58 protein-coding genes (1 of these 58 only partly in view) are annotated in these 57,288 nt (G+C 45.4%); 26 read left to right on the top strand and 32 right to left on the bottom strand.

Annotated features, from left to right (window positions below):
- From metX to ssuC, 4 genes are all read left to right on the top strand, one after another.
- A protein-coding gene (metX, locus tag QUA02_RS13850; RefSeq protein WP_333028553.1) for a homoserine O-acetyltransferase MetX crosses the window boundary here: on the top strand, positions 1-1,016 show its 3' portion. It extends 40 nt beyond the left edge of the window; the window shows 1,016 of its 1,056 coding nt (coding positions 41-1,056); its start codon lies beyond the left edge, outside the window; it ends in the stop codon at positions 1,014-1,016.
- 275 nt (positions 1,017-1,291) lie between these two features.
- Positions 1,292-2,374 carry a sulfonate ABC transporter substrate-binding protein gene (locus QUA02_RS13845; RefSeq protein WP_333028552.1) on the top strand — a complete coding sequence of 361 codons (1,083 nt, stop codon included), beginning with the start codon at positions 1,292-1,294 and terminating at the stop codon, positions 2,372-2,374.
- Between the two features lie 22 nt (positions 2,375-2,396).
- The gene (ssuD, locus tag QUA02_RS13840; RefSeq protein ID WP_333028550.1) at positions 2,397-3,575 is read left to right on the top strand and encodes an FMNH2-dependent alkanesulfonate monooxygenase; all 1,179 of its coding nucleotides are present in this window, start codon (positions 2,397-2,399) and stop codon (positions 3,573-3,575) included.
- Complete coding sequence (ssuC, locus tag QUA02_RS13835; protein WP_333028548.1) at positions 3,572-4,357, top strand: aliphatic sulfonate ABC transporter permease SsuC; 786 nt, start codon at positions 3,572-3,574, stop codon at positions 4,355-4,357. Before ssuD ends, ssuC begins: the two co-directional genes overlap by 4 nt.
- A gap of 103 nt (positions 4,358-4,460) precedes the next feature.
- Here the strand turns inward: ssuC and QUA02_RS13830 are convergent, their stop codons facing one another.
- The 8 genes from QUA02_RS13830 to ssuE form a co-directional block, all read right to left on the bottom strand.
- Positions 4,461-5,669: an acyl-CoA dehydrogenase family protein gene (locus QUA02_RS13830; protein WP_333028545.1), complete on the bottom strand. Its 1,209-nt coding sequence runs from the start codon at positions 5,667-5,669 to the stop codon at positions 4,461-4,463.
- 64 nt (positions 5,670-5,733) lie between these two features.
- Positions 5,734-6,555, bottom strand: coding sequence for a class I SAM-dependent methyltransferase (locus QUA02_RS13825; RefSeq protein WP_333028543.1), 822 nt, complete (start codon positions 6,553-6,555; stop codon positions 5,734-5,736).
- Positions 6,556-6,577: 22 nt separating this feature from the next.
- A complete protein-coding gene (locus QUA02_RS13820) occupies positions 6,578-7,330 on the bottom strand; it encodes an ABC transporter ATP-binding protein (protein WP_333028541.1) in 753 nt (250 codons plus the stop codon).
- A 52-nt stretch (positions 7,331-7,382) separates the two neighbouring features.
- On the bottom strand, positions 7,383-8,210 hold the full coding sequence (locus QUA02_RS13815; protein WP_333028538.1) for an ABC transporter permease: 828 nt from the start codon (positions 8,208-8,210) through the stop codon (positions 7,383-7,385).
- 286 nt (positions 8,211-8,496) lie between these two features.
- Entirely contained in the window at positions 8,497-9,543 is a 1,047-nt protein-coding gene (locus tag QUA02_RS13810) for an aliphatic sulfonate ABC transporter substrate-binding protein (protein ID WP_333028536.1), read from the bottom strand.
- A 102-nt stretch (positions 9,544-9,645) separates the two neighbouring features.
- On the bottom strand, positions 9,646-9,858 hold the full coding sequence (locus tag QUA02_RS13805) for an FAD/NAD(P)-binding protein (RefSeq protein WP_333028533.1): 213 nt from the start codon (positions 9,856-9,858) through the stop codon (positions 9,646-9,648).
- A gap of 115 nt (positions 9,859-9,973) precedes the next feature.
- Positions 9,974-11,008, bottom strand: a complete 1,035-nt coding sequence (locus QUA02_RS13800; protein WP_333028531.1) for a sulfonate ABC transporter substrate-binding protein — start codon at positions 11,006-11,008, stop codon at positions 9,974-9,976.
- A gap of 33 nt (positions 11,009-11,041) precedes the next feature.
- A complete protein-coding gene (gene ssuE, locus QUA02_RS13795) occupies positions 11,042-11,599 on the bottom strand; it encodes an NADPH-dependent FMN reductase (protein WP_333028529.1) in 558 nt (185 codons plus the stop codon).
- Between the two features lie 544 nt (positions 11,600-12,143).
- Here ssuE and QUA02_RS13790 point away from each other — a divergent pair.
- Positions 12,144-12,962, top strand: coding sequence for an ATP-binding cassette domain-containing protein (locus QUA02_RS13790; RefSeq protein WP_333028528.1), 819 nt, complete (start codon positions 12,144-12,146; stop codon positions 12,960-12,962).
- 97 nt (positions 12,963-13,059) lie between these two features.
- Here the strand turns inward: QUA02_RS13790 and QUA02_RS13785 are convergent, their stop codons facing one another.
- From QUA02_RS13785 to QUA02_RS13760, 6 genes are all read right to left on the bottom strand, one after another.
- A complete protein-coding gene (locus QUA02_RS13785) occupies positions 13,060-13,569 on the bottom strand; it encodes a GNAT family N-acetyltransferase (protein WP_333028526.1) in 510 nt (169 codons plus the stop codon).
- Positions 13,570-13,600: 31 nt separating this feature from the next.
- On the bottom strand, positions 13,601-13,843 hold the full coding sequence (locus QUA02_RS13780) for a YgiT-type zinc finger protein (RefSeq protein ID WP_333028525.1): 243 nt from the start codon (positions 13,841-13,843) through the stop codon (positions 13,601-13,603).
- 4 nt (positions 13,844-13,847) lie between these two features.
- Complete coding sequence (locus tag QUA02_RS13775) at positions 13,848-14,144, bottom strand: DUF4258 domain-containing protein (protein ID WP_333028523.1); 297 nt, start codon at positions 14,142-14,144, stop codon at positions 13,848-13,850.
- Positions 14,145-14,260: 116 nt separating this feature from the next.
- Complete coding sequence (locus QUA02_RS13770; RefSeq protein ID WP_333028522.1) at positions 14,261-15,325, bottom strand: tetratricopeptide repeat protein; 1,065 nt, start codon at positions 15,323-15,325, stop codon at positions 14,261-14,263.
- An 81-nt stretch (positions 15,326-15,406) separates the two neighbouring features.
- Positions 15,407-15,691 (bottom strand): hypothetical protein, encoded by a 285-nt coding sequence (locus tag QUA02_RS13765; RefSeq protein ID WP_333028521.1) that lies wholly within the window; start codon positions 15,689-15,691, stop codon positions 15,407-15,409.
- A gap of 105 nt (positions 15,692-15,796) precedes the next feature.
- Positions 15,797-16,090 (bottom strand): hypothetical protein, encoded by a 294-nt coding sequence (locus QUA02_RS13760; protein WP_333028519.1) that lies wholly within the window; start codon positions 16,088-16,090, stop codon positions 15,797-15,799.
- 261 nt (positions 16,091-16,351) lie between these two features.
- Between QUA02_RS13760 and QUA02_RS13755 the strand changes: the two genes are divergently transcribed.
- On the top strand, positions 16,352-17,284 hold the full coding sequence (locus QUA02_RS13755; protein ID WP_333028517.1) for a LysR family transcriptional regulator: 933 nt from the start codon (positions 16,352-16,354) through the stop codon (positions 17,282-17,284).
- A gap of 239 nt (positions 17,285-17,523) precedes the next feature.
- Here the strand turns inward: QUA02_RS13755 and QUA02_RS13750 are convergent, their stop codons facing one another.
- Positions 17,524-17,853 (bottom strand): hypothetical protein, encoded by a 330-nt coding sequence (locus QUA02_RS13750; RefSeq protein WP_333028516.1) that lies wholly within the window; start codon positions 17,851-17,853, stop codon positions 17,524-17,526.
- 59 nt (positions 17,854-17,912) lie between these two features.
- A complete protein-coding gene (locus QUA02_RS13745; RefSeq protein ID WP_333028515.1) occupies positions 17,913-18,848 on the bottom strand; it encodes an AraC family transcriptional regulator in 936 nt (311 codons plus the stop codon).
- A 176-nt stretch (positions 18,849-19,024) separates the two neighbouring features.
- Here QUA02_RS13745 and QUA02_RS13740 point away from each other — a divergent pair, with 176 nt between their 5' ends.
- Positions 19,025-19,792 (top strand): SDR family NAD(P)-dependent oxidoreductase, encoded by a 768-nt coding sequence (locus QUA02_RS13740; RefSeq protein WP_333028514.1) that lies wholly within the window; start codon positions 19,025-19,027, stop codon positions 19,790-19,792.
- 33 nt (positions 19,793-19,825) lie between these two features.
- Positions 19,826-20,563 carry an SDR family oxidoreductase gene (locus QUA02_RS13735; protein ID WP_333028512.1) on the top strand — a complete coding sequence of 246 codons (738 nt, stop codon included), beginning with the start codon at positions 19,826-19,828 and terminating at the stop codon, positions 20,561-20,563.
- Positions 20,564-20,638: 75 nt separating this feature from the next.
- Here QUA02_RS13735 and QUA02_RS13730 read toward each other — a convergent pair whose 3' ends face one another.
- The gene (locus tag QUA02_RS13730; RefSeq protein WP_333028511.1) at positions 20,639-21,289 is read right to left on the bottom strand and encodes a Uma2 family endonuclease; all 651 of its coding nucleotides are present in this window, start codon (positions 21,287-21,289) and stop codon (positions 20,639-20,641) included.
- A 289-nt stretch (positions 21,290-21,578) separates the two neighbouring features.
- A complete protein-coding gene (ispD, locus tag QUA02_RS13725; RefSeq protein ID WP_333028509.1) occupies positions 21,579-22,271 on the bottom strand; it encodes a 2-C-methyl-D-erythritol 4-phosphate cytidylyltransferase in 693 nt (230 codons plus the stop codon).
- A gap of 172 nt (positions 22,272-22,443) precedes the next feature.
- Here ispD and QUA02_RS13720 point away from each other — a divergent pair, with 172 nt between their 5' ends.
- From QUA02_RS13720 to QUA02_RS13695, 6 genes are all read left to right on the top strand, one after another.
- A complete protein-coding gene (locus QUA02_RS13720) occupies positions 22,444-23,406 on the top strand; it encodes a glycosyltransferase family 9 protein (protein WP_333028595.1) in 963 nt (320 codons plus the stop codon).
- 59 nt (positions 23,407-23,465) lie between these two features.
- Entirely contained in the window at positions 23,466-23,705 is a 240-nt protein-coding gene (locus tag QUA02_RS13715; RefSeq protein ID WP_333028508.1) for a hypothetical protein, read from the top strand.
- Between the two features lie 447 nt (positions 23,706-24,152).
- Positions 24,153-25,538, top strand: a complete 1,386-nt coding sequence (locus tag QUA02_RS13710) for a helix-turn-helix domain-containing protein (RefSeq protein WP_333028507.1) — start codon at positions 24,153-24,155, stop codon at positions 25,536-25,538.
- A 1-nt stretch (position 25,539) separates the two neighbouring features.
- Positions 25,540-27,768 carry a WD40 repeat domain-containing protein gene (locus QUA02_RS13705; protein ID WP_333028505.1) on the top strand — a complete coding sequence of 743 codons (2,229 nt, stop codon included), beginning with the start codon at positions 25,540-25,542 and terminating at the stop codon, positions 27,766-27,768.
- A complete protein-coding gene (locus QUA02_RS13700) occupies positions 27,765-28,889 on the top strand; it encodes an ATP-binding protein (RefSeq protein ID WP_333028503.1) in 1,125 nt (374 codons plus the stop codon). Before QUA02_RS13705 ends, QUA02_RS13700 begins: the two co-directional genes overlap by 4 nt.
- Positions 28,890-29,208: 319 nt before the next feature.
- A complete protein-coding gene (locus tag QUA02_RS13695; RefSeq protein WP_333028501.1) occupies positions 29,209-29,790 on the top strand; it encodes a D-glycero-alpha-D-manno-heptose-1,7-bisphosphate 7-phosphatase in 582 nt (193 codons plus the stop codon).
- A 147-nt stretch (positions 29,791-29,937) separates the two neighbouring features.
- Here the strand turns inward: QUA02_RS13695 and QUA02_RS13690 are convergent, their stop codons facing one another.
- The 4 genes from QUA02_RS13690 to QUA02_RS13675 all read right to left on the bottom strand — a co-directional run bounded on the left by QUA02_RS13690 (position 29,938) and on the right by QUA02_RS13675 (position 36,111).
- On the bottom strand, positions 29,938-31,167 hold the full coding sequence (locus QUA02_RS13690) for a hybrid sensor histidine kinase/response regulator (protein ID WP_333028500.1): 1,230 nt from the start codon (positions 31,165-31,167) through the stop codon (positions 29,938-29,940).
- A 6-nt stretch (positions 31,168-31,173) separates the two neighbouring features.
- Positions 31,174-34,101, bottom strand: coding sequence for a PAS domain S-box protein (locus QUA02_RS13685; RefSeq protein ID WP_333028499.1), 2,928 nt, complete (start codon positions 34,099-34,101; stop codon positions 31,174-31,176).
- A 248-nt stretch (positions 34,102-34,349) separates the two neighbouring features.
- The gene (locus tag QUA02_RS13680) at positions 34,350-35,639 is read right to left on the bottom strand and encodes an aminopeptidase P N-terminal domain-containing protein (protein WP_333028497.1); all 1,290 of its coding nucleotides are present in this window, start codon (positions 35,637-35,639) and stop codon (positions 34,350-34,352) included.
- A 64-nt stretch (positions 35,640-35,703) separates the two neighbouring features.
- Positions 35,704-36,111 carry a hypothetical protein gene (locus QUA02_RS13675; RefSeq protein WP_333028496.1) on the bottom strand — a complete coding sequence of 136 codons (408 nt, stop codon included), beginning with the start codon at positions 36,109-36,111 and terminating at the stop codon, positions 35,704-35,706.
- Between the two features lie 303 nt (positions 36,112-36,414).
- Between QUA02_RS13675 and QUA02_RS13670 the strand changes: the two genes are divergently transcribed.
- Positions 36,415-36,756, top strand: coding sequence for a hypothetical protein (locus QUA02_RS13670; RefSeq protein ID WP_333028494.1), 342 nt, complete (start codon positions 36,415-36,417; stop codon positions 36,754-36,756).
- A 275-nt stretch (positions 36,757-37,031) separates the two neighbouring features.
- On the opposite strand, the gene ftsH2 is transcribed toward QUA02_RS13670, so the two are convergent.
- A complete protein-coding gene (gene ftsH2 / locus QUA02_RS13665; protein ID WP_333028492.1) occupies positions 37,032-38,921 on the bottom strand; it encodes an ATP-dependent zinc metalloprotease FtsH2 in 1,890 nt (629 codons plus the stop codon).
- A gap of 400 nt (positions 38,922-39,321) precedes the next feature.
- Between ftsH2 and fcmB the strand changes: the two genes are divergently transcribed.
- A complete protein-coding gene (gene fcmB, locus QUA02_RS13660; protein ID WP_190741493.1) occupies positions 39,322-40,404 on the top strand; it encodes a filament morphology actin-like protein FcmB in 1,083 nt (360 codons plus the stop codon).
- Between the two features lie 20 nt (positions 40,405-40,424).
- Positions 40,425-40,955, top strand: a complete 531-nt coding sequence (gene fcmC, locus QUA02_RS13655; protein WP_333028491.1) for a filament morphology membrane protein FcmC — start codon at positions 40,425-40,427, stop codon at positions 40,953-40,955.
- A gap of 251 nt (positions 40,956-41,206) precedes the next feature.
- Here the strand turns inward: fcmC and QUA02_RS13650 are convergent, their stop codons facing one another.
- From QUA02_RS13650 to crcB, 5 genes are all read right to left on the bottom strand, one after another.
- A complete protein-coding gene (locus tag QUA02_RS13650) occupies positions 41,207-42,115 on the bottom strand; it encodes a hypothetical protein (protein ID WP_333028489.1) in 909 nt (302 codons plus the stop codon).
- Between the two features lie 133 nt (positions 42,116-42,248).
- Positions 42,249-43,646, bottom strand: coding sequence for a magnesium transporter (gene mgtE, locus QUA02_RS13645; protein WP_333028486.1), 1,398 nt, complete (start codon positions 43,644-43,646; stop codon positions 42,249-42,251).
- Positions 43,647-44,346: 700 nt separating this feature from the next.
- Entirely contained in the window at positions 44,347-46,083 is a 1,737-nt protein-coding gene (locus QUA02_RS13640; protein WP_333028485.1) for an ABC transporter permease, read from the bottom strand.
- A 124-nt stretch (positions 46,084-46,207) separates the two neighbouring features.
- A complete protein-coding gene (locus tag QUA02_RS13635) occupies positions 46,208-47,551 on the bottom strand; it encodes an ABC transporter ATP-binding protein (RefSeq protein ID WP_333028483.1) in 1,344 nt (447 codons plus the stop codon).
- A gap of 362 nt (positions 47,552-47,913) precedes the next feature.
- Positions 47,914-48,312 (bottom strand): fluoride efflux transporter CrcB, encoded by a 399-nt coding sequence (gene crcB, locus QUA02_RS13630; RefSeq protein WP_333028480.1) that lies wholly within the window; start codon positions 48,310-48,312, stop codon positions 47,914-47,916.
- A gap of 128 nt (positions 48,313-48,440) precedes the next feature.
- Between crcB and QUA02_RS13625 the strand changes: the two genes are divergently transcribed.
- The 5 genes from QUA02_RS13625 to QUA02_RS13605 all read left to right on the top strand — a co-directional run bounded on the left by QUA02_RS13625 (position 48,441) and on the right by QUA02_RS13605 (position 52,839).
- Complete coding sequence (locus QUA02_RS13625; RefSeq protein WP_333028477.1) at positions 48,441-49,070, top strand: macro domain-containing protein; 630 nt, start codon at positions 48,441-48,443, stop codon at positions 49,068-49,070.
- A gap of 381 nt (positions 49,071-49,451) precedes the next feature.
- Positions 49,452-50,057, top strand: coding sequence for a hypothetical protein (locus tag QUA02_RS13620; RefSeq protein ID WP_333028476.1), 606 nt, complete (start codon positions 49,452-49,454; stop codon positions 50,055-50,057).
- A 163-nt stretch (positions 50,058-50,220) separates the two neighbouring features.
- Complete coding sequence (gene aspS / locus QUA02_RS13615; RefSeq protein ID WP_333028475.1) at positions 50,221-52,008, top strand: aspartate--tRNA ligase; 1,788 nt, start codon at positions 50,221-50,223, stop codon at positions 52,006-52,008.
- Positions 52,009-52,237: 229 nt separating this feature from the next.
- The gene (locus tag QUA02_RS13610) at positions 52,238-52,450 is read left to right on the top strand and encodes a type II toxin-antitoxin system VapB family antitoxin (RefSeq protein WP_333028472.1); all 213 of its coding nucleotides are present in this window, start codon (positions 52,238-52,240) and stop codon (positions 52,448-52,450) included.
- A 227-nt stretch (positions 52,451-52,677) separates the two neighbouring features.
- Complete coding sequence (locus tag QUA02_RS13605) at positions 52,678-52,839, top strand: PIN domain-containing protein (RefSeq protein WP_333028470.1); 162 nt, start codon at positions 52,678-52,680, stop codon at positions 52,837-52,839.
- A gap of 49 nt (positions 52,840-52,888) precedes the next feature.
- On the opposite strand, the gene QUA02_RS13600 is transcribed toward QUA02_RS13605, so the two are convergent.
- The 3 genes from QUA02_RS13600 to QUA02_RS13590 form a co-directional block, all read right to left on the bottom strand.
- Entirely contained in the window at positions 52,889-53,155 is a 267-nt protein-coding gene (locus tag QUA02_RS13600) for a type II toxin-antitoxin system RelE family toxin (RefSeq protein WP_333028469.1), read from the bottom strand.
- Positions 53,152-53,361: a hypothetical protein gene (locus tag QUA02_RS13595; protein WP_006633400.1), complete on the bottom strand. Its 210-nt coding sequence runs from the start codon at positions 53,359-53,361 to the stop codon at positions 53,152-53,154. The genes QUA02_RS13600 and QUA02_RS13595 overlap by 4 nt, the downstream gene beginning before the upstream one ends.
- Before the next feature lie 263 nt (positions 53,362-53,624).
- Positions 53,625-53,858 (bottom strand): hypothetical protein, encoded by a 234-nt coding sequence (locus QUA02_RS13590; RefSeq protein WP_333028467.1) that lies wholly within the window; start codon positions 53,856-53,858, stop codon positions 53,625-53,627.
- A gap of 171 nt (positions 53,859-54,029) precedes the next feature.
- On the opposite strand from QUA02_RS13590, the gene QUA02_RS13585 reads away from it, so the two are divergent.
- The 3 genes from QUA02_RS13585 (at position 54,030) to QUA02_RS13575 (ending at position 54,841) form a co-directional block, all read left to right on the top strand.
- A complete protein-coding gene (locus QUA02_RS13585) occupies positions 54,030-54,206 on the top strand; it encodes a plasmid partition protein ParG (protein WP_332983430.1) in 177 nt (58 codons plus the stop codon).
- Positions 54,190-54,459 (top strand): ribbon-helix-helix domain-containing protein, encoded by a 270-nt coding sequence (locus QUA02_RS13580; RefSeq protein WP_333028466.1) that lies wholly within the window; start codon positions 54,190-54,192, stop codon positions 54,457-54,459. Before QUA02_RS13585 ends, QUA02_RS13580 begins: the two co-directional genes overlap by 17 nt.
- Positions 54,460-54,634: 175 nt before the next feature.
- Positions 54,635-54,841, top strand: coding sequence for a ribbon-helix-helix domain-containing protein (locus QUA02_RS13575; protein WP_083888202.1), 207 nt, complete (start codon positions 54,635-54,637; stop codon positions 54,839-54,841).
- 40 nt (positions 54,842-54,881) lie between these two features.
- Here QUA02_RS13575 and QUA02_RS13570 read toward each other — a convergent pair whose 3' ends face one another.
- Positions 54,882-56,342: a glycosyltransferase family 87 protein gene (locus tag QUA02_RS13570; protein ID WP_333028464.1), complete on the bottom strand. Its 1,461-nt coding sequence runs from the start codon at positions 56,340-56,342 to the stop codon at positions 54,882-54,884.
- 233 nt (positions 56,343-56,575) lie between these two features.
- On the opposite strand from QUA02_RS13570, the gene QUA02_RS13565 reads away from it, so the two are divergent.
- The coding region (locus QUA02_RS13565) for a transposase (RefSeq protein ID WP_333028462.1) at positions 56,576-57,288 on the top strand (713 nt) is incomplete at its 3' end.

Below are 57,288 nucleotides of genomic sequence, written 5' to 3'. Positions count from 1 at the left end.
ATCAGCTCCCAGAACTCTTTGAGCTGGAGTCTGGTAAAGATTTGATTGGAGTTCAGGTGGCCTATCGGACTTGGGGACAGCTTAATGGGGCTGGAGATAATGCTGTGCTGGTTTGTCATGCTCTAACTGGTTGGGCCGATCTGGATATCTGGTGGGAACCCCTTTTAGGGCCGGGACGGGCGTTAGATCCCGATCGCAGTTTTATTATTTGCAGCAATATACTGGGTAGTTGTTATGGAACAACTGGGCCGACCTCCATCAATCCTAAAACAGGGGCAGCTTATGGCCCAACCTTTCCTGGGATTACGATTCGGGATATGGTGCGGTTGCAAGGGGTTTTACTGGAAGCCTTGGGCGTGCGATCGCTACAATTGGCGATTGGCGGTTCTCTGGGTGGTATGCAAGTGCTGGAGTGGGCATTGCTTTATCCCGATCGAGTCCGGGCGATCGCGGTGATAGCCGCCCCCGGTCGCCACTCGGCCTGGTGCATTGGGTTTAGCGAAACCCAACGGCAGGCTATTTATACTGACCCTAACTGGCAGAATGGTTACTATAGCGCGAAACAACAACCGGATCGGGGGCTGGCTGTGGCCCGCATGATTGCTATGAGTACCTATCGTTCCTGGGCTAATTTTTCAGCTCGCTTCGGACGACAGGTTAAGTCCGATCGCGTTACTGAGTCATTTGCGATCGTGGATTATATGCGTTACCAGGGCAAAAAATTGGTGGAACGGTTTGATGCCAATACCTACATCGCGTTGACCCATGCTATGGACAGCCACGATCTCACCCGTGCCGATCGGGATTATCGCACGGTTTTGAGCAGTATTCAGCAGCCCGCCCTGATTGTCGCTATTAATTCGGACATCCTATATCCACCCGTTGAGCAGGAAGAACTGGCAGCCCTGATTCCCAATGCAGAACTACAATGGCTGGAATCTCCTCATGGTCATGATGCCTTCCTGATTGATATGGATGTTCTCAACAGTTTGGTGGTCAGGTTTTTATACAGATAGCAGCAGTGTTAGATGCTACTTTTTCTCCTGCGGGTGCAACTGATATATTGCCCGCGAATATTAATGAAGTAAGCAACTAGAGAAGTAATACAAACAAAAATCTACAGAATGTCCTTGCATTTTTGAAGCCATCTGTGGAATAATAGGAGCTTGTCAGAGTTAACTACGGTATATCGGTCGGTTTATCGTAGTAAACTAGTCAATAATGATTAGCTCAGCTTTTGCATGGCGATCGCGTTTCTTGGTTTTCAATACTTGAAATTTAGGAAGGCACAGTGTTAACCCCATTGAAAGAGCTCCCAATTCCAGCTAGATTGAGACATTTTTGGAGCAAACTCAAACATAGTTCGCTCAAGACCTTTGCTTTGCTTTTTGCAATTGGCTTCAGTTTGAGTTTGACAGTTTCCGCCTGTGCTCCTACTCAGCCAACAAATACAACTACAGCCCCAACTTCTGCTGCCACATCGGTGGCCACTTCTAACGCACAACAGAGCAATGTAATTCGGATTGGCTATCAAAAATATGGAACTCTAAGTATCCTTAAATCACGGGAGACTTTAGACAAGCGCTTGGCATCCCAAAACATTTCTATACAGTGGCTTCAATTTCCCGCTGGCCCTCAATTACTAGAAGCTTTGAATGCAGGCAGTATTGACTTTGGCCATACAGGAGAAGCGCCGCCTATTTTCGCACAAGCCGCTGGCGCACCATTGGTATATGTTGCCAACGAACCTCCTAATCCCAAAGGCGAAGCTATCTTAGTACCGAAAGATTCTTCAATTCAAGATGTGGCTGGGTTAAAAGGCAAAAAAGTTGTATTTAACAAAGGTTCAAATGTGCACTACCTAGTAGTAGAAGCATTAACAGCAGCCGGATTGAAATATAGCGACATTCAGCCTGTTTACTTGCCACCAGCAGAGGCGCGGGCAGCTTTTGAACAAGGTAGCGTCGATGCTTGGGCGATTTGGGACCCGTTTTTTACAGTAGGGAGACGAGCTACAGGTGCTCGCATTCTTAAGGATGGAGAAGGGCTGGTAGCTAATCGGGAATTCTATCTAGCTGCTAAACCTTTTAACGACCAATATCCTGACCGGACTAAGGCAATTTTAGAGGAACTTCAAAAAGTCGATGAATGGGCGGCGGCTCAACCAACTGAGGTAGCAAAACTGCTGTCTCCCGCTCTTGGTATTGACGTTCCAACTTTAGAGGAAGTGGCACGGAGACGGCCTTACGGCGTGCAGCCCATTACACAGGAAGTCATCACTTACCAGCAAAAAGTTGCTGATACTTTCTTGGATTTGAAGCTGCTTCCCAAACAGGTAAAAATTAGCGAAGTGGCTCAGGTAACTAAACAATAAATAGTTAGGAAGAATACGGCAAATGGAATTATTTTGGTTTATCCCAACTCACGGAGACGGACGCTATTTAGCTACAGGAACTGGAGGCAGATCTTGCAGCTTATCCTACTTAAAACAAATCGCCCAAGCTGTTGACAATCTAGGATTTACTGGCGCTCTGCTTCCGACTGGGCGCTCTTGCGAGGACGCATGGGTAGTGGCTTCATCCTTAATGTCTGTCACAGAAAAAATGCGTTTTTTAGTAGCAATTCGTCCGGGATTAATGTCTCCAGGGGTAGCAGCAAGGATGGCAGCAACCTTTGACAGATTATCTGACGGACGCTTGCTAATTAATGTTGTTACAGGCGGCGACCCGGTTGAATTAGCAGGAGATGGAGTGCATCTGAGTCACGACGCACGTTATGAATTGACGGATGAATTCTTGACAGTTTGGAGAGCAATGCTTGAAGGTAGTAACTCTACTAACGTCCGAGACCAAGAAGTCGATTTTAGCGGTGAATACCTCCAAATTAAGGGCGGTAAAGTTCTATTTCCACCCGTCCAAACTCCCCATCCTCCCTTATGGTTTGGCGGTTCATCGCCGATCGCACAACAAATTGCAGCCAAACACATTGATGTTTATCTTACTTGGGGAGAACCGCCGCAACAAGTAGCAAAAAAAATAGAAGCTGTGAAAAAATTAGCTGCAGAACAGGGTAGAACTGTGCGTTTTGGAATTCGCCTTCACGTCATTGTGCGCGAAACTGAAAGCGAAGCTTGGGAAGATGCAAATCGATTGATTCAATATGTTGATGAAGATGCGATCGCAGCCGCCCAAAAAGCTTATGCCAGGATGGACTCTGAAGGACAGCGACGTATGACTGAACTGCATACAGGCAGTCGCGAAGCTCTGGAAATTAGCCCCAATTTGTGGGCGGGAATTGGGTTAGTAAGAGGCGGTGCCGGTACTGCTTTAGTGGGAGATCCCGATACCGTTGTCGCCCGAATGTTGGAATATTCCGAATTGGGGATTGAAACTTTCATTTTCTCCGGTTATCCCCACTTAGAAGAAGCGTATCGAGTGGCTGAATTGCTATTCCCCCGCTTGCCGCTGAAAAACCAACCGGCTGTAAATCAACCGCAAATGTTTAGTCCTTTTGGCGAAATTGTTGCCAACGATAAGTTTTCCACACAAAAACAAGTTCCCACAAGCGCGTCATGAATAAAAAATGGCTCACAAACCCCTATTTTCAGCAGGTAATTCCCTGGATTGTACCGATTCTGCTGATTGTTAGCTGGCAACTTTTAGTACAGGTGGGTTGGCTTTCCACAAGGGTTTTGCCCGCACCAACAGGTGTTTTAAGTGCAGGAATTAGATTGGCAATTACCGGGGAACTGTTTCACCATATCGGAATTAGTGCTTGGCGTGCCGTCGTTGGTTTTGTCATAGGCGGAGGAATTGGTTTGACTCTTGGTTTCCTCAACGGTCTTTCTCCACTTGCCGAAAAGCTGCTAGATACTTCTGTACAAATGGTTCGGAATGTTCCCCACCTCGCCTTAATTCCCCTAGTGATTTTGTGGTTTGGAATTGGCGATATAGCTCGGTTATTTTTGGTGGCTTTGGGTGTGTTTTTCCCAATGTATATCAATACATTTCATGGCATCCGCAGTGTCGATGCCGGATTGATTGAAATGGGAAAAGTCTATGGTTTGAGTTCCAGGTCTCTTTTGTGGCAAGTTATTCTGCCTGGGGCTTTGCCTTCGATTTTGGTAGGCGTGCGATATTCCTTGGGGATTATGTGGCTGACGCTGATTGTCGCAGAAACAATTGCTGCGGACTCTGGTATTGGTTACATGGCAATGAATGCTCGCGAGTTCTTGCAAACTGATGTGGTGGTGTTGAGCATTATCATGTATGCCTTGTTGGGTAAGTTTGCAGATGCGATCGCCAGAAAGTTAGAAGAGAAATGGCTGGCTTGGCATCCCAATTATCAGCCAGCTTAGCTAGAAAAAACCAGCAATAAGAAAGAAAAATGAGAGTGTCCCCTTTTTCTTTCTTAGTTCCTCTAGAAATGCTATCCTTCACGATCTGCTCAGTTAGTCTTTTCTACGTATAAAAGCTGGGATTAGGGAGTTGATCGTTGAGTACCCAGTTACCCAGATCGTGAATTTTATAGTCAACAGAATCATGTAGCGTAAACGTTCTCAGATTGCGCCAGTAGCGATCGAAACCATATTTACTGGTGGTAGCACGCGCCCCCATCACTTCAAAAATGCGAGTTGTCACATCTAAACCTATTTTGGTAGCAGCAACCTTTGCCGTTGCGATCGCGATCGCGCATTTTCCACGTTCTTCTGTTGTTAAATCTATGCCTTTTTCCCAAGCTGTTTGCAGAATGGCGGCGGCTCGATCCGTCAAACTGCTAACCGCTTGCAGATCGACCCACATTTCTCCGTAGTGTTTCAGAATATAGGGATCTTGCGTCACACTAGGAGCATTAGAAGTCAACCAGGGTCGTCCTTGGGTGCAAGTATAGTCTTTGGCAGCAGCAAATGCTCCTTCCGCAATACCCAGATAAATATGGGCAAGATTTATTTGCGTCAAACAAGCTCGTAAAGTACGGAAAGGAATATCAGCACGGGTGCGATCGCCAAACACTTCCGAGTCATAAACGCGCACTTGGTCGAAACTAATACTACCGCTATCGGTTTGACGTTGCCCCATATTATCCCAATCGTCATGGATTTGTATTCCCTCTCTTTGAGTGGGAATTACAATAATTGTGAGTTCGGAGGTATCTTGACGAACCGCAGTGATGGGTAAGATATCAGAATCTTTAGAACCAGAGCAAAAGCTTTTTCTACCGTTTAGTAAAAAGCCTGTACCATCAGGAGTTAAAGTGGCACGGCGATCGAGGGGATTGAGAGCATTGCACCAGAACCAATTGTTTGTCACCGTATCTGTGTAGAACTGCGCCTTGCGCTCCTCCGTGCCAAAAAGATGCGGGATAACAACCCCTAAATGATGATAAGAGTAAACATGGGCTAGAGAACTATCAGTCTTTGCCAACTCGCGGGAAATTTGGAGTGCAGCGATCCATGTTTCGCCAATACCACCATATTCTTTAGGGATAATCAAACCGAGCAAACCGCTAGAGCGAATGCGATCGCGTTCATACTTTGGTGTACCGCCAACACGATCTCGTTCGATGGCAGTAGTAGCAAATTCTTGAGCAAGCGATCTCGCGATAGCTACATAATCTTGCTTGCTGTCTTGTTGTTTTGTGCTTTCCGAGTCTGCAAGGGATGTTTTCATATTTGACGATCCAAAATTGAGGGAAATAATGACGTACAAATGATTTAGGATTCCTATAGGTTGGTCAGTCCTTAAAACCCAAGTAAACAGAAATAGGTACATCTTCAACAAACTGACCTGAAGGTTCTGCACTGAGAATTGCTGCTTTAATTTCCGCCTCAAATACGGAAGTATCGCCATTAAAGTAATCACGACGGCAGTAAGCGGTGGAGTAGAGATAACCAATAAAATTATCAATCGTCCAGTGTTTTTGAAAGTCAATCTTATGGCGCTTAATCCGAACGAATGGCGATCGATCCAAAACTTCTAAATCGGACTTGTAGAGCAAAGGAACGCTACTCGATCCCACACGCCGCTCTTCTCCTAGCCACCGTTTGATCGTAGCTAGCACATTTTGTGCCCAAACAGAGTCATTTGACCAAATATCTTTTTCAGTTTGAATAATCGCTATCCCCCTATTAGCGTTACTGGTGCGATCGAGCACATCGTAGCTACGCTGTAGCACCAATTCTTGATCCATCCAATGAAAAGCACGACCAATGGTGACAAGGGAAAATGTACCAATTGCCGGGGAAATATTTTCTGCTAACTCCCTTACCCAAGTGATATTTGAAGCATGAGCCAGTTTAGCTTCTTGCTTGGCAACTTCGAGCATTTCTGTATCGGGATCGATGCCCAAAACAGATTGAAATCGATCGTGTAAGGCGATCGCTACCAAGCCAATGCCACAGCCGAGATCGAGAAGCTTGCCTTGCCCGTCTAATTGAAATTCCTGTGAGATTAAATCGTAAAGAGCATTTGGGTAGCGCGGTCGATATTGCAGGTAATAAGAAATGGCTCCTTGAAAGAGCGTAGGATCGTAGTTTGGGAGTAATTTAGTAGTCATGATTTAAGTCAATTTGGGGGATTTAAACCTCTAAAGGAACAGTTGGCGTATTGGATAAATCCAAGGTACTCAATAACTTTTCTTTCCAATATTGTAAATCGCGATCGGTACGCCTGCGGGGACGGGGAAGATCGATATCTAGCTCAAGATGGATGCGTCCAGGATTGCCACGCATGACGATCGCGCGATCGCTTAAAATCAGCGCTTCTTCAACATCATGGGTGACAAGAATCATGGTCTGGCGATCGGATTGCCAAATTTCTAACAGACGATCCTGTAATTGCATTCTAGTAAAGGAATCGAGAGCACTAAAGGGTTCATCTAGCAATAAAATAGAAGGATTAGTAACGAGAGCACGCGCGATCGCCACCCGTTGAGCCATTCCTCCTGATAGTTGGCGCGGCAGCAAACGAGCAAAATCTTGTAATCCCACCTTAACTAGAGCATCACTTGCCCGTGCCTTGCGTTCATCCTTCGGTAAATGATGCAAACCAAACTGCACATTTTCCCAGACAGTTAACCAAGGCATCAGCCGAGGTTCTTGAAATATTACACCAATTTCGGGGTGAGGTTTGTCAATGCGAATATCGTCAATTTGCACATCTCCATAAGTTGGCCGATCTAATCCAGCAACGATCCGTAAAAGTGTACTTTTGCCGCAACCACTCGTACCGATTAAACTAACAATCTCGCTACGATTAACAGTTAAATCAATAGAGTCTAGCCCGACAAAACCATTTTTAAATCGTTTATGTAGCCCTTCGATGAGTAGCATATATCTTTCCTCCTTGGCGCTTTGAATGAATGCTTGAAACAAATGCTTTGAACTAATGGTTGGAAGCGTAAACATCCTGCCAATGGAGTAGCCAATGCGATGCAAAGCCAATCGCTGAGTCAGTCACTTTTCCGCAAATCGCAAACAAGAGAATGCTAGCGAGGGTGATGGCGGGTCGTCCAGTCGCTTGCCCATCGATCAATAAGAAGCCTAAGCCCTGACTGGCTCCCATCAATTCAGCCGCCACGACAAACATCCAGCCCAAACCCAAGCCACTTCGCAAACCTACGATGTAAGCAGGCAATGTCGCGGGTAAGAACACACGACTGATAAGCTGCCAATCATTAAGTCTATAGATTTTGCCAACCTCAACCAATTTGCGATCGACATTATGAATGCCGCTCATCAGATTTAAGTAAACGGGGAAGAACACCCCAACGGCGATAAGAGCAATTTTGGAAGGCTCATGAATTCCCATCCAGAGGATGAATAGTGGCACCCATGCGAGGGAAGGAATGTTACGGAGTGACTGCAAAAGCGGGTCGAGTAAATCGTGAATTAGACTAGAATAGCCCGTTAATCCTCCTAGAATAGTGGCAAAAAATGTACCAATTAAGAAGCCAACAAAAACCCGATAGAGTGTAATGCCGATGTGCTGCCATAGTTCTCCTGCTGCACCGAGTTGCCAAACTGTTGTGAGAATAGTTGAGGGACCAGGTAACAAGTTAGGAGCAACCAAGCCAAACCTAGAGACACTTTCCCACAATATTAAGAGAAAGACTGGCAAGAGCAAGCCTTTTGCTCTGCCCAGACGACTGAGAAGTTGCCAAATATTACCTGTTTGTACGCTTGGGATTGCGATCGCAAGTCTTTGTCCCATAACTTATTGCTAATGGCTAATGGCTAATTGCTAATTGCTAACTGCTGGAAGCGTAAGCTGTTACGCATTTAGATCGCTAACGAAGTAAGTAGGGTGCGTCAGCTAGAACACTTACGCTTAAAGGGGAAACACTTCGGACTGACGCACCCTACAATCTGTAGGTAGAACACTTACGCTTAAACGGGAAACACTTCGGACTGACGCACCCTACAATCTGTTTTAAATGTTCAACAGCGTACCTCACTTGTTTAAGAATCGCTATATATCCAAAGCAGATGTTTTTTACTTATGATTTGGCAACTTTTGCCACATACTGCGGATCGATTAAATCGTTAACTACTGTAATGACATCAACGGAATTCTCGATCACGCCGCTTTTTTTCAAGACATCCCCAGCAGCACTAATAACGGCTTTTTGTTCGTCACCAATCGATGAGTTTGATATATCGGTTCGCTCCTCTAATTGTTTAGTTGCTACCGCTTCTGTCAGTTTTGATGCTTTAATTACAACTTGCTTGAGTTCGCTGGGATTTGCGATCGCCCATTTCCGTGCCTTCTCATACGCAGTTAGCACTTGACTAACTTGTTCGGGATATTCTTTGGCAAACGCCTCGCGCACATTCAAAAAGCCTTGGCTAATTAGTTTAGTATCGCGGAAGAAAAGTTTCGAGCCTTTTTCTACTTCTGTCTGTGCCATAAATGGATCGAGGCCAGCCCAGGCATCGACATCGCCTTTCTCAAGGGCAGCTTTACCGTCAGCATGGGGCAAAGGCACAATTTCTACATCTTTGGCAGTCAAACCGACTTGATCCAAGGCACGCAATAAGAAAATAAACGGATCTGTTCCGCGCGTTGCTGCAACTTTCTTGCCTTTTAAATCTGTGACTTTTTGAATGGAAGAATTGGCAGTAGTTACTAATGCCGTCCATTCGGGCTTCGAGTAAACGTAAATAGACTTGATGGGATTGCCATTGGCTTTTGCAATCAGTGCGGAAGCACCAGAAGTCGAGCCAAAGTCAATGCTGCTGCCATTGAGAAACTCTAATGCCTTGTTACTACCTTGACTGAGCACCCATTCCACTTTGATATTGGTTTTGGCTAAGTCTTCTTCCAGCCAGCCTTTCTCTTTGAGTACGAGACTAACAGGATTGTAGTAGGCATAATCTAAACGTACTACTGTAGGAACTGCCGTAGGAGATGAGCCTGGGGATGCTGCTGTAGTGTTAGTTCCAGGAGAGGAAGAATTACAGGCATTGACTAATAGCGATAGAAACAGCCCAGAAATAAAAAATAGCAGCAACCTACGTCTGGCAATGGCAAACCACTTGCTCATGATTCGTCTCCTCAACTTTTTGGTGAATGTCTCGTTTAATTAGGACTTACGCAGTTTATACTATACATCGCTCGACTTACCGTAGTATAGCTGAATTTTATCTTACAGCAAGGCACACTCAAGATCAATGGTTAAAAGACCAACTGGACTGTTGGTGGTGCTATAGGCAACTCCCTTGCCAATATCGCGATCGCGCTCGATCGGCTTGATTAGCAGGGGTCGGTTGGCTGTTTTCAACAGGTGAACCGCTACGAGACAACCGCTAAAGCCAGCACCGACGATCGCGATCGTTGTTGGAGGATCGGAAGTCAGCATTTTAGGAACCCTATCAGCATCAAAAAGAATAGGAATGTATCTATTGTTAAGACATCGGATCTTTGAAAAGATATCGCTGCCTCGGTCTCCAACATTTACCTACAAGGGGGAATTTTTAATTACCTGGTTTCCAAACTACTTCTTCAACTTTGAGCTGCTTGGGAATTAAGCCGAGTTCAAAAAAAGTATCCGCAATTTCCTGTTGCTCGGCAACCATATCAGCTTGGATCGGTTCAAATCCATAACTCCGCCGTCGAGTCACTACATCTAAGATAGAAACATCAATTTTCAGAATGGGAGCGAGAATCTTGACTACTTCTTCGGGATTCGCATCGGCCCAAGTCGCTACTGCTTGAGTTTCTTCTCTAATTGCCTCAATGATTTTGGAATTAGACTGAGTAAATGAGCGATTAGCTAAGTAAAAATCTCGGTTAGCTGCTAGTCCTTTACTATCTTTAACAACACGAAGATTTACTTGCGATTGAGCTGCTGCATAAAAGGGGTCCCAAATTACCCAAGCATCTACGTTACCTTGTTGGAAGGCAGCTCGGGCATCGGCTGATGTCAGGTTGGCCGGCTCAATATCAGTCCATTTTATCCCTGCGGATTTCAGTGCTTTTGCTAAGAGGTAATTGGCGCTTGAACCTTTTGTAAAAGCTATTTTCTTACCCCGCAAATCCGCCAGGGTTTGAATTGGCGAATTAGCAGGAACTAAAATACCTGAACTGCGGTCTTTGGGGGCGCTACCGCCAATGTAAAGCAGAGGTGCATTAGCAGCTTGGGCAAAGACTGGAGGAGCGTCCCCGGTGCGTGCGATGTCGATGCTGCCGACGTTTAGTGCTTCCAGCATCGGGGGGCCTGACTGAAATTCTTTCCACTCAACGGATATGCCTAGAGGCTGCAAGCGTTTCTCTAACCCGCCTCTAGCTTTGACTAGCGTGAAGGGGTCTAATTTCTGATGGCCGATGCGGACTACCTGAGCTTGAGGTGCTGCGGGGGAAGCGGTGGGGCTTGCAGAGCTGGTAGGGGTGGGAGTATTGTTACAGGCGGCGATCGCCCAATTTAAACTGATTCCCAATAGAAATAGCGCTGCTAGGGAAAGGTGCGATCGCCATAATTGAGCAAGGAATGAAATCAGTCTTTTGAGCATAAACAATAATATTGTTTGTGGGTAACTTTCCGATCAGAGACTTCCAACTAATTCGGGTTTGCCAGTTTGCAGGGCACCAACAAACTCTTGCAACTGCGATCGCAGTGTTTGTTCGGTTTCCTGTTCAAGCTGTACGCTTGTTTCGTCGTAACTTTCGATCTGGGTGTCTAAAACATAGACACCAGCCAAGATATGACTAGCGCCAAGCTCGGATAATACTGGTTTGAGGGCGTAATTAATTGCTAATAAGTGACCCAGGGTACCTCCGGTGGCGATGGGGAGAATAACTTTGCCAGCTAAACTATTTTGCGGGAGCAAATCTAAGTAAGCCTTGAGTACGCCTGTGTAGGCTGCTTTGTAAACAGGTGTGGCGATGATTATGCCCTTGGCTTCTACCACTAATTCGTTGACTGCTTTCAAGTCTGGGTTAGCAAATTGTCCGTAAATTAATACTTCTGGCGGGAGATCGCGGACGTTGATAGATGCCGTACTCAGTCCCTCTTTCTCGACAGCGCGGCGGGCGTATTCCAGCACGGCAAAGGAGCGGGATGGATGAGACGGGCTACCTGCGATCGCAACAACATCAGCCATTTAACTGTCCTCCTATTTTTGACTCATTTAAAAATTAGCCATTCACGGTAATGAGTACAAAATACGGTAAATCGATAGATTTACCGTATTTTGCTTAAATAGTAAGCTAGCACGGTCAATTTTAAAAAGCAAGTAAGTTGAGAGGTAAAGTTTGATAACCATTACACAATTTTTTGGCGATCGCGAATCTCGGCGGGAATCAACTGTCAAATTTTTTCTCCCAAATACAGCATAATCCCACCGGACTCAAAAACAGAACCTTTACAGGAACAGGGTTTGCTTGTTCTTAACAATTATTTATCAAAGCCGCAGAAGTTGGGCGAAAAATTATCTTGCTTTTTGTAGATACCTGTGCAATAATCTTGTTTAATCAAAAACTACTGTAATTCGACTGATTTACCGTAGATTACATCTAGAAATGCTAATCTGCTATTCACCAGCACCGGCGAGTAGGAGACGAATTGGCATTTGCTCAACAGCCACCTTTGAAAGCGAAAAAGGTTTTGAGCCTGTGGCATAGATCGCGATATGGAGGTTTTTTAGAATGGAATCAGCACTCTCAGGAATACGCCTAGAATTAGTAGAACTCCAGAAGTCATTTGGAAATATTAAAATTTTGCGGGATATCAACATAGAAATAAATCCCGGAGAATTTGTAGCAATTGTAGGTCGCAGCGGATGTGGCAAAAGTACCTTACTGCGCTTAATCGCCGGACTAGAAGTTCCCACTCAAGGCACTGTCTTTCTAGATGGAAAGCCGTCCCGCAAACTCAACTCTAAAGTGACAATGATGTTTCAGGATGCACGGCTGCTACCTTGGCAAAAAGTGGTGGCAAATGTGAAATTAGGGCTGCTCGCGGCCAAAGAAAACACGCACGGCAAAGCGATGCAAGTCCTTCACGCGGTAGGGCTTGGCGATCGCGCCAACGATTGGCCGGCGGTACTCTCCGGCGGTCAAAAGCAGAGAGTTTCTTTAGCAAGAGCCCTTGCCTGCGAACCTCATTTACTGCTGCTTGATGAACCCCTCGGCGCGTTGGATGCTTTGACCCGCATTGAGATGCAGCAATTGTTAGAAAATTTATGGCAAGAAAAAGGATTTACCGCGCTACTGATCACTCACGACGTAGAAGAAGCAGTGGTGCTAGCTGACCGAGTTATTTTAATAGAAAATGGTCAGATTGCAATGGACTGTTCTATTGATATGCCCCGACCGAGGCAGAGAGGAAATGCTGTATTTGCTGCAAAAGTAGAGGCGATTTTGCAGCGCGTGATGGGTGAAAAAGAAAGTAGCAAAGATGCAGATAAATTTGCCATAGGTAGGTACAAAAAACCCAACTATGTACAGATAAGTAAATACGGATAACGGATCTACCAAGGTAACTCAGATATGGGCGCTCGTTTAAGAATATTTCTGACTCGCGAGCTCTTCCTCAGCCAATCCGATGCACTCGGATTTGATATCACTCGCAGATCCTAAATTCCGATCGATACTTCACCGTTCCGCTGCAATCCTGCAAAGCTCCACTTTCTAACTCCAAAACCATAAAAGCTTCATCGGGCACATCATATTCACATTTCAAGCTCTTGCTACTAGCAGGAACGAACCCAAAACGCGAATAGAAATCTGGATGACCAAGCACAACCACTGCCTGAAATCCCGATCGCCTGCACTCTTCTAAACCCTGCCGGATCAGCAGCGTTCCTACACCTTGGCGCTGGTATTCGGGAAGAACGGCGACTGGTGCCAACCCCAGAATCGACAAATTGCTGGAACATTTTCCTTCGACAACAACCGGACTGAAGAAAAGGTGTCCGACAATGCGATCGGATTGGACGGCAACGAAGGAAAATGTAGATGCCATTCCCCGCAGTCGATCGACTAAGTTGGCCTCATTTTCTCGCCCGAATGCCGCAATATTGACGTTGCGAACGGCTTCTGCATCTTCTAGATTTTCAGTACGAATCTCCATAATGCGATATTAATCAAATTATAGCTATTGATTATGCTGATTCTAAATGAGTTACCGGAATTTGTTCGGTTCTTTCAGGCAATCTCGTTCCAGTTGCAACGGCATGAACCGCATGAAGAATATCGGCTGAATAGTATCGATTGCCACAGTTATCGCAAACACCGATAGTCACATCTTCAAGAATGACAAATCCATTTTTATGTTTGAATGCCTCGCGCTTGACAGTGCGGGGTTGAACGGTTCCTTCGCAATACTCACATCTGTATTTATACATACGATTATTCCTCAAGTTCAGTGACTTCATACACCGTGATGATTAGATAACGTCCGTTACTAGCGAAACGTCCAACCACTCCAACAGATGTTTGTCGATCGAGTGCAGTCCCCACTACTACATATTTTGTACCTCTGGGGTCGTCTTTTTCAACCCGGATAATCTGACCGCTCAGAACCGCCTCTTCTACATCCAGGATAGTCAGCAAGTCCTCAGCCATTTCTTCCATTGCGTGGGCTGACATATCGTACTGGCGGAGGCTAATTTTCTCTCTAATACGGTCAATATCGTTGCGAGGCACTGGCTGATTAATGTTACATCCAGGCAATCATACCAAGTTATCGTTCAAAAATCTATCATTATTCAATTCCTTAAATATCTGGTTTTACTTCCTTCGACCCGACTTACTCACTCTCTTTATTGCGGCACAAGCTGACTGGAAGACAACCGCTTAATACCCTCCATCGCTGTAGTTTCTCCAGCTTGGTCACCGCCCTCACGAGCAATTTTTAAAGCTCCCTCGTAGGATTCGAGAGCTTTAGCATATTGACCGAGACTTTCATAAATCGCGCCCATATTGTTGAGCAAGCGTCCGATACTTGTCTTGTCGCCGATTGCTTCTAACATCGGTATCGCTTGCTGAAAATAGATCAGCGCTTGAGTATCTTTGCCGAGTTTGCGAGAGGCAAGTGCCATGTTGTTGAGGAGGCGGCCGACGCCAGCCCTGTCTCCGATTTCCCGGCGAATTGCTAAAGCTTGGTGGTAAAATTCCATCGCTCTATTAAAGTCGCCGATGTTGTAGTAGACGCCGCCCATGTTATTGAGGGTACGGCCTAAATCGCGGCGATCGCCGATCGCCGTGCGAATCGTCCGCGCTTGCTGGTAAAATTCGATCGCCTTGGCGTAATTTACCTGTTCTGCATACACCGCCGCAATGTTGTGAAATGATTCTGCTATTTCAATTTGGTCGTTGGCAGTTTTGGCAAGTTCTAAAGCTTCTTGGTGCAGTTTCATCGCTTCGGAAAAATTGTCCGCAATCCGGTTGACGAAACCGATGAGATTGAGAGTGCGCGCTATACGGGACCCTTGGCCGATTTCTCGGTGAATGACTAAAGCTTGCCGCAAAACTTCCAAAGCTTTGGGCTGCGAACCCATTTCGGCGTAAACTTCCCCCATATTATTGAGGGTTTCTCCGATTCCCGGTTTGTCGGCTAGTTGCTTGCGAATTGCCAAAACTTGCTCAAAAGTCTGGATTGCTTCTCGAAACAAACCCTCGCGGTGCTGTTTTACTCCTGTTTCAAAGAGTTTGTCTGCTTGCGTTTTAGGGTCTGTTGCTTGGGCGCGATCGCTCGCTTGGGGGCGCCTCGCATTTATAATTGGGGCATAAGCCCGAGCGTCTGAAATTGCCAGCAAGCTGAGTGCGGGCGATAAGACAATACTTATAGCTGCGAGATAGCTGAAGTGGTAAGAGCGGCAGTGCACCGATCGAGTCCTCCAATAGCCAAGTGATAACTATTAAGATAGAGCTTTTTGGGGTGTTCCTGCCGAATTTTTTCTCAATCCCTAGGTTCTGACTGGGTTTTTGTCTTGCCAGACTGTCAGAATCAGCGGCATATTGTTGAGAGCGGATATGACAGCAAAGTTTTTGCTAGGTGGAAGCGATGCTTTTTCCTGGCTTTGCAAGATGATGTCCTGTTGGTCAAGCGTGATCCAAGCAGTTCCTGACAAAACTTGAAGTTCTCGATGAGTTTGAGGCAATCTGTATACCTCGTTTTCCATTAGAATAATGCGATCCTCTTCGAGGGCTCCGCTAACGGGCGCTGCACATTCGGAATATCTTTGAAGCATAGCATCTCCTACTTGGTAATTGGGAATTGGTAATTGGGAATTGCTAATTGAGAATTGCTAATCGAGGACTGTATTTCACTTGATTTCCCCACAACCGACAATCGACTATTGGCAGTAACGCCGATCGAGCCAAGCGCGCATTTCACCATCACTTGCCGCGTCGATCGAGCGACCTGTAGCCCGATCGCAACCGTGCCACCAAGTGTTACCATCGTTATCTGAGGTCTGCCAAATTCTGACTTCGTTCTCGCCAGCGGCTGCTGCCAGCAAACCTTGCCAAATTTGATTCACAGCCCAAAAGAGCGAGTTCCCTTTCTGTTTTTCGGAAGGTTTTGCTCGATCGGCAATCGAAAAAGCTTTCATTTTTGGGGTATCGATCTGATTTTTGCAAGTAGACATAGCCAACACCTTTTAGTTATAAATACTCCAAAAATTGCACCAGTAAAATTACAAATAATAGCTGGAAAATGCCATGTTTTCATCGCAAATACAGCACAATATTGTTGTCGTGCAATTTTTGTTAAAGTCTATCTGTTACCTGATAAATTAACTTTAACTCTGCGACCATTGACAATCAAAGCATTGCTTGCATAGGTTGTATGAATAAAATCGATAGATCGAAGCCCTTGTGACAATTTGGGTACTACTGGCACAAACGTTATGAACGAAATCAATACGCGGCGGATGAAACTCTCTCAAATTCAGGCTTTTATAGCTGTAGCAGACTGTGAAAACTTTAGCGAGGCGGCTTTGCAATTGGAACTGTCACAATCAGCAGTCAGCCACGCCATCGCCTCTTTAGAAACAGAATTGGGAGTGCAACTGTTCCACCGGGGGCGACACGGTGCTCAACTGACGCCGGTGGGGGAAAGGGTGCTGCTTCACGGGCGTCAAATAGCCTGCGCCTTAGAAATGATGGTCAAAGAAGCGGATTTAGAAAAAGGTTTGCAGGGAGGCCAGGTACGGATAGTTACTTTTCGGAGTGTCGCAACTCATATCCTACCGGGTATAATTGCTAAATTTTGCAGTTGCTTTCCCAAAATTGCGGTCAGCATTACCGAAGTTTATTATACTCAAGCTGTGGAAGAAGCTTTGCGATCGGGCAAAGCAGACATCGGCTTTGTCTCTCTTCCCATCTCCGATGAATTTGAAACTAGAGAAATTTTGCGGGATAAATATGTTGTGTTGCTGCCGCCGAATGGACAATGTAAAAGTGCTAAGATTACCTGGGAAGAATTGGCCGCTTATCCGTTGATTTTGCAGCCGGCAGAAAATGCTTGTTCGATACCGCTTCGCAAATATTTGACAACTTCGGGGTTTCCCTTAAATATCGCTTACGAACTCAGCGAAGATTCAACTATTGTCAGTATGGTGATGCAAGGTTTGGGTGCAGCAATTCTGCCCCGTTTGGCTGCGGAACCGATACCTGCTAAGGTGAAAATTTGCAGTTTTCCGGCGGATTTTGAGAGGGTAATTGGGGTGGCTGTTTTGAGGGATGCGCTGTTAGTTCCGGCCGTGTTTGCGTTTTTGGATGTAGTGACAAGTGCGGCAGAGGTTGATAATGAGGGCGAGTTTGCGATTAATCCTTCATGAGAAACCTAAGTCAGTTGTTATTGGTTATATCGTTTCCGGTTGCAGCGGAATCATATAGAGGACACGGCAGTGCCGTGTCCCTACCGCGATTAATTGTAGGGACACGGCAGTGCCGTGTCCCTACACTTCATAAACCTGAAATAGGCTGTATCAGCTTCGGAACACAGATGAACGCGGATGGTATTTTATCTGCGTTCATCTGCGATAAAAAAAAATCGCATAACCAATAGTGCGATCGCTTATTTAGTGCTAATGCGCTTAGCTACAAGACTAGAACTGTCGCCTTGGTGGAATTTGATTCGACCGTCTACCGAGTTTTTATCCTTTAATTTGAGCCAACCGCTACCAGATGCAGGATCGTTCTCGTCATTACCGTCCCATGTAAATTCAAATCGCTGATCCTTTCCATCTTTTACGACTTCGCCGTCAATTTGACCTGATACTAAACCGAATTGAAATTCTCCTGAACCTGTTTGATCGATCTCGATATAGGCTTCAACTTCCATGTCCAAGTAATCACTATCCCACATTGCCATCTCCGCGATCCGCCATTTACCGCTATATTGCATTTCTCTCATCCTCCACTTGTATTAACGGAACAAAACCAATATAGTCGAAACAGTTACGCTCAAGCAGTACGCAAACGCTCAATGTCTTTAATCGGCGGCGCACCAAACATACGAGAGTATTCGCGGCTGAACTGTGAGGGGCTTTCATAACCCACCTGATAGGCAGCATTTGCCGCATCGGAGTTTTCGGCAAGCATCAGGCGACGTGCTTCTAATAGTCTTAATTGCTTTTGATATTGAAGTGGACTCATCGATGTAACTCCCTTGAAATGGTGATGGAAAGATGAAGGAGACATATTGGCTTGTCCTGCCAAATCCTCAACCCGCATCGGTTTTGCAAAATCAGTTTTAATCAGTTTGAGTACCTCGGCTATGCGCTGCATATTGCTGCCAGATGTGGCGATTTGGCGGACAGCTTCGCCTTGTTCACCTATTAAAAGACGATAATAGATTTCGCGGATAATCATCGGTGCGAGGATAGGGATATCCTGGGGCGTATCCAAAAGGCGTGTCAATCTGAGGGCGCAATCGAGCAACGGCGCATCGGCATTGCTGACGAATAAGCCTCTGACAGAGTTTTCTTTCTTGCTCGCACTTGGCTTGGTTTGGGCAGTGATAATATCGCAGAGTTGGCGTGGGTCTAAATTCAGCTTGAATCCTAAATACGGTTTGTCTGGAGTGGCCTCTACAACAAATCCACTCAGAGGTAAATCAACTGAGATCGCAAGACATTGAGCCTCACCATAACGATAAGTTTCATCACCCAGCAACGCTTCTTTTTTGCCCTGAACGACGATGCAGAAAATAGGTTGATAGACACCGTACAGTGCGGCGGGAACAGAAGATTCTCGCGTAAATTCCAGCTTATCTATAGCTGTTTTATGAAAACCGTTCCCCTTGCCGTCGGTGTGCCTGGTTACTAATGCCGCCAATTCTTTACACTGATTTGCGATCGCATTTTGGTTTATTACTTGGTTGAGCATTTCAATCGCCATGCTAGTTTTTTGATTGATTTAACCATTTCCTTTTGCTCATCATAGAGCATCTTGAGTCATTCCTAAAATAGGGCTTTGGAGGATTAGGCAATAAATTGCGAGGTCTGTGTATTCAAAACCCTTGCTTTTACTCATAGGATGAACACATCTGAATAAAACAGTAAAAGGATAAGGCAATGACCCAAGACAAGACAAAAATCGCATTGGTAACAGGGGCGAGCCGAGGACTTGGCAAAAATACCGCTTTGACCCTTGCCCGAAAAGGAGTAGATGTCATCGTGACTTATCACAACAGCGATGAGGATGCCAAAAATGTCGTATCTGCGATCGAAGAAATTGGGGCTAAAGCCGTTGCACTGCAACTGGATACTTCAAACACGAAAACCTTTGACGGTTTTGTGGAACAAGTCAAGCAGTCACTCAAAGATAACTGGCAGACAGAGCATTTTGATTTCCTCGTTAATAATGCTGGTATTGGAGTTCATGCGTCTTTTGCTGATACCACCGAAGATGATTTCGATCGCTTGATGAATATTCATGTAAAGGGCGTTTTTTTCCTCACGCAGAAACTTCTTCCTTTAATCAATGATGGAGGACGGATAGTCAATATTTCCTCTGGGCTTGCCCGTTTTGCTTTACCGGGCTATGCAGCTTATGCAAGCATGAAGGGAGCGATCGAAGTTTTGACCCGATACATGGCGAAAGAACTGGGACACAGACAGATTGCTGTGAATGTGGTGGCTCCAGGCGCAATTGAAACGGATTTTAATGGCGGTGCGGTGCGTGACAATCCTGAGATTAACAGCTTTATCGCTTCGCAAACTGCCTTGGGCCGCGTCGGTCTTCCTGATGATATCGGCGGTGCGATCGCGGCTTTGCTATCCGAAGAAAACAGATGGGTGAATGCACAGAGAATCGAAGTCTCTGGCGGTCAGTTTATTTAATTCAAGTCAACCTCAATAGCAGGAAAAATAACCATGTTGAACGTAGAAAATAAAGTTATTGCGATCACTGGAGCCAGTAGCGGAATCGGTGAAGCCACCGCTAAGTTGCTGTCCAAAAAAGGCGCAAAAGTTGTTTTAGGCGCACGTCGCACCGATCGCCTAGAAGCGATCGCCAAGGACATTCGTGCGGAGGGTGGAACAGTCGAATACCAGGCTCTTGATGTGACGCAGCGCAGTCAAATGGAGGATCTCGTTCAATTTACCCAAAGTAAGTTCGATCGCGTTGATGTCCTGATTAACAATGCTGGCATCATGCCCTTATCTGCACTCGAACAACTGAAAGTTGAGGAATGGGATCGCATGATTGATGTCAATATCAAAGGTGTTTTGTACGGCATCGCGGCGGCACTTCCTGTCATGAAAGCACAAAAATCTGGTCAGATTATTAATATTTCCTCGATCGGCGGACACGCGGTTTCTCCTACTGCTGCTGTTTACTGTGCTACTAAATTCGCCGTTAGAGCAATCTCAGAAGGATTGAGACAAGAAGTTGGGGGCGACATTCGGGTGACGGTGATTTCTCCTGGAGTAACGGAGTCTGAGTTAGCCGAGAGCATTACTGATGAAACTGCAATATTGGGAATGCAAGAATTCCGCAAAATAGCTATTCCTGCTGCTGCGATCGCGCGATCGATTGTATTTGCGATCGAACAACCTGACGATGTTGATGTTAGCGAAATTATTGTCAGACCAACAGCAAGCCCTTACTAACGAAACAGGAAACTTCTCTCTCGAACATACGGTGTGATGAAGCTCGTAATCTGGCGACCGCCAATGCCCAATTCGCTAGTTAGATTGCGCCATCTCTCTCACCCAGTTGCGTAAATTCACCTCTGCTTCTACCTCATCTAGCTGCGCTGCTGCCAAAAATTCGTACAGCTTGGACTTCGGAAGTATCGGAAAAGTGGGGCTAACCGATACTTCCAAATACTCATCGTTCTCTAGCTTATAAATTCGCCATTCTCTACCATTGTACCGCCAAAACTCCGGTACTCCCATACTGGCATAGAGAGCTGGCTTATCAATATCAGTATGGGTGATATCTACTTCTACGACTAAATCGGGTGGCGGATCTGTGGCTAAATCTACTGTACGACCGGCGACGAGGGGCTGATTTTGGATGTAATAGGCATTATCTGGTTCTGCGCCGCGCTCTAAGTCCGATCGATCCAGGGTTGTCGAACCCATTGTTTTAATCTTCAAACCTAGTTCTTTCACTAAAATCCGAATCAAAAACTCGATTAAGCGTGCCGAAAATTCGTGTTCTTCTAAAGGCATGGTAATTTCTAAAGTCCCTCGATCGAATATTAATGTGGCCGCTCGTTTATCGCCCAAAATCTTGAGCAGTTGTTGATAACCTTGCCAAGTAATATTTCTAAACACCACCCGCTTTTCGCCTATGAGTAACGGTGGTGCGATCGGCGCAACAGAAATCATATGTTTATTTCCAGCTATGATATTTCTAAGATAACATAAGGAACAAGCAAGATGCGTGTTCCACAACTAACAAATTATTGATTGTGGAAGGCAGCATCCCATTTTTGCTTTCATATCATGGACGGTTACATCAGAATAATATATTTGGATGATATAGCGTGCGAGCGTCTCGCTCGCGGCTAGATCGTTCGCTATGGACGCTCGCACTCCTAAAAAACGCTTTTTACCAAATTGGGATGCTCCCTTGTGGAACGGGCATCTTGCCGTTCTCAAAAATAGTCAACAAATTCTATTTACTCCGATCTGTTCTTTGCCGCAAAATAAATTCAGCTAGTGCTAAATCAACGGGCGTTGTGACTTTCAAATTCGTCTCTTCTCCCTCCACAATTTGCACTGGCAAACCGCATTTTTCAAACAAAGCTGCATCGTCTGTAACTTCCCAACCTTTCTGTCGCCCTGCTTCGTGACACTGCTTTAACAATTTCACTTCAAATCCTTGGGGAGTCTGGGCAGCCCACAAATTGCTTCTGTCTGGGGTGTCTCGCACGATCCGACGCTCATCTACGACCTTAATCGTATCCTTGACCGGGACGGCGACAATCAAGCCCGGACAGCTCAAGAGGGCCTCTGCTGATCGATCGAACAATTCAGCAGTTGCCAAACACCTGGCGCCGTCGTGAATCAACACTCGATCGGCATTTGGTGGCAAAGCCTGCAAACCGTTGTAAACTGACTCTTGGCGGGTGGCGCCTCCTTGAATCAGTTCCACGGGCTTAACCAAAGATAAATCGCTCAGAATTGCTTTAAAATCAGGAAAATCGTCTGGCTGGCCCATGATGCCAATCCAGCTAATGTGCTGCGAAGCTTCAGCAGCAGCCAAAGTCCAACTCAGCAAAGGTTTAGAGAGCAAAGTCAGCAGCAGTTTGTTGCGCTGACTCCCCATCCGTCGCCCCGAACCTGCGGCAGGAATTAATAAGTGCATTTACTAACCGTTTTTAACCCAACTAGATATATATAATAAGAGCGTCCTGTACTTTTGAGTCAGTTGTTTAGCTGTCAGCCAGTAGCTTTTAAGGTCTAGAAATACTATAAGCTGATAGTTGAGAGCCGATCTCTGAGAGCTACCTCGATCAATAATAGCCCGATCGTTTATGATGCGAATACTAGCACTTGTCCCTGGCGGGATTGGCGACCAAATTTTATTTTTCCCCACTCTTGATGACCTCAAGCAGTCTTATCCCGACGCGCAAATTGATGTCATCGTGGAACCGAGGGCGAAGGGTGCTTACCGAGTCTGCAAATCCGTCAAAGAAGTTTTGACGTACAATTTCAAAGACCGCAACGCTATGGCAGATTGGGGCAATTTACTGGGTGTAATTCGCGATCGCGAATACGAAGCAGTTATTTCCCTAGGCCAGCGGTGGACTGTAGGGCTGCTGCTGTGGCTGACCGGCATTCCGCAGAGAGTTGGCTATTCGGGAACCAACGGCGCTCGATTTCTCACTGCTGCTGTACCGCTGAAAACTGAACAGTACGCCGCTTCAATGTACCACGATTTGCTGCAAGGATTTAACATTACAAATCCTTGTCCGCCGATCGCAATTAATGTACCAAAACAGGACATTCAGTGGGCGGAAGCCGAACAGCAGCGGTTGGGCGTAAAAGAAAGCGGCTACATTTTGATTCACGGCGGTTCGAGTCAATTAGCTTTGTCTAAAGGTATTGACAAAATTTACCCTACAGACAACTGGAAGCAAATCATCGAAGATTGTCAGCAGCGGCAGCCGAATTTGCCCGTTGTTGTTGTGAAAGGCCCCGAAGATGCAGACTTCGTAACAAAGTTAGTCGAGTTATGTCCAAATGTAAAAGTTATCTCGCCGGATGATGTCGGCAAGTTGGCGGCGACTATTGCTGCTGCTAATTTGATGATATGTACTGACAGTGCGCCGATGCACTTAGCTGTGGCGGTTCAAACTTATACAATAGCTTTGTTCGGCCCGACTGAACCGGCGAAATTGTTGCCAAAGAGCGATCGATTTTTGGGCATTAAATCTCCTACTGGCAAAATGGCAGACATCTCTCCTCAAGAGGTTTTAAAGAAGGTTTGGGGCGGCTAAAAACTAGGATATCTTCGGTAGGGAAACGGCATTGCCGTGTCCCTACAATTAATCGGAGGATGGTTGAATTTATCATGGAGTGCGATCGATCATTTTGGGGTAGGGAAACGGCATTGCCGTCTCCTCCTATTTTGGGGGTAGGGAAACGGCATTGCCGTGTCCTCCGTCGCCTAGATTTAGCTCGTTTTTCGTCGATCGCTCTCCTGCTGCAATACCTTCTTCTTTTCCTTAGATTGAGCATACTCAATTCTGCTAAAACCTATCAAGGCCTTGGCAGAAGCAGTGAATTCATCCACTGAGATTTTATGAGAATATAGAAGTCCTACACCTACCATGAGAATCACGGCTGGCAAGGATCTGACGGCACGGTTAATATTGTGGTTCATAACGATTTGCTCTTCTAAATAGTGTTTCTATAACTAGAATACTGGAGCAAAAAGGGAGACTCAAGGGCAGATAGGGCGAGTTTTAATTTGTGTTCTGCCCTAAAATTTAGGGCAGATAGGGCAGGAGATTAAAACCTATCTGCCCTTGTCAGAAACAAGTAATTAAATTAGGATTTACGCATGGGTTCCAGAAACCAGGTTTTTCCGAAATACTTCGTTGTAACTCGTAGATTCGGGGAAAAACCCGGTTTCTAAGCCTCGGAGTGCGTAATAAATATAGAATGTAAGTGCGATCTAACTGTCCAACTGTCGAATTATCGAATTAACTAAAAAGCTAACAACCATACCTAAAAACCTACTATGCGCCCATCCGATAAAGTTCAATCAAGTGCAACTGGAAAAATTAGGCTCAAAGAATCATACCTAAAAGCTGGATTGACAATAGCAAAACTAGCAGAAACAGCTAATGTTTCCCAGGATACAATAAAGCGCTTACTCGGTACAAGAGAATGTCCTAATGGTGTAGAAAGATGGTCAGTCACCAACATAGCTAAAGTATTAAACATAGAACCAACAGACATAGTTGACCCCAAAGATTGGTATGGCGAAATTTCGCTGCCACCAGAGTTTGAATCGCTGATAGCAGAAAAAATTAAAATCTTTTGTGGCCGCCAATTTGTTTTTGATAATTTTCAGCAATTTATCACCAAAAATCCTCACGGTTATTTTACAATTATCGGGGATGCGGGAATGGGCAAAAGTTCGATCGTTGCCAAATACGTCTCCGAACATAAATCTCCCTGCTATTTCAACATTCTCGTCGAACGCCGCAACAGACCCGAATTGTTTTTGAAGAGCATTCGCCAGCAATTAATTGACCGCTATCAATTGCCAAATTCAGAAGATGCCGATTTACCAACTTTACTGGCAAACGTGGCGGGAAAACTCACTTTTGGCGAACGTTTAGTAATTGCGATTGATGCACTGGATGAAGTCGAACAAGAGGCGGGAGAAAATCTTTTACATTTACCGACTACTCTGCCAGATGGGGTTTATTTCTTGCTGACGAGGCGACCCTATAGCCTCGGCAGAAAGCGGCTGTCTGTATCTCCCGGAGTTCCGGTCAAAGAATTAGATTTGAGAGATGACCAGTATGTCAATTTTAATCAAGATGATATCAAAGAGTATATTCTATTTGTTATAAATGCCGATTATGACTATAAGGATGGACTGAGAAAGTGGATTCAAGAGCGGGGCATTCTCGATACAACTTTTGTCGAGCAAATGGCAGACAAAAGCGAAAATAATTTTATGTATTTGCGCTATGTTTTGCCAGCAATTGCTAAGGGCGATTACAATGACTTGAGTTTAAAGCAATTGCCCGACGGGCTGCAAGAGTATTATCAAAACCACTGGGTGCGGATGGGGCTGGAAGCTAAGCCTGGGCAATTGATGGAGATTGTCTTGTATATTTTGTTAGAGATTGGCACGTCGATTCCCTGCGAGATGATTGCTGAAATTGCCGAGGAAGATGTATGTGATGTGGACAAGGTTTTAGAAGATGACTGGATTGAGTATTTGAAAAAGCAGAATTTAGAGGGAGACATCTGCTACAGCATCTATCATGCTAGTTTCTTTGACTTTCTGAAAGCAAAACGGGAGATGGATTCAAAGCGGAAGCTCTTTCGGGAAGTAAATCAACGGATTGCTGAGAACTTAGAAAAGTTAGAAAAGAGGATGGCGTGAAATGGGAGAATTTGCTGACAAGTTCGCGGGCGAAAAACTTTACCGTCAACGTGCTTATCTGGGCAGCTTACTGCCAAGTTATATCAAGTCTGGAAATTTAGGAAAGTATTATGAAAAGCTGGCAGATTTTAACTTCCTGATGGCAAAAATTCAGCATCCTGAGTTTGGACTGCAGGCACTGATTGATGATTTCAATTTGGTTGACGATTCAGAAGCATTAAGTCACCCAGAGTACAACTCAGAAAAAGTTAAAGCCCTGAACTTGATTCAAGCGGTACTGTGGATTTCAGCCGATATTTTGACTCTAGATAAGACGCAACTCGCAGAGCAATTGTTAGGGCGCTTGCTGCACTTTAACATTCCGGCAATTCAGGGAATGGCAGAGGTAGCTAAGCAGTGGAAAGCAGCACCTTGGTTGCGTCCTTTGACATCTTGTTTAACTCCCCCTGGTCGGGGACTGCTGCGCACTCTCAAAGGTTACAGCAGTTCGGTCAATGCAGTAGCCGTCACTGCAGATGGCAAGCGGGTGATTTCTGGTTCAGATGACAAAACCATCAAAGTCTGGGATTTAACAACTGGAAAGGAACTGTTTACTCTCAAAGGTCACAGCAGTTCGGTAAATGCAGTAGCCGTCACTGCTGATGGCAAGCGGGCGATTTCTGGTTCAATTGACACAACCCTCAAAGTTTGGGATTTAACAACTGGAAAGGAAGAGTTTACTCTCAATGGTCACAGCAGTTCGGTATATGCAGTAGCCGTCACTGCTGATGGCAAGCGGGCGATTTCTGGTTCATACGATAAAACCATCAAAGTCTGGGATTTAACAACTGGAAAGGAAGAGTTTACTCTCAAAGGTCACACCAGTGCGGTAAATGCAGTAGCCGTCACTGCTGATGGCAAGCGGGTGATTTCTGGTTCAATTGACACAACCCTCAAAGTTTGGAGTTTAACAAATGGAAAAGAACAGTTTACTCTCAAAGGTCACACCAGTTCGGTATATGCAGTAGCCGTCACTGCAGATGGCAAGCGGGCGATTTCTGGTTCAAGAGACACAACCCTCAAAGTCTGGGATTTAACAACTGGAAAGGAAGAGTTTACTCTCAATGGTCACAGCAGTTCGGTATATGCAGTAGCCGTCACTGCAGATGGCAAGCGGGCGATTTCTGGTTCATATGACAATACCCTCAAAGTCTGGGATTTAACAACTCGCAAGGAACAGTTTACTCTCAATGGTCACACAGACTGGGTATATGCAGTAGCCGTCACTGCCGATGGCAAGCGGGCGATTTCTGGTTCATATGACAATACCCTCAAAGTCTGGGATTTAACAACTCGCAAGGAACAGTTTACTCTCAAAGGTCACAGCAGTTCGGTATATGCAGTAGCCGTCACCGCAGATGGCAAGCGGGCGATTTCTGGTTCAAGAGACAAAACCCTCAAAGTCTGGGATTTAACAACTGGAAAGGAACTGTTTACTCTCAAAGGTCACAGCAGTTCGGTAAATGCAGTAGCCGTCACTGCTGATGGCAAGCGGGCGATTTCTGGTTCAGATGACAATACCCTCAAAGTCTGGGATTTAACAACTCGAAAGGAACAGTTTACTCTCAATGATCACAGCAGTTCGGTAAATGCAGTAGCCGTCACTGCTGATGGCAAGCGGGTGATTTCTGGTTCATACGATAAAACCCTCAAAGTCTGGGATTTAACAACTGGAAAGGAACTGTTTACTCTTAATGGTCACACCAGTTTGGTAAATGCAGTAGCCCTCACTGCTGAGGGCAAGCGGGCGATTTCTGGTTCAATTGACAATACCCTGAAAGTCTGGGATTTAACAACTCGAAAGCAACAGTTTACTCTCAAAGGTCACACCAGTTATATAAATGCAGTAGCCGTCACTGCTGATGGCAAGCGGGCGATTTCTGGTTCACATGATAAAACCCTCAAAGTCTGGGATTTAACAACTCGAAAGCAACAGTTTACTCTCAATGGTCACACCAGTTCGGTAAATGCAGTAGCCATCACCCCCGACGGCAAACGGGCGATTTCTGGTTCTTGGGACAACACCGTTAAAGTCTGGGATTTGTCGAGTGGAAATATCCTTGCTAGTTTCACGGGTGAAAGTTCGATCGCCTGTTGCGCGATCGCCCCCGATGGAGTCACAATTGTAGCAGGTGATCGATCGGGCCAAGTATATTTCCTGCGGCTAGAAGGGGTGGAGGAACTAACATGAATTCCTCACCTCTGCCAACTCCCATCTCTACCGATTCTTACCCAAAAGAATTTCAGCAACTCCTGCGAGAAAAAACCGAGAATTTTACAGGCCGCAACTTTGTTTTTTCTGCGATTTCCGACTTTCTGAACTCCCACAGCCGCGGTTATTTCACAATAGTCGGCACTCCCGGCTGCGGCAAAAGTTCCATCCTCGCCCAATATGTCACCGCCCATCCTCGCAGTATCTATTACAACGCTGGAGTCGATCGCAAAAATCGACCTGAAGATTTTCTCGCTTCAGTCTGCACTCAACTGATTGACAAATACCTTGCCGCCAATGGGGAAACATCGGAAATTGTCAAGCTCAAATCGCAAATTCAAAATCTTGAATCCGATGATGGGAGTTGGTTTCTGTCTTTGTTGCTTCAGCAAATTAGCGATAAATTAACTGACAACCAAAAGTTGATAATAGTCATTGATTCTGTAGACGCGATCGCCCGCACCAGTCAGCCTCCGAGCTCAAATCTGTTTTATCTGCCGAGATATTTGGGCGATCGCACTTATTTTATCCTCGCCCGCCGCCCGTTTTTGAGAGAGAAATCCGGTTTGTTAATTGAAACCCCCTCTCAAACCCTCGATTTAAGAGATTATCCCGCCCAAAATCGGGAAGATGTCCTTAACTACATTCAGCAATACCTATCAACCGCACCGGATTTAACTCAACCCGAATTCTGCCAACAACTCGCCACAGTCAGCGAAAACAATTTCATGTATCTGAGTCAGATGTTACCTGCCATTAACGAGAATTCACACCCCGATGCTAATCTGGGGGAGTCCTCACTTGTCTCTGAACTTCCTCCCGGTTTAGCAGCGTATTATCAAAACCACTGGCTGCGGATGAGAGGTGATGCTTTATCGGCGATCGACTTGTCTGTGCTGAATGTTTTGGTAAAATCCCCAACAGGTTTGTCTGTAAGTGCGATCGCCAATATAATTGATGAGGATGAATACGATGTTGAAAAAGCGTTAGACAACTGGATAGAGTTCTTAAATAAACAAGAAATTGGAGGAGAAATTTGCTATAGTTTGTATCATGATAGTTTCCGCGAATGGCTGGGAAAACAATCTATTTTAGAATGAGAAGGACACGGCAGAGGAAGATGACACGGCAGTACCCATTGGTGTCAACTTAACGTTAAACCGATACTCCGACAGGGGTTTCAACCCCTGCCTCAAAGCTAAAGTCCTCTTGCATAGGACTAATGAGTTATTCAGTCCTCTTTGAGAGGACTTTAGCTATTAGACAGGGAATTCATTCCCTGGCGGACTGCCGGGTAGGCGGGAGGACTAGCGGACGAAAAGCTTAATTTGACAGCAATAGGCATTGCCGTATCCTGAATGTGGGTAATATCAATTCCGATGCCACCGAGTTTTATATTATATCAAAAACAATACAACCATGAAACGAGCAGTATTTCTTGACAGAGATGGCGTTCTCAATATCGAAGCCGGTTACATTCACAAAGTAGAAGATTTGCATTTAATCCCCGGAGTCGCCCAAGCTGTACGCAAATTAAATGACCAACAAATATTTTGCTGTTTGGTTTCCAATCAATCCGGCCCAGCGAGGGATTATTATCCCGTCAGCCACGTAGAAGCTTTGCACAAACGCCTGTGTCAGTTATTAGAAAATGAAGCAGGAGCCAAGTTAGATGCTCTTTATTATTGTCCTTATTTAAGCGCAGCCGAAGGCGGAAAAAACCCAGAATTTACGCGGTATACGACTTGGCGAAAACCAAATACGGGGATGTTGGTAGCGGCGGCTTGGGAACACGATTTGGATTTGCGGAATAGTTTTATGGTGGGGGATAAAGCGACTGATGTTGATATGGCTCACAATGCCGGCTGTACTGGCATTTTGGTGCAGACTGGTTACGGAGAAAGCGTGTTGAGCGGTGAGTATCAGCATCATACTAAACCGGATTTTATTGCAGCAAATTTAGCGACGGCGGTTGAGTGGATTTTGCAACACTTTGATTAGTGGCATCGGAATTGATATTAGCCAAAGTCAGGACACGGCAGTGCCGTGTCCCTACAATTAATCGGGCGATGGTTGCATCTCTCATCAAGGGATCATGATTATTTTGGGGTAGGGAAACGGCATTGCCGTGTCCTCCGTTGCCTGCATTTAAGTTTTCGACAATTGAGTCTTAGAGGAAAGGGCAAGGTAAGGAAGCGCGACTGTGAAGGTTGTACCAACGCCGATTTTGCTTTCGCAGGCGATCGCACCTCCTTGCAATTCCACAGCTTTTTTAACAATTGTTAATCCCAAACCGTTACCTTTAATCTTCCCAGTATTCTTGCAGCGGTAGAACATTTCAAATATTTTCCCTAATTCGGTTTCTGGGATGCCGATACCTTCGTCTCGGATACGCATAATTAGTAAAGGAGAGTTACTATTTATAAATTGGGAATTGCCAAACCAACAGTGAGGAGATAAGCATAGAATAGCTTCTTTGTCTCCCTCGCCTGCTTGACGGTATTCCAATTCCAAGGTGACTTGCCCGCCGTTGGGGGAATATTTGATGGCATTGACGATTAAGTTAGAAATAATGCCGTGCAGCAATTGTTGATCTAACATCGCGCTGGTAACATCTGAGGGGATTAATGTTAGTTTGTGCTTGGCTTCATTTCCTAACTGCAATTGAGCGAGCAATTCTTGACCAAATTCGACTAAATTTATCGGTAATGGATTGCATTTGAGTTGGCCTGATTCTGCTCTACCCATGAACAGCATATCGTCAATTAGCTGGTTCATCTTTTGGGTAGCTGAGTGCACCAGCCGCAGGGTTCTAACTTGGGATTCGTCACTGCTGCGAGTTCGATCGAGCTCTAGGAGTTCTGCAGAGATTAAAATCGCGTTGAGCGGGTTCCGCAATTCGTGAGCGGCCATTGAAATATAATGGTTTTGGCGGTGCGATTTTTCTTCCACCGACTCTCTGGCTGCTTCGGAAGTTTTGAGAGATTCTCGCATCTTGGTTTCGATTTCGTGTCTGTGCATGGCAATCTCGATCGCCACCCGCAAATCATTTTGTTGAAATGGTTTGATAATATAACCGAACGGATCTGTAAGTTTCGCTCTTTGCAGCGTTCGATCGTCGGCATAAGCTGTTAAAAATACTGTCGGCACATTCATATTGGTTCGGATTTTTTCTGCCGCTGTTACCCCGTCCATGTCACCTTTAAGCACGATGTCCATCAAGACTAAATCTGGTGGGTTTTCTCTAGCTTTTTGAATTGCTTCTTCTCCTGAAGAAACTGTAGCTGTTACTGCATATCCCAGTTTTTTTAATCGACCTGCTATGTCTTGCGCTACAATAACTTCGTCTTCTACAACCAAAATTTTTATAGGGTTCATTTTTTTTTAAATGCGCTGCCGATAATTTAACTGTTTAAAAACTAGATTGTAGCAGATCCCACACTTACTGTCAATGGCAATAGTCCCATCTAATTGATAGACCAACATTTTAACTAATTGCAATCCTAATGTCTCAGTATTTTCCACGTCAAAATCACCCGGAAATCCGCGACCGTTATCTTGAATAGTTAAGTGAAATTGCTGATTACTGCCTTCAAAAAAATTAATACTAATTTCCCCTCCTAAGCTAGGGGTAAAGGCATATTTCAACGAATTAGAAACCAGTTCGTTAATAATTAACCCGCAAGGAATCGCTGTTTCTATGTTTAAACAAATGGGGTCAACGTTGAGATTGAATTGGATCGCAGTGTTGCCGCACCCAAAAGATTGATACAAATTAGCAACTAAGTTTTCGACGTAGGGGGGAAGGTCGATCCGATCGAGATGTTCGGATTGATATAGTTGCTCGTGAATCAAAGCCATTGAATGGATTCGGGTCTGGCTTTCTTCAAATAAAGTTAGCATCGCTTCGTCTTCAATGTATTGAGCTTGAAGTTGCAGCAAGCTGGAAATTACCTGCATATTATTTTTGACTCGGTGGTGAATTTCTTTGAGCAATACTTCTTTTTCGCGGAGTGCTGCTTGGATGCGGGCCTCGGTCAATTTGCGATCGCTGATATCTTCGCCAATACCCGCGATGCGGTAAATTTTGCCCGCTTCGTCGTAAATAGAAAAAGCTCGATCGCACACCCAGCGCATTGTGCCGTCTGGCCGAAAAATCCGATATTCGGTACTGGTGGACTCGCCCTGCAACACTCGCCCCATTGCCTCTTCCAACAAATGTTTATCTTCTGGATGCACCCACTCCATCATTTTTAACGGCTCGGCATATAATTCTTCCAGGCTGCGCCCCCAGATGTTTTCGTAAGCTGGACTCAGATACAATAAATCGGTGAATTCAGCAGACATCAGCCAGAAGGAATCTTGGATATTTTCTGCTAGTTGGCGGAAGCGTTCTTCACTTTCACGAATGGTTTTTTCTGCCTGTTTGCTTTCACTTATATCTTCTGCAATGCCAACGATGCGGTAAACTTGATCGGCTTGATTTCTAATCGGAAAAGCCCGAGCGCGAATCCAGCGGATTTGGCCGTCCGGCCTGACAATTCGATATTCGATATCCTCTTCAGACTCAATTTGTTTAGTGAAGGTAGCAATAATGCGGTCGCGATCTTCTGGATGGAAGGACTCTGTAAAAAAGCGCTCGTAAGCATACAAATCAGCACAGCTTCTGCCCCAAATTTTTGCATAACCCGGACTGATATAAATAATTTCCTGGGGTTGAACGTTTAACATCCAAAACACGCTTTCAATGTTTTCTGCTAGCTGTCGGAACCTTTCTTCGCTCTCTTTCAGTGCTGCCTCAGCTTGTTTGCGATCGCTAATATCTTCTGTCACTACTACATTGTAAATTGCCCCGCTCAGCGGTTCTTGGATTAGCGATACTGTAATATTTACCCAAACTACAGTGCCGTCTTTACGCAGCAAGCGTTTTTCCATTTTAAAACTGTCAATTTCCCCGGCAAATAATTGCTTGTTTTGTTCTAAATCTGCATCTATATCTTCCGGGTAAGTAACGTCCATCCAAGTTCGCGACAGCAGTTCGCTCGCAGTATATCCCACTATCTCGCAGAATTTTTGATTGACTCGCAAATAGCGGCCTGTTTTGTCAGGGTGGGTAATGCCGACTGCCGCTTGTTCGACGGTTGCCCGAAAGCGTTCTTCGCTATCTCTGAGGGTCGCTTCTGCTTTTTTGCGATCGCTAATATCGCGCTGCACGCCAAAATATCCGACGATTCGGCCCTGGGAATCGTAAATGCAAATATAGTCGCCTTCCACCCAAATTAGAACCCCGTCAAACTTGCGATTGTCATTTTCGATGTGAATTCGGCCAGCATCAAAAAATTGCCTGATTATCTCTCTGCCGCCAGTCAAGTTGTGGGAGAAAAAAGAGTGAAGCGTCCGACCAATAAACTCTTCCCTAGTACCTCCGTATTGAGCGATCACAGCATCGTTTGCCTTCGTTACCCGCCCGTTAGCAAACACGTAATCCAAAACTTTTTCTTTGTCAACTGTATCGTCCCAGTGAATCGGTTCGTCCAGCATCATAAAGAAAAAGCCATCTAAAGATTGAGAGAAAAACAATTCTAGCTGTTCCTGGCTTTCCCGCAGAGCTTTTTCGGCGCGCCAGCGAGAGAGAATTTCTTCCTGCAATTGATTGTTCGCTGTTTTCAAGTCTTCAGTGCGCTTTTGATATTTAATTTCTAGCTGATTTTTGATTTCTTCCAGCGCTATTTCTGCCTGTTTTTTTTCGGTAATATCTTGAGTAACGACCATTCCTGCAAAAATTTCTTCCCTGTCGTTTTTGACGGGAGCAATTGTTGTTGAATAAACGCGACCGCCGTATTTATATTCAAAAGTATTCTCTTTTCCTGCCAAAGCCGCGCGATATGTAGTCTCAAAAAGTGGCAAATCTTCAGGTGGCGATACTTCCCACAATGTTTTACCTTCCAACAGTTCTTTGGACAAACCAACTACTGCCAACCCTTGGCCGTCAACCAGAGTATAGCGCAAATCGCGATCGAACAAAAACACCGAACCATTCGGATAATGTTTGATAAGAGTTCGGTACATTTCCTGGCTTTTTTCCAGAGATGCGATTAACCGAATGCGATCGTCCTCGGTGATATCAAATTCAGTTGCCGAACCCGAAAAGCCAGCATTCTCGACTGCTTTGAGTTGTGCTTCTAATTTCTGACACAATTCTCTCTGCTGCTGCAAATTCTCTTCGAGTTGCCGAATTTTTACTTTTTGCTCTGCTACTAATGCTTCGCAGGTTTCGAGAGGTCGATCGATCTTGGTAGGATCAATACACATAATTGCTCTTGGTTTTGCAGTTGCGGACTTGAGCTTTTTCAAGCCAATACTAACAAAGCTCAAGCCTTTACTGCCAACTTACAGCAGATTCCATTTATATGCGGTACACACAATCAAGTTGTAAGTAAGGTGCGTCGCCATCAACAATCTGCAAATTCCATTGAACCATAGAACAGATCCGCACCCTACATAAATCGTTTCCGGTTGCATCGGTATTGTTCAAACAGTCAACAGTCAACAGTCAACAATTATTTAGGAACTCCCGCCGTCAAGACTTCATGGCCCTCAAGTGTCACCAAAACATCATCTTCAATTCTCACGCCAATACCGCGCCATTTTTCAGGAACCTCCGGCTGTCCTTCAACGGGTTTAATATAAGGAGAAATATAAATCCCCGGTTCCACCGTCAGCACTTGTCCTGGCTGCAAAACTTGCGGATTTTCGCCGTACTGATAAACGCCGACATCGTGCACGTCCAATCCCAGCCAATGACCGGTGCGGTGCATATAAAATGGCTTGTATTTCTCTTCTTTAATTATCTCTTCAATGTCCCCCACCAAAAGTTTTAAATCCATTAAACCTTCCACCAAAACGCGCACTGCTGTTTCGTGAATTTTGCTGTAAGGATTTCCCGGATATACTTGACTAATTGCCTGCAATTGCGATCGCAAAACTAAGTCATAAATTATCTGTTGTTCGGCGGTGAATTTGCCGCTAACAGGAAACGTACGAGTAATATCGGCGTTGTAGTAGTCGCAAGCACAACCGGCATCGATTAGCAGCAAATCGTTTTCCTGGATTTGCCGGTTGTTTTCGATGTAGTGGAGGACGCAGGAATTGTAACCTGATGCAACAATTGAAGGGTAAGCGGGAGTGCAGCCATTTAAGCCAAAAGTATGTTCGATTTCTGCTTGAATTTCGTATTCGTACCTGCCAGGTTTGGCGAATTCTTGGGCGCGGTTGTGCGCTGCAACTGAGATATTAGCGGCTTTTCGCATTAATGCTAATTCAGTTTCGCTTTTCACCAGCCGCATCGGATGTAAAATGATGTTAGAATCTTCTATAGCAGTCGGGCCTGTGCCGCGTTTCGGGTAGGTTTTCATCAAGCCCTGCCAGTGATTGAGGACTGTTTGGTCGAAACTACGATCGCGCCCGAAGTGATAGTATATGCGATCGGCTTTTTCTAAATATTTCGGCAATTTTTCCGCCAGTTCGGCGATGGGGAAAGCTTCATCCGCGCCGTACAATTCCTTAGCGCCTTCAACTCCGGCGCGATAACCGTGCCAAGTTTCTTTTTCCAAGTCTTTTGGCTGGACAAACAAGACAAATTTGTGTTCTTCGTGGTGCGGCGCGAGCACTGCTACCGCCGCAGCTTCGTTGAAACCGGTTAAGTAGAAAAAATCGCTATCTTGTCGGTATGCGTATTCTACATCGTTGTGCATGACGGCTGCGGGGGCGCTGCGAAATATCGCCGTCCCGCTGCCAATTTTTGCCATTAACTGTTCGCGTCTTTGCCGGTATTCGGTGGGGTTTGTCATCCGATTTTAGATTTTAGATTTTAGATTTTAGATTGAGCCTGTGGAATCAGCAGTTATTATTATATTACTGTCCGGCGATCTGCAATTTGCAAGTATAGTCAACCAGCCGAGACAAAGAAGAGTTGCTGCGATCGACTAAAGTCCATCTCGGATCGAAATTCGACCAATTTTCGCCATCTTCGCTAACTCTGACGGTTCTAAACTCTCGCTGCTTGCAGTTGACTTCCATTTGCGCCAACAATTTTTCGTTACTAAACTGCTGAGTTCCTATAATAATTCGGACGGGATAAGAGGGAGCACCGGGAATATCGGATTTGCTTAATTCAACGCTGCTGGGGTCGAGGCAAACACCTGCAAAGCAGGTAAGTTTTTCAGCATTTGCACTCAAAGTTTGGCACCCCAAAAAAGTCAAAGTTGCGAGCGAAAAGATAGATAGCTTTTTAATTGTATATCTAGCACACCTAGTCAGCATCTGGGTTCATCTGGGTTGCTCTGCTGTTTAATATTAACATTTTGCTATTGAAATGGCTATTATACAAATACGCACCTATCCGCCCTCCGATCGCTCCGCCTAATTTCGTTGTATATCTTCAGGATGTTGTTCTATATCAAGCGGATTTGACGAGCAGAATTTTTTTGTTAAAATCCTATGGTATTTTGTGAGCGAGCGTTACTCTGGAGCGAGCGCTATCGATCGCAGAAGTAGTATTGTTTCTCAAACACAAAAAATGTCTCTTTATTTTTGAGTAAAAAATTTCCCAATCATTATAAACTTATGCCGATCTCTTACCCTATTCTGGATGATTTTCTTCCCGATTCTAAAATTAAGGAAGACTTGCTAACTATATTGTGGGAAAATGAATTAGATTGTGAAATAGAGTTAGAAATAGGAACAATTAAAGTCCCTCGTTCCACTGTCTTAGAAGTTATTTCCAAAAGTTGCAGACAGAACAATTACCCAATTGGTTTTGGAAATTATTATGCAGCTCAAGTTGCAATTGGAGGTGTAAAAAAATTGACGTGTGGTATCTTAGAGCCAGTTTATTGCTTTGCCACTCTCTTCTATAACTGGGAGCTAAATCTTATAACTACAGATGTTCACTCCGATATGCGGTAACAGCTTGGTGTAAATAACGCGCTACGAATGAGGTACACTGTTTCGAGTTTGAGTTATAACTTCAAAAATAAAACCCGATGAAAGTGGGTTTTATTTTTGAATCTTGCAGTGAACTGGGATCTTGCACCCTTCGAGTGGAACCCCAAAGAAATCGGGTTTCTGACCGATAAATAAGGGTTTTTATCCAGAGTTTTTGCCATAAACTCGGTTTCTGCCACAGGTGCAAGATATCAAATTGAACAGACTTTTTTTAGGTAAGTCTTGATTCAGGTTTTTTAAAGCTGAGGAACGTACTGTTCTTTTTCAGGAACAAAAGTGTATTCAGAGACAATTAAGCGCAACTCTTCGCCGTCGATGGTTTCTTTTTCGATCAACAAATCGACTAAGCGATCGATCACAGTGCGATTTTCCCGAATAATTCGGCGCGCGTCGTCGTAGCAGCGATCGACAATTTCCCGGACTTGTCCGTCAATCCGAGAGGCAATTTCTTCGGAATATTCCGATCGCGCTGTGTAGTCGCGGCCGAGGAAAATTTCGCTTTGCTGAGCTTCCAGGGCGATCGGGCCCAAGGTAGACATCCCGTAGCGAGTCACCATTTGCCGGGCCATGCCGCTTACTTGCTGCAAGTCGTTGCCGGCACCGGTGGTTACTTCGGCATCGCCGAAAACAACTTCTTCGGCTGCGCGGCCGCCCAAAGCACCGCTAATTCGGGCTAAGATTTGCGATCTTGAAATCAAACCTTGGTCTTCGCTGGGCATGAACCAAGTCAAGCCGCGGGCCTGTCCGCGAGGAACTAAGGTAACTTTTTGAACGGGATCGTGGGCTTGAATGATTGTACCGACGATCGCGTGGCCGATTTCGTGGTAAGCAATCAAGCGCTTGCTCTTGCTGTCCACCAAAGGAGTGCCTTCCATACCTGCTACCACGCGATCGACTGCATCGTCAACTTCGAGCATCGTAATCGCTTCTTTCCGGCGGCGGGCAGTTAAAATAGCAGCTTCGTTGAGCAAGTTAGCCAAATCAGCGCCCGTAAAACCAGGAGTGCGGCGGGCGATGGCGTCCAAAGAAATCTCCGCAGACAGCTTCTTGTTGCGCGCGTGAACTTCCAAAATTTCCAAGCGCCCTTTGATATCCGGCGTATCTACGCTAACTTGGCGGTCAAAACGTCCCGGACGCAGCAGCGCTGAGTCGAGCACGTCGGGGCGGTTCGTGGCAGCAATAATGATAATCCCAGTATTGCCCTCAAAACCGTCCATTTCGGTCAGCAACTGGTTCAGGGTTTGTTCCCGTTCGTCGTTACCGCCGCCGATACCTGCGCCGCGCTGGCGGCCGACTGCATCGATTTCGTCGATGAAGATGATGCAAGGAGCATTTTCTTTAGCTTTCTTGAACAAGTCGCGGACGCGGGAAGCGCCGACACCGACGAACATTTCGACAAATTCTGAACCGGAGATGCTGAAGAAAGGTACACCTGCTTCGCCTGCGATCGCTTTTGCCAGAAGGGTTTTGCCTGTTCCGGGAGGCCCCACTAGCAGCACGCCTTTGGGAATCTTCGCCCCGACTGCGGTGAAGCGTTCGGGTTTTTTGAGGAATGTGACGACTTCTTGAAGTTCTTCTTTGGCTTCCTCAACGCCTGCTACGTCGTCAAACAGTACGCCTGTTTTAGCTTCCATTTGAAAGCGAGCTTTGGACTTGCCAAAATTCATGGCTTGGCCCGGGCCGCCGGGAACGTTGCCGCCACCGCGCCGGAAGAGGAAAAACAGCCCTCCTACTAACAAGAGGGGAAATACTAGATTGCCTAAAAGTCCCCAGACAGCGCCGTCGTTGCGCAGGGGGTGAGTGTCGAAGCTGATTTTGGAGTCTCTGAGTCTAGAAACCAGTTCCGGGGCATTTGAGGGCAAGTCCACCCGCCACCGCTGTACGTGATTGTCCAGTTCTGGATCGACTGCTTCGACAATAGCCGTCCGACCTCCGTCGTAAAGGTCAACGCTGGTGACTCGATCGGCGTTTAAGTAATCTAAGAATCTACCGTAGCTCAGGCGGGTGCTGGCGGTGTTCTTGGTCATTTCTGCGGGGGATGGGGCAAAGGCCCCCTGCCACAAGAAAAAGCCGATGACTAAGGCGGGTAAAGTCCAAAGTAGTATAGTTTGCCAAGAAATTTTCATAAATGCGGGTGCCTTGAATTGGGGACAGATCGGGTAAGCTGGCGGTGTCGGCGGAGTGCGACAAAAGTTTACACTCAGAATCTTAACTAAATTTAACTTAACAATGTACTCTCAGGCAACAGGCCGTATTGCCGCAGGTATCGATCGAGAATACTCCTCGACCGAAACCCTCCAGGGTACAAGCCCCCGGATCGCGGCCCCTGTTGTCGCCTCTAAAATATAAAATCTAAAATCTAAAATCCATTAAGGGCGATCGTCCCGAATATAATGTTTGGTGCTGATTTCGATACCGATCTAGGTAGAGTTAGAAGAATCGCCGCAAAACCCACTGTCTTTAATCGTGGCAGTGTCAAGGGATAAGGCATGATAATGGTGAGGCTCAGTGAGGTAACACATTTCAATGACAACTAGACAGCTTGTTCCTAATTCGGCTATGCTGACGCAGCAGACTAAGATCGCTTCTCACAAGTCGATTATTAGTGCTGATTTGGGTCGGACGGCAACTAAAGCCTGCGTGAGTCGCAACCCCAGCAGCGTTGTTTTCATCCCTGCCAACGTGGCTGCTATGCCCGTTGAAAAGGTGCGTGGCGGCAGCTTTGAGTCGAAAGCAACAGACCCTCTGTTGGATATGTGGCTGGAGTACCAGGGCAAAGGGTACGCTATAGGCCAACTGGCTGCGGACTTTGGCGCTAATCTCGGCGGCGCCGACCAGTCGAAAGTAGTAGATGCTTTGGTTAAGGTTTTTTCCTGTGCTGGATATTTCCAGATGAAGGGCGACATAGCAGTTGTGCTGGGTTTGCCGTTTTATTCGCAGGATCAGTTTGAGAAGGAAAAGGAAGAGATTATCAGCCAACTGCGCTCTCCCCACGTTGTGGTCTACAGGGGCGAGCGTGTGGATATTAACATCAGTCACGTTTGGGTGATGCCCGAAGGGTTCGGCAGCCTGATTTGGTGCGAGGCTCAAGACAACAAGGAGTTTACGCCGGAGTTGCCCGAACTGTCGGTGGCTGTTGTCGATATCGGACACCAAACTACTGATTTGTTAATGGTCGATCGTTTCCGGTTCGCCCGCGCGGCTTCTAAGAGCGATTCCTTCGCAATGAACAAGTTCTACGAACAAGTTGCCTCAAAGATTCCGGGAGCAGACCCTCAATCTCTGTCTTTACTGGAAGCGGTGAATAAACCGGAAGGCCAGCGTTTCTACCGTCCGAGAGGAGCGACTAAGCCGACTAATTTAGATCCGATTATTAAGGATTTGCGGGAGGCTTTCGCTAACGAACTGTCCGAACGTTTGGTGCAGTGGCTGCCGGAACGGGTGACGGATGTGGTTCTGACTGGTGGCGGCGGCGAGTTTTTCTGGGAGGTGCTGCAACCTTTGCTTAAAGACGCCAATCTTAAGGCTCACTTGGCTCAGCCTTCTCGGAAAGCTAATGCTTTGGGACAGTTTATTTATGCTGAGGCTCAGCTAGCCACGATTAAGTAACGCATTAAGGCTTGAACCCTATGGCACTGTGGGCAAAAAATAAGGCGAATTTCTCGGTGGCGTTTACGGAAGATGCTGCGGATCAAACTTTGCTGGCTGCTATTGACAAAGAGTTGGCTTTCACGAAGTATCAGACTTTCAGCAATCTCTGCAAGCAAGCTTTGTGGCAGTTTTTGTCTGTATCTGAGTCGGCATCTGAGTCGGGGGGTTCTACACCTAGCTTTCAGCGGTTGGAACAGGGTATTGCTGAACTTGCGGTCAAATTTGCTGAGTTCGAGCGCAATGTTTCGGCTGAGGAATTAAGCCGTTTGGAGGGACTGGAACGTCACCTGAGTCAACTGGGCGCGCAGTTGGATCAGTTGCAGGGGATTGTTAACAGTAAGTTTGCTCAAGTTTCTTTTGCCCAAGTTTCAAAAGTAGTAGAGCCCGATCCGATTGAGTCTGAGTCTGTGGCGGATGATAATGTAGTTTCTGATGCTGAGGTTGCTCCTCGTCGGAATTCCGATCCGTTGTTGGAGCGTTTAAGTTCTTTGTTACCGCAAGATTTCTAGAATGAGGTAGGCAAGGTTTTTTAGCCTTGAGATGTGCTTTTAGTGGCTGGCTGTTGTTAGCCAGTGCTGAATAAATAAACAAGCCGATCGCTCTTTTGAAAAAAAGGGCGATCGCTTTGTTATTAGTCAGTTGTCAGTTGTCAGTTGACTGTTGACTGTTGACTGTTGACTGTTGTCAGTTGTCTGTTGTCTATTGTCAGTTGACTGTTGACTGTTGTCAGTTGACTGTGGTTACAAATTACCAATTACCATTATTCCCTTAATCCTAACTTTCGCAATCGCGAACGAATGGCAGAGGGCTGTCTTTGAAATCTCTTTACTAATTCGCCAATTTGTTGACCGCTAGCATATTCATTCTTCAACTTTTCATCTTCTTCTCGACTCCACTTGACATAAGCTCTGGGATACTTCTGGCGAACTTTCTCAACATCGTAAGTTTTAGGTATAACGGCCTTATTTCGATCGGCAGAACTCTCTGGTTGAGAATTGCGATCGCCCACTGCTTCTTGCACCCGGTTAGGAATAGCAGCAATTTCTTCAGATAGCCGCCCTAAAGCATCATCTACTTTTTGCTGAAGTTCTGTTAGCTGCCGCTGCTGCAAACTTCCCCACTGCGGCAGTTCGTTGATAAACTGCTGCAAGTCCAGAATTATTGTTGTCAAAGTTTCGACTTGTTGCAACTCCGGTCGCTGTTTGAATTGGCGGCTGGTGAGTTCGATCTCGCTTTGAATCATTTTAATAGTTTTTTCTAAAATTATTAGTCGCTGGCGCAGGTTCTCAATTGCTGAAATTAGAGAGTGTACGTTTTCTCCCTGCCCAACATTGAGATTTTCGCGAGATGTTTGGGAAAGAGCTTCGTCTAAAGCATTTACAGCAAGTTGCAATTGCTCGATCGCGCGATCGGTAGTAGCTGCTTGTTGATTTACGCGATCGAACACTGCCGCCGTACTTGTTTTAACTTGCCCGTGCAGCTTCTGCCGGTTCACAAAATTCAACACTAGCGAAATCACTACAGGCACTTGAGCATAAACACTTTGCTGCCAAACCAAACTAGCAGCCAATCCCACAGCAGAGGCAGCAAGAAAAACCAATTCAGCAGTTTCTAACAAATTGCTCGACTTGGAATTTTGGATTTTGGTTGGTGAATTGGATGATGACATAAGTTAATTGGGAATTGGGAATTGGGAATTGGGAATTGGGCATTGGGAATTGGGCATAGGGCATAGGGAGGCTGTAGATCGCCGAATTGAAAATTACTAGAGTTTTTTTTATATAACAATCTACTTAAATATATTAAATTTGCAAAATTAGTCGAGCTAAAGTGAAATAAATCAAGACTCCGAGGACATCAACTGCGGTGGTAATAAAAGGAGCAGACATTAAAGCCGGGTCTAAACCCAAAGAACGGAATAGAAACGGCAGAGCTGAACCGGCAATAGAAGCTAAAATTGCGATCGCAAACAAACTCACCCCCACCGCGAGAGCCACTGCTAAATTCCCTTGCAGAGTATAAGCCCAGCCCGTCGCTACAGTCCCCAATATAGCTCCTAGCAGCGCTCCCGCCATCCCCTCGCGAACAATTACTTGAAAGGGGCCCATTGCTGTAATTTCGTCAGTGTTCAAACCGCGAATTACAACAGTAGAGGACTGAGCTCCGACATTACCTCCAGTGCCCGTCAGCAGCGGAATAAAGGCTGCTAAGGCGACTACTTGGTGTAAAATATCTTCTTGAGCTCTAATAATTGCGCCGGTGACAGTATTGGTTAAAAGCAGAACAAACAGCCACACGACCCTTTTGCGAGCAACGGTGATTAAATCGGTCTGAAAATAGTTGTCGCCGCCGGACTGAACGCCGCCCAAGGTATAAATATCTTTGGCCGCTTCTTGTTCTAAAATGTCGATCGCGTCGTCAACTGTAATGATCCCGACGAGGCGCTGTTCGCGGTCTACAACGGGCACTGCTAAAAAATCGTAACGCTGGATCAGCCTAGCTACTTCTTCTTGATCCGTTCCTGTTTGAACAGAAACTACTTCGCGGGTCATAATTTCCCCGACAGTTTTGTCGAGGGGCGAAGTGACTAAATCCCGCAGAGATAAAATACCGGTCAAGCTGCGTCCGGCGTCGGTGACGTAAAGAGAATAAATTGTTTCGGTAGTTTTAGCCAAAGAGCGAATTCGGTCTAAAGCTTGGGCGACGGTAAAGCTTTCTTTGAGAGAAATGTATTCTGGGGTCATGATCCGGCCGGCGGTACTGGCTTCGTAACCCAAAAGTTGAGCCGTTGCTTCTCGTTCCGTCGGGCTCAATTCACCCAACAGGCGACGGACTAATATTGCCGGCAGTTCGTCAAACAGTTTAGCTCGATCGTCCGGGGACATTTTGTCTACAATGTCAATGACTTCTTGGCGTTTGAATTTTTCGCAGAGGGACTGCTGAACGCTGGAGTCGAGATATTCGTAAACTGCGATCGCTTCGTCTTTGGAAAGCAAGCGGAAAGCTATTACTTGCATGGTTTCTGGCAGGCCTTCGATAGCTTCAGCTATGTCGGCTTCCTGCACCGGGTGCAAAATCGCTTTTGCTCCTTGAAAGTCTCCTTGTTCCAACAAAGCCTTTAACTGCGATCGAACTAATTCCCGCAGTTCTTTTCGCGCGTAGGTGGGTAGAGAAGACGATTGATAATTTTTTTCTGTCACTGATGACCCTCCTAACCTGTGCTGCGCGCCTTCCTGAATCCAGTTTAGAGCCTATTGACGCCACTGGTTGCAGTTATCAGACTTGCCCTGACAATATCCGCATCTTACCCCTATTCTTCTGGTGCGCGCGGAGCACTTGGCCCGATTTGCGATCGAATACATTTATCTCGATCGGCGACACTCATCGGTAACAAAGGAGAATTGCGCCCGAGCACTTTTTCCAACAGATTCGTCGAACTTTAATTGCGAATCACACTCTCAGGTATAAAGACACGCTCGATTCTTAAGACTTTACAGCCTTAATATCCCTGTTACTAGGGTTTTTTTCCTCACCGCGAAAGCTTTTTGAGCGTGGTGATACCTTGTCGAGAATTTGCAGTCGCTCTCGATCGGATATGACAGCTATTGCAGTCATATCTTATATCAATTCTGGCTGCGCCGGAATGATAAGCGAGGACAGGGCACTGCCGTTTCTTGCGCGCCCGATGAATTGTAGGGACACGGCACTGCCGTGTCCTGATTTAGGGTAATATTAATTCCGATGCAACCGGAATTTATATTATATCATTTCCGTTCAATTACCCTTAATACAACAAGGTTGTTAGGGAGGAGTTTAGTCCCGCTCGATCCGAGGACTAAACTCCGATGCTGCAAACCTATTGTTGTAGAGCGACAGGACATGATATAATTGACACCCGAATTAAACCAACAATTGATATTTTTCTTGTGCCAAACGGTAAAGCGGCCGCCACACCAAACGGTTAGTCAATACAACCAACAGTGACATCACAGAAGTAGCCGCTAAAAGCAAAGGAAAATTGCCTGATGCCGTTGCTTCAGAAATCGTCTCACCTAAACCGCTTGTTCTAATTATTTCACCTTTAAATTGAACGTACTCGCTGACAATGCTTGCATTCCAAGCTCCGCCAACCGCCGCGATAATTCCTGTGATTAAATAAGGGAAAATTCCGGGCAGGATTAAAGTTTTCCAGCGCTGAATTAGAGAAAGTTTGTAAACTTGTGCAGCTTCAAACAACTCCGAAGGTATCGATTGAGCGCCGGCAATCACATTAAACAGCAAATACCACATTGTACCCAACATCATCAGCGCCACAGAACCAATTTGCAAGCCGCCTCCAGCGTGAATTAAAGCTAGCAGCAATACGGGAAATAAAGCCGTTGCCGGTACAGAAGCGGCTATTTGTACTAAGGGCTGCAAAATCTGAGCTAAACGCGGATTTCGACCGATCGCCACTCCGAGGGGTACAGTCCACAACAGCGATAAAAATAAAGCGCAAATCACTCGCAAAGCCGTAAAAAATGCACCTCCCAGGACGTTTTGCCAGTCAGACCAACTCAGCAACCGCAGCAGCAGCAACGCTTCCCAAGTTCCCCACAGCACGATCGCGGCAAACCCGCTGAGAAACAGCCAATTTATCCAATTGCCGATGCGGCTTTGTTGGCGAGAATTTGTTGGTAAATTAGCAGGTGCAAAACCTCTTGCCAAAGCACGATCGAAACTGTCGCCGACGGGCGAAATCCGCGACTTCAACACCCGCAGCGTCGCCGATCGCCTTAAAAAGTCCAACACCTTTGACTGCGGTACATTCGTAGCTTCCACGGCTTGATATTTAAACTTTTCTACCCAAGCAATCAAAGGCTGCCAGATGAAAAAGTCTATGGCGATAATCACACCAATTAATACTGCTAAACCCCAGCCGATCGCCCCAAAATTGCCTTCGTTAGCGGCTTTGCCCAAATAGGAACCGAGTCCGGGCAAATTAAAGTTTTTCTCACCCAAGGTAAAAGATTCGATCGCAATCAAAAAGAACCAGCCGCCCGCCACTGACATAACGCTGTTCCACACCAGCCCGATCGCACCAGCGGGCAATTCTAACGTCCAGAACTGCTGCCAAGCATTGAGTCGATAAACTTTAGCAGCTTCCTGAAGTTCTCGCGGAATGCCGGAAAGCGACTGATAGAAACTAAAGGTCATATTCCAAGTCATCCCAGTAAATATTAAGATAATCGATGCGAGTTCTACGCCGATTCTTTGACCGGGAAATAAAGTAACTAACGCTAAAACAACTCCTGGTAAAAAAGACAAAACCGGAATCGACTGCAAAATGTCTAACAAGGGAATTAAAATTTTCGCTGCTAGGGGATATCGGTAAGCAGAATAAGCATAAACTAGCGTAAACAGCAGTGATAAAAAATAAGCTGCTGCCATCCGTAACAGAGTCTGGGCTGTATATGCTGGCAAGACATTTAGCGTAGTTTCAATTTTAAAATTAGGGTTGTAGTCGCTGCTGAATTGAGAAGCTGTTTGGACAATTACGAAAATTAGAGAGAAGATTGCGAGAATCAGCAAGCCGTCTTGCCAAGTCCAAGCTGACCTTTCTAAGGTTTTATTGGCGGGTGTTAGAGGTCTTGTCATAATAATTAGTTATTGGGCATCGGGCATCGGGCATTGGGCATTGGGCATCGGGCATCGGGCATTGGTAACTAATGAAAACAGACAAAAGTCAACAGTCAGCAGTCAACAGTTAACAGTCAACTAACTACTCAGCTTTATCTTCAGATTCTAAGAACACTTCCCCCCCTGGTTCGTCGTAACTGTATAACTCTGCATAACGTCCCCAGTCAACAGCAGTTTTCAATTGCCGCATTGCTTCTTGGGGGCTAAAGTGGGCTTCGAGAATATCCAAAATCAACTCTTCAGAAATGCGGTGATTGCGCTTGGCCTGAAGCATTCGAGAAATTTGCTGGACGAGGCGAATATTGCTGAGAATTTGGGTGCGGACAATTTGCTTGCGCTGGTCAATTCCGCCGGCAATAAACTGAATGCCAACTGGTGTTAAAAGGAGGTCGCCTTCTTGAATTACCAGAAATTCCATTAATTTTGCTGCTTCCACGATCGGCAAAATGTCGTCAACCTCTAACATTAATTCTTGACCGAGGCGGTAGAGGTCTTTTTCCTTGCGGTCTTCCAAGAGTTCCAACAAACCCGCGATCGCACCTGTTCGCACCTGCGGCAGAGATTGGTATTTAGCGGTTTGAACTGGTTGAGGTTGAGACGCCGCAGCGGCAATTGCAGCAGGTGCTGTGACTGTTTCGCAGCTCAATTCGGGATTGGTGAGAATTTTGTAAACTTGGTCTACGAGAGCTTGGAATTCCGCAGTTTTGCGATCGCGGTAGTGCGGCAAAGTCACCGTCAATTCGGCGCGAATTCGCCCCGGGTTGCGGCCCAAGACTACCACGCGATCGGCTAAAATTACCGCTTCTTCAATCCCGTGAGTTACGATTAAAACAGCTTTAGTCGGAATCTTCTTTTCCAGCCACAAATCTAATAACTCAAACCGCAAGTTTTCTGCCGTCAGCACGTCTAAAGCTGAAAATGGTTCATCCATGCAAAGCAATTCGGGTTCCACCGCCAAAGCTCTAGCAAATCCCACCCGCTGCCGCATTCCGCCGGAAAGTTCTTTCGGATAAGCATTTTCAAATCCGTCTAAACCGATAACATCAATCATCCGCAAGGCTTTTTGCCGGCGCGGTCCCGGCAATTCTCCTTTAGCTTTTAAGCCTAATTCCACATTTTCGAGTACCGTCAGCCAGGGATAAAGGGCAAAGTTTTGAAATACAATTGCTACCCCAGGATTTAAGCCGACTAAAGGACGATTGTGGTAAAGAACTTGACCGTCGGTGGGCGGGATCAGTCCGGCAATCATCCGCATTAATGTTGATTTTCCCGAACCGGAAGGGCCCAGCAAAGCTACTATTTCGCCAGAGCGCAGTTCTAAGTTAATTGGCTCTAAAATAGATATTTTTTGACCGTTGGGCTGCTGGTAAGCTTTGCTAACGCCTTCTAAGGTAATGAGGCACTCTGTTGCTGTCTTGAGTATCACAACTAAACCTCCTATGTGTTTAAATTTAGGTTAAAATTAGTCATTACTTAGTAGTTATTGGTGATTAGTCACTAGCAAAAAACCCTCGAAAACGCACAGCAGATATTTGTCTGCAGGCACGAGTCCGCGTCCGGCGGTCTTAAAATGGATTCTTGGGTTCCCATACCTATACCCCATAAAGTCATTTTTAGCAAGACCTGCTGCCGGGAATGCGTAAAATATGCCAGATATCAATTACAGCGGAAATGAGGAGCGATCGCCAAAACCCGGTTTTATCAAAAAACAGGATTTTTAGATCGGGCATTAATTTAATCAATAGCCAACCAATGGAGGATGATTGAGATTTTCCACTGTGATTTTATCTATTTGCCAATTCGCGCTAAAATCACACCTAACTGCACTGCAATGACTCCTAGTACGGCACTGCCAGCCCAGTAAAAAGCGGCCGAGCTGTAAGATCGATCGCGCCACAAGACATTCGTCTCTAAACCGTAAGTTGAAAAAGTAGTATAAGCACCCAAAAAGCCCGTTGCTACCATTAACCGCACTTCCGACGGAATAGTTGGCACCCGCTCAAAAGCGAGGGTAATAAAAAATCCCATAGCCAAGCAACCAGTGATGTTAATAAAAAAAGTTCCGTAGGGAAAAGCCGTGCCGAAACGGTTGGCAAACCACAAGGTGATATAATATCGACTCAAAGCGCCGGCAACGGCACCTAAACTAATTGCGAGCGGATGGCGGAGATTCGGGTCTTGCAGCATACAGCTATTGAAGATTTGCTAGTTGAAATTGAGATGAATTTTACATCCAGCGGACTTATGTAAAGTATTGTAGGATTAAATTGGCGATCGCTCTAGCTGTTCGCAATTAAAATTAAGAGAGAGTATTTATGCAAATTGTGCTGGCTACCTTAGACGATGGTTTAGTTAGAGCGTGGGAAAGCACTTGCGGCAGTATGGAAAATGTAAAGATACATCACGGTTCAATATTTGACGTGAAATGCGATGCTATTGTTAGTCCGGGGAATAGTTTTGGTTTCATGGAAGACGGCTTAGATTTAGAAATTTCGGAATATTTTGGAGGGCAGGTTCTCGATCGCTTGCAAAAACTAATTCAGGCTCGACATCACGGCGAACTCTTAGTAGGAATGGCAGAAATTGTAGACACCGATCATGCTGAAATTCCCTATTTAATAGCTGTACCAATTATGCGCGTTCCCACAGTTTTAAGAGAAACAGTAAATGTTTATCTAGCAACCCGCGCTATTTTGACTCTCGTAAAATTTGGCTCAGTCCCAGATGGAACGCCAGTCAAACATATCATTGAAACTATCGCTATTCCCGGCATGGGTACGGGCACGGGCAAAGTGCCGCCACATATCTGCGCCAATCAAATGAAAGTTGCGTTAGAAGATATCCTCTTATCTCAGTACGAATTTCCTCAATCTTTACTGCACGCTCAAAGATGTCACCACTTGTTATATACTGACGAGAGCGAAGATTTGCAGTTGGAAAATTGAAACTATTAAATTTGCCAGTTTTGTGGTGTTGAGAAACCAAGTTTATTAGTGTGTGTTTTTTTAGGTATAGAGACTTATCACAAATTTAAGTGCGCTAAACCGTACCTGCAAGTTGGCGGTATCCTACACACGAGAGCAACTTTGGTAGATATAATGTAATAGAACTGAGGTCATTCCAACTAGGTAAGCGCGGATACAAAAGTTGATAAAGCTGGAACAATAATTGCCTAGTTCTTATTAAATGCCAGAATTCCTTCTGGCGCTACACCTACAAAGTCTGTATAAAAGACCACAATTCCTTCTGGCGCTACACCTACAAAGTCTGCATCCAGGGACTGTGAGATTTTTGGAAAATGTTTACTACCAAAGGAGAAGATTGATATGACAGATCCAAAAGTAACCGAAGAACCAATTTTAGAGGCAACTCTCGAAACGACGGATCTCGTCAAAAAAGAGATGCCCGACGCGACTGATGAGGCGATCGCAGAAACTGCGGCGCTGTTTGAAGCAATAAAAAAACGCGCCGCCACCGAAGTGCAAGCAGCGGGCGAACTCACCCGCGAAGCTTATTTAAAAGCTGTCAATAAGGCATCCGGGGCGATCGAAGAAAATAAGGATCTCGCCCACGAGAGATTCACGGAAGCAGTCAGGCTGATTAAACAAGAAACTGAGAAAAATTGGCTGGTGGTAGATGCGATTAAAACGCGGGCGCAAGCGCAGGTGCAAGATGCCGGCGAAGTCAGTCGCGAAGCTTATTTGAAAGCAGTGCGACAAGCGCGAGAAGCGGTAGAACAAAATAAATTGATCGAACGCGATCGCATCGAACAAGCTGTTGACCACATTCACACGGAAGCTGAAAAGAATTGGCACCTTATTGTGAAGCAAATTGAGTCGATCGGCACTCGCTTGACTGATGCGGCTAAGTCTGCATGGACGGCGCTGACGGCGTTTTTTGACAAGTCTCACAGCGATCGCGGGGATTCCTAGAAGGGCCGGTCGGGGGTTGGGAACTCCCAGCGGGTTGTTAGGGTAGTTAGCTTTGGAATTAATTCCAAAGCTAATGCCGATCGTGCGTGCATTTGCATTCAGCAGAAGTTTCAGGCATACTGCATAATTAAAAAGCTTTATTTTTAGTCCACAACCCCGAATTATGAGAAGTTACTACTGCGGCGAACTGCGAAGCGAACACATCGGAGAGACTGTCACCCTTTACGGCTGGGTGGATCGCCGCCGCGATCATGGCGGGGTGATTTTTCTGGATGTGCGCGATCGATCGGGTATCGTGCAAATTGTCAGCGATCCCGAACGCACCCCCGATTCCTATCGCGGGGCTGAGGCTTTGCGCAGCGAATACGTGGTTAAAATTACTGGGCGAGTCACTGGCCGCCCCGAAGAGTCCCTCAACCCGAAATTGCCTACGGGTGAGGTGGAAATTTATGCTGACGAAATTGAGTTGTTAAATGCGGTTCGCAAACAGTTACCGTTTCAGGTGGCGACGGCGGAAAATGAAAGCGTCCGGGAAGATTTGCGGCTGAAATATCGGTATTTGGACTTGCGGCGCGATCGTATGAGTCGCAATTTGCAGCTTCGCCACCAAGTCGTCAAAGCCATGCGCCGCCACCTGGAAGATGTCGAAGGTTTCATTGAAGTTGAAACGCCGATTTTAACGCGATCGACTCCTGAAGGTGCGAGAGATTATTTAGTGCCCAGCCGTGTCAATTTGGGCGATTGGTACGCATTGCCGCAGTCGCCGCAGTTGTTCAAACAATTGTTAATGGTTTCCGGTTTCGATCGATATTATCAAATTGCCCGCTGCTTCCGCGATGAAGATTTGCGCGCCGACAGACAGCCGGAATTCACCCAATTAGACATGGAAATGAGTTTCATGTCTTTAGAAGAAATCCTCGAATTAAATGAAGGTTTAGTTTGCAATATTTTCCAAAGTGTGAAAGGCGTAGAATTGCCTCGTCCTTTCCCGCGTTTGACTTACGCAGAAGCGATGGATCGCTACGGTAGCGACAAACCGGATACTCGCTTCGGTATGGAATTAGTCGATGTTTCCGATTTGATGAAAGATTCGGGATTTAAGGTATTTTCCGGGGCGGTTGCTGCGGGCGGAATTGTGAAAGTTTTGCCGATTCCGGGCGGGAATGATGCGATTTCTAACGTGCGGATTAAACCGGGCGGCGATTTGTTTAAGGAAGCCAGCGAAGCCGGTGCGAAGGGATTGGCTTACATTCGGGTGCGGGATAATGGCGAAATTGATACGATCGGCGCTATTAAGGATAATTTGACGGAAGCACAAAAACAGGAATTGCTCGATCGCACGGGCGCGCAACCAGGCCATTTGTTGTTATTCGCAGCGGCTGATGTGACAACTGTCAATAAGACTTTGGATAGATTGCGTTTGTTTGTGGGTAACGAATTGGGATTGATTGATAAAGACAAGATGAATCTGCTGTGGGTGACAGATTTCCCGATGTTTGAATGGAATGCTGACGAGAAGCGTTTGGAAGCTTTGCATCACCCGTTTACTGCGCCGCATCCCGACGATGTTGACGATTTGAAAACTGCGAGAGCTCAAGCTTACGATTTGGTGTTAAACGGCACAGAAGTGGGCGGTGGTTCTCTGCGGATTTACCAGCGGGAAGTTCAGGAAAAGGTGTTTGAGGCGATCGGCTTATCGACTGAGGAAGCTTACAATAAGTTTGGCTTTTTGTTGGATGCGTTTGAGTATGGAACTCCGCCCCACGGAGGCATTGCTTACGGTTTGGATCGGTTGGTGATGCTGTTGGCTGGCGAGGAGTCTATTCGCGATGTGATTGCGTTTCCGAAGACGCAGCAGGCGGGGTGTTTGCTGACGAATGCGCCGGCTGGGGTGGATGAGAAGCAGTTGAAGGAGTTGCAAGTGCGATCGACTTATACGCCGAAGTCATAAGCGTATAAAACACCTTGACAATTTAACCATTTGTAAATTCCTGACTTCTTTGAGAAGTCGGGAATCTGGGTAGTTTGAGTTTGGTGTCGTTGATGCAGAGGAGTTGGAGAGTTTGGTTGAGGTTGGTTTCGGTGAGTTGGGGAAACCAGGATGTGGGGAAGTTGGGTTAGGTTAAGGGTTGGGTGTGGCTATGCCATAATGAATGAGAGAATGAAATCAACCATTAACCATGAAAACCCCCGTTGAACTTAACGAAGAGTTGGTTAAAGAAGCCTTTCGCTTAACCAATTTCAAAACAGAAAAAGAATTGATTGACTTTGCTTTGCAAGAATTAATTCGCACCCGGAAAAAGCGGAATTTACTCGATTTAAGCGGACAAATTCAATTTTCGACTGAGTACGACTACAAAGCTTTGCGGGAAAACAAAAATGTTTCTGATTGATACTTCCGTCTGGCGTTTTGCGCGACAAGACAGGTGTAGTACGCCAATCCTTGGAAGCAATAATTAATGATGAAAGTATTTTTCTGAACCGATTTACTCAGATGGAACTTTTGCAAGGTTGTCGAGATGAACGGGAGTAGACACTATTAGAAACTTATCTCCAAGAACAAGACTACATCGAGTCTACGCCTAATACTTGGGTAGCGGCTGCTCGGATTTATTACGATTTGCAACGACAGGGGTTAACGGTTAGAAGTAGTATCGACTGTTGCATTGCCCAACTGGCGATCGAACACCAACTTATTCTAGTTCATAACGATCGCGATTTTGAAACGATTCAGAGAGTGCGATCGCTCAATTGCTTGCGCTTCCGACCTGACAATAATTAAAGATTAATTTGAGTTTGAGTTGGTGAGGATGGGGTGAAGGCTGAAATTATTACGGAAAGTATCTGTAAATCTCTTTGCGGTGGAGTATCCTGACGAAATAGACTACGCCATCATTAACTTTAATACCGATTCGGTAATCACCCACTCTCAGGCGATAGTAGTCTGCATCACCTTTTAGTTTTTTAACATTGCTGACTTCATTTAATTTTTCGGCGTTCTCAACTTCTTCTATCGCTTCCTGAATTCTTTGAAACAAGTCGGCATCAAGAATCTTGAGTAAATCCTTTTCAAAGCTCTTGTTAAACTCCACATTCATGGTTGTCTCTTCAGGATTTTGAAAATTTGCTCGCGGCTGACTGTTTCAGTATTTTCACCTTCTTTGATAGCATTTTCCATCCCTATATCTTCTAGGGCTTCTGTTAAGATTTCAGAAAATACTTCTTTTTGTTCTTTTAATAACTCAAAAATAGCTGCTTTGAGCAATTCTTTAAGTTTGGTTTCGTCTAGAGTAATTTCAGACATTGCTTTTTTTGTAGGATTATTTTTAGGTTTTTATTTTATCACGAAATGCGGCAAATTTAATTAAATTAAATTAAATTAAATTAAATTAATTCTAGCCAACGTTGGTTTGCGGGTAGTCAGAAACCGGGTTTTTTGCGAGAATACTGCATCCCTGCCTTTAACTGTCGTGAAAAACCCGGTTTCTTTGGTATTTATGGGTAAGTCCTAAATGAGACAGAAAGGTCGATCGCGCTTCACAAAAAAAATGCGATCGCCCTCCAAGATTACTCTTTCCAGTAACGGGTTAAAATCCGAATCACCTCACCCGCTATCGGCGATGGTAGAGGCTGGCTCCATTCCCCAACTTCTGCAAAACCTAGAACGTGCAACAGATTAACGATGCTGTCTACCGCTTTGGGAACGCCACACAACAGCAAACGAATCGGTTGCTTACCTTGAGGTACATCAGGAATTTCTTCCCGGAGCAGTTCAGGAACTGATTTTGGCTGTGATATCATAGACTTTGAATTACACGAATAGTGGAATTGCGATCGCCCTCAAGTTTTCCAGGCCAGGGGCGATCGCTTTTCCGTTTGTACATCCTCAGTCTAGCACAGCTATGGGAATATGGGAATAGGTAACTAAGGGAATTTTAAACTTTTCACACGTAAACGTGTGAAAATAAAGTTATGGCAAATGAAAAAGACACCATCAAACTTGTAATTCCCAAGGCATTGAAGATCAGGTTCAAAGCCTTGTGCGTTCGTGCGGAAAGGGATATGAGCAGCGTCGGAGGTCAACTAATAGAAAACTGGTGTCAAGAGCAAGAGCAAGCCCAGGCGAAACGGGATGAGTCAAACACCTGAAGGGGCGACACGAAAGAGGCGTACAAAGAAAGTACGATCGATGTATGAAGTAAATTCCCAGTTGCCTAACTTGCCAGCAAAAAACCTAAAACGAGTCACCAGCTACGTTCCTCCAAACGCCTACAACGTCTTGGAAGATTGGGCCAAGAAAGAAGACCGGACAGTCAGCAATCTCGTAAGTCGGATTGTCTCTGAAGCTGTAGATGCTTACTTGGCTAAAAAGACTATAGAAGATGAACCCAGCAGCAATTAACCTTTGATCTCTACGCTGATGGGTCATTCTCAACTGCCAACCTGTCAGGCCGTTGATTTTGTGTTGGAGTGGGGTTTGGTTTTTGGGTGTTTAGATTACTATAGCATAAACTATATTGTGGTGTGCTACCTTGGCTTAAAAAATCTCTAAAAAATTTGCAGTCAGCTAAAATGACATGGTGAACACGCTACCCCCAAACAATGTGAGTCCTGCAAAATCTCCTAGAGTTGCCTTTTACCCGCCACCCGAAATCAAGGAGAAGTTAGAAAAACTGGCGAGTATTGAGCGTCGTTCGATTTCCCAAATGGCATTACTTTTGGTGGAAGAAGGACTCGAAAGAGCGCAGAAGGAAGGCAAGTTTAATGAATCCAAAGACGACTAAGCAGTTAACTTTGTCCTCAACAGCCCGCCCCTCGGAGCATCTATGGATCAAATTCAGCCACCTGTTTTTGAACTACAGATGTCATTGCTAAAACCAAAACACTCAACGCAATCCCTAAAACTGCATAACTCGGCAGTGAAAAAACAGTTACTTTCAACAAATAAGGCAATTCCCCACCCTTCCAATTCCAGCGCTTTCCCAGAAACACCAACAACCCAGCATGAATCACTGCCGTTTGCACCAACAGACAACCAACCCCCAACAACCAAACCGACATTCTTTGCCTAGAGAAGGCACAATTTTTAATCTGAAAACATAAATCATTCAGCAAAAAAACCACCGCCGGTGCTAACATCACAGAACTGGTTGGCTGTGAATAGTTGATAGCAATACTCAAACTAGAAATTAGCACCATTTCAGATAAATCAACTTTTTTTGACCAAGCATTGCGAGATTGTTTTTTGTAAAAATACCAACTCACTAAACCAACTAGCACCAGACTGATCGAGTCAGAAAATAGCTTCGCCACGAAGGGACTATCGGGGAAAAATCTCGGCCCCATAACCCTTAAATCAAGGCGACTCATAGAAATATAAGCATTATTCGATGGATCGTTGAGCCAGAGTGGAAATCCACGAGTCGCATCCTGTATAAATCCTGTTAAAGAATTGCCCGTTACAGCTAGACCTATAACTGCCAAAAAAGTTACCGTGACTAGAGATATAAAAACTAGCTGAAACCGTCTTTTGATTAAAAAATAAGGAAGAAACAATATAACTAAAGTTGGTTTAAAAAGAGCAACACCTAATAAAATTCCTGCAATTATATCCTGATTTTTTCTAGCATAAATAAACATCCATAACAGCAGAAAAGCAATAAAAGTTGCCACATTGCCAACTTGAAGATCGAAGACAAAACCGTAGAGGAATGCAACTGATATACAACAAATAGTCCTCAAAGCTCGTGAGTGCGACACCAACAAGATATTCGCTCCCCATAAAACAAAACCTGTGGCAATAAGATGCAGCCAAGTCCAGATGGTGAATGCAGTCTTCATCGGGAAATAGCCCACAAACCACAGCGGAGGAATGATATTAGGTGGATAAACAAAAGATGGAATAAACCCGCACACTTTGGTGATGCTACAGAAACCGATGTTAAACACCTCGACATTAAAAGGACTCAAATGCTGATGGGCTAATCTACTCGCTACATAAAACCACTTAAAATCCCAGTAAGGCGGATCGGGCCGATTAGTCAGATTGTAAACCAACCAACCGGTATAACAGAGAAATCGGGTGAGAACTAATACAATAACTGCTTGCAAAATAAAGTTAACGATAGGTTGATGAAAAAACTGAGTCAACCTTTGGATCGAAGGATGTTTTAAAAACAAAGAATCTTGCCATGCTGTTTTTTCGCTATCTAATCGCCAATTAAATTTGAGAAACCAAGCCACTGTAATTATAATTATTACATTCCAGAATCCAAAGCTAATCATAGAAAATAATTTTAATAAATTTACTCTTTGATGATATCACAACCATAAATTGTCAACTAAAAATCAGCATTTTAACCTAAAAAATGGACTTTTGTTCCCCGTTTCTACCTAGGGCTTGCTGAATATATCGATCGCATATTACGTGGGCTGGGTTAAGAGAGCGTGCGATCGAGAGTCAGAGGCAAGAAAAACAGGTAAAATAGATCAAAACCCGTGCATAGCCACCTGCGAACGTGTACAGAAAAGCTGAGCTTGCTCCCCTCCCAGCCTTAGACTTTGAACTAGCCAACGGCTCTAAATTGTCCTCAGACAACCGTTGGGTGAAAATGGCCGAACTAATCCCGTGGTCTGAATTTGAATCAGAATATGCGGCCAACTTCCCCACAGAAAAAGGGGCCCCTGCTAAATCCTTTAGGATGGCATTGGGAGCATTAATTATCAAAGAAAAATTAGGAATTAGCGATCGCGAAACAGTCGAACAGATCCGCGAAAACCCGTATCTACAATACTTCATCGGTCAATCAAGCTACAGCAATGAACTACCATTTGACCCATCTTTATTAGTGCACTTTCGCCAAAGAATTAGTCCCAACCTAATTAATAAAGTGAACGAACGCATGGTCGAAAAAATGCGAGAAATCACCGAGCGTCAAACCCTAAAAAAAAAGGATTCGGACGCCAAAAATGAGTCACCCAATCGCGGTAAGTTGATCGTAGATGCAACCTGCGCCCCAGCCGACATTAGTTATCCGACCGACTTAGGATTATTAAACGGAGCCAGAGTTCACACAGAAAAAATCATAGACATCCTGTATAAACAAATCAAAGAAAAACTCCCCAAAAAACCAAGAACCTACCGTAATTTAGCAAGAAAAGACTACTTAGCAGTAGCGAAACAAAGACGACCCACCCGCAACAAAAGAAGACAGGCAATTAAAAAACAACT

The sequence above is a fragment of the Microcoleus pseudofavosus SVA1_A4 genome (assembly GCF_036700565.1).
In the GTDB taxonomy this organism is placed as follows: Bacteria; Cyanobacteriota; Cyanobacteriia; order Cyanobacteriales; family Microcoleaceae; genus Microcoleus.
Note: the sequence above shows the minus strand (reverse complement) of the source record. Positions and strands in the feature narration are given on the sequence as shown.

Coding starts and splice junctions, on each gene's coding strand:
- QUA02_RS13710 (WP_333028507.1), top strand. CDS start 24,153: ATGCGCCCATCCGATAAAGTTCAATCAAGTGCAACTGGAAAAATTAGG.
- QUA02_RS13650 (WP_333028489.1), bottom strand. CDS start 42,115: ATGTCATCATCCAATTCACCAACCAAAATCCAAAATTCCAAGTCGAGC.
- ssuC (WP_333028548.1), top strand. CDS start 3,572: ATGAATAAAAAATGGCTCACAAACCCCTATTTTCAGCAGGTAATTCCC.
- QUA02_RS13805 (WP_333028533.1), bottom strand. CDS start 9,858: ATGCTGACTTCCGATCCTCCAACAACGATCGCGATCGTCGGTGCTGGC.
- ispD (WP_333028509.1), bottom strand. CDS start 22,271: ATGCACTTATTAATTCCTGCCGCAGGTTCGGGGCGACGGATGGGGAGT.
- QUA02_RS13670 (WP_333028494.1), top strand. CDS start 36,415: ATGCCGATCTCTTACCCTATTCTGGATGATTTTCTTCCCGATTCTAAA.
- fcmC (WP_333028491.1), top strand. CDS start 40,425: ATGGCACTGTGGGCAAAAAATAAGGCGAATTTCTCGGTGGCGTTTACG.
- QUA02_RS13750 (WP_333028516.1), bottom strand. CDS start 17,853: ATGCAATATAGCGGTAAATGGCGGATCGCGGAGATGGCAATGTGGGAT.
- aspS (WP_333028475.1), top strand. CDS start 50,221: ATGAGAAGTTACTACTGCGGCGAACTGCGAAGCGAACACATCGGAGAG.
- QUA02_RS13765 (WP_333028521.1), bottom strand. CDS start 15,691: ATGCTTCAAAGATATTCCGAATGTGCAGCGCCCGTTAGCGGAGCCCTC.
- QUA02_RS13755 (WP_333028517.1), top strand. CDS start 16,352: ATGAACGAAATCAATACGCGGCGGATGAAACTCTCTCAAATTCAGGCT.
- QUA02_RS13730 (WP_333028511.1), bottom strand. CDS start 21,289: ATGATTTCTGTTGCGCCGATCGCACCACCGTTACTCATAGGCGAAAAG.
- QUA02_RS13735 (WP_333028512.1), top strand. CDS start 19,826: ATGTTGAACGTAGAAAATAAAGTTATTGCGATCACTGGAGCCAGTAGC.
- QUA02_RS13575 (WP_083888202.1), top strand. CDS start 54,635: ATGGTGAACACGCTACCCCCAAACAATGTGAGTCCTGCAAAATCTCCT.
- fcmB (WP_190741493.1), top strand. CDS start 39,322: ATGACAACTAGACAGCTTGTTCCTAATTCGGCTATGCTGACGCAGCAG.
- QUA02_RS13745 (WP_333028515.1), bottom strand. CDS start 18,848: ATGGCGATTGAAATGCTCAACCAAGTAATAAACCAAAATGCGATCGCA.
- QUA02_RS13700 (WP_333028503.1), top strand. CDS start 27,765: ATGAATTCCTCACCTCTGCCAACTCCCATCTCTACCGATTCTTACCCA.
- QUA02_RS13690 (WP_333028500.1), bottom strand. CDS start 31,167: ATGAACCCTATAAAAATTTTGGTTGTAGAAGACGAAGTTATTGTAGCG.
- QUA02_RS13585 (WP_332983430.1), top strand. CDS start 54,030: ATGGCAAATGAAAAAGACACCATCAAACTTGTAATTCCCAAGGCATTG.
- QUA02_RS13785 (WP_333028526.1), bottom strand. CDS start 13,569: ATGGAGATTCGTACTGAAAATCTAGAAGATGCAGAAGCCGTTCGCAAC.
- ftsH2 (WP_333028492.1), bottom strand. CDS start 38,921: ATGAAAATTTCTTGGCAAACTATACTACTTTGGACTTTACCCGCCTTA.
- QUA02_RS13600 (WP_333028469.1), bottom strand. CDS start 53,155: ATGAATGTGGAGTTTAACAAGAGCTTTGAAAAGGATTTACTCAAGATT.
- ssuD (WP_333028550.1), top strand. CDS start 2,397: ATGGAATTATTTTGGTTTATCCCAACTCACGGAGACGGACGCTATTTA.
- QUA02_RS13595 (WP_006633400.1), bottom strand. CDS start 53,361: ATGTCTGAAATTACTCTAGACGAAACCAAACTTAAAGAATTGCTCAAA.
- QUA02_RS13740 (WP_333028514.1), top strand. CDS start 19,025: ATGACCCAAGACAAGACAAAAATCGCATTGGTAACAGGGGCGAGCCGA.
- QUA02_RS13820 (WP_333028541.1), bottom strand. CDS start 7,330: ATGCTACTCATCGAAGGGCTACATAAACGATTTAAAAATGGTTTTGTC.
- QUA02_RS13610 (WP_333028472.1), top strand. CDS start 52,238: ATGAAAACCCCCGTTGAACTTAACGAAGAGTTGGTTAAAGAAGCCTTT.
- QUA02_RS13680 (WP_333028497.1), bottom strand. CDS start 35,639: ATGACAAACCCCACCGAATACCGGCAAAGACGCGAACAGTTAATGGCA.
- QUA02_RS13685 (WP_333028499.1), bottom strand. CDS start 34,101: ATGTGTATTGATCCTACCAAGATCGATCGACCTCTCGAAACCTGCGAA.
- QUA02_RS13780 (WP_333028525.1), bottom strand. CDS start 13,843: ATGTATAAATACAGATGTGAGTATTGCGAAGGAACCGTTCAACCCCGC.
- crcB (WP_333028480.1), bottom strand. CDS start 48,312: ATGCTGCAAGACCCGAATCTCCGCCATCCGCTCGCAATTAGTTTAGGT.
- QUA02_RS13620 (WP_333028476.1), top strand. CDS start 49,452: ATGACAGATCCAAAAGTAACCGAAGAACCAATTTTAGAGGCAACTCTC.
- QUA02_RS13675 (WP_333028496.1), bottom strand. CDS start 36,111: ATGCTGACTAGGTGTGCTAGATATACAATTAAAAAGCTATCTATCTTT.
- QUA02_RS13720 (WP_333028595.1), top strand. CDS start 22,444: ATGCGAATACTAGCACTTGTCCCTGGCGGGATTGGCGACCAAATTTTA.
- QUA02_RS13830 (WP_333028545.1), bottom strand. CDS start 5,669: ATGAAAACATCCCTTGCAGACTCGGAAAGCACAAAACAACAAGACAGC.
- QUA02_RS13800 (WP_333028531.1), bottom strand. CDS start 11,008: ATGCTCAAAAGACTGATTTCATTCCTTGCTCAATTATGGCGATCGCAC.
- QUA02_RS13580 (WP_333028466.1), top strand. CDS start 54,190: ATGAGTCAAACACCTGAAGGGGCGACACGAAAGAGGCGTACAAAGAAA.
- QUA02_RS13695 (WP_333028501.1), top strand. CDS start 29,209: ATGAAACGAGCAGTATTTCTTGACAGAGATGGCGTTCTCAATATCGAA.
- QUA02_RS13625 (WP_333028477.1), top strand. CDS start 48,441: ATGCAAATTGTGCTGGCTACCTTAGACGATGGTTTAGTTAGAGCGTGG.
- QUA02_RS13590 (WP_333028467.1), bottom strand. CDS start 53,858: ATGATATCACAGCCAAAATCAGTTCCTGAACTGCTCCGGGAAGAAATT.
- QUA02_RS13760 (WP_333028519.1), bottom strand. CDS start 16,090: ATGTCTACTTGCAAAAATCAGATCGATACCCCAAAAATGAAAGCTTTT.
- QUA02_RS13705 (WP_333028505.1), top strand. CDS start 25,540: ATGGGAGAATTTGCTGACAAGTTCGCGGGCGAAAAACTTTACCGTCAA.
- QUA02_RS13790 (WP_333028528.1), top strand. CDS start 12,144: ATGGAATCAGCACTCTCAGGAATACGCCTAGAATTAGTAGAACTCCAG.
- QUA02_RS13810 (WP_333028536.1), bottom strand. CDS start 9,543: ATGAGCAAGTGGTTTGCCATTGCCAGACGTAGGTTGCTGCTATTTTTT.
- QUA02_RS13570 (WP_333028464.1), bottom strand. CDS start 56,342: ATGATTAGCTTTGGATTCTGGAATGTAATAATTATAATTACAGTGGCT.
- ssuE (WP_333028529.1), bottom strand. CDS start 11,599: ATGGCTGATGTTGTTGCGATCGCAGGTAGCCCGTCTCATCCATCCCGC.
- QUA02_RS13825 (WP_333028543.1), bottom strand. CDS start 6,555: ATGACTACTAAATTACTCCCAAACTACGATCCTACGCTCTTTCAAGGA.
- QUA02_RS13815 (WP_333028538.1), bottom strand. CDS start 8,210: ATGGGACAAAGACTTGCGATCGCAATCCCAAGCGTACAAACAGGTAAT.
- QUA02_RS13640 (WP_333028485.1), bottom strand. CDS start 46,083: ATGACAAGACCTCTAACACCCGCCAATAAAACCTTAGAAAGGTCAGCT.
- QUA02_RS13715 (WP_333028508.1), top strand. CDS start 23,466: ATGGTTGAATTTATCATGGAGTGCGATCGATCATTTTGGGGTAGGGAA.